The sequence below is a fragment of the Planosporangium mesophilum genome (assembly GCF_016863255.1).
Classification (GTDB): Bacteria; Actinomycetota; Actinomycetes; order Mycobacteriales; family Micromonosporaceae; genus Planosporangium; species Planosporangium mesophilum.
In genome coordinates this window covers 1-55,538 of sequence record NZ_BOON01000043.1, presented here as the reverse complement: position 1 = coordinate 55,538, position 55,538 = coordinate 1, and the positions used below count along the sequence as shown (strand labels likewise).

55 protein-coding genes, 4 tRNA genes and 3 pseudogenes (1 of these 62 running past the window's edge) are annotated in these 55,538 nt (G+C 71.1%); 30 read left to right on the top strand and 32 right to left on the bottom strand.

Annotated elements, in window-relative coordinates; translation table 11 throughout:
• The 4 genes from Pme01_RS22350 to Pme01_RS22335 all read left to right on the top strand — a co-directional run.
• A protein-coding gene (locus Pme01_RS22350) for a phytoene desaturase family protein (RefSeq protein ID WP_168113777.1) crosses the window boundary here: on the top strand, positions 1–1,512 show its 3' portion. The gene continues 69 nt to the left of window position 1, outside the view; only the last 1,512 of its 1,581 coding nucleotides appear in the window; its start codon lies beyond the left edge, outside the window; its stop codon occupies positions 1,510–1,512.
• Between the two features lie 60 nt (positions 1,513–1,572).
• Positions 1,573–2,829 (top strand): serine--tRNA ligase, encoded by a 1,257-nt coding sequence (serS, locus tag Pme01_RS22345; RefSeq protein WP_168113778.1) that lies wholly within the window; start codon positions 1,573–1,575, stop codon positions 2,827–2,829.
• Positions 2,830–3,007: 178 nt separating this feature from the next.
• Positions 3,008–3,898 carry an HAD family hydrolase gene (locus Pme01_RS22340; RefSeq protein ID WP_168113779.1) on the top strand — a complete coding sequence of 297 codons (891 nt, stop codon included), beginning with the start codon at positions 3,008–3,010 and terminating at the stop codon, positions 3,896–3,898.
• Entirely contained in the window at positions 3,892–4,695 is an 804-nt protein-coding gene (locus Pme01_RS22335; RefSeq protein ID WP_168113780.1) for an HAD family hydrolase, read from the top strand. Before Pme01_RS22340 ends, Pme01_RS22335 begins: the two co-directional genes overlap by 7 nt.
• Here the strand turns inward: Pme01_RS22335 and Pme01_RS22330 are convergent.
• Positions 4,692–5,276, bottom strand: coding sequence for a bacterial proteasome activator family protein (locus tag Pme01_RS22330; protein WP_168113781.1), 585 nt, complete (start codon positions 5,274–5,276; stop codon positions 4,692–4,694). The two genes, Pme01_RS22335 and Pme01_RS22330, sit on opposite strands and share 4 nt — an antisense overlap.
• An 84-nt stretch (positions 5,277–5,360) precedes the next feature.
• On the opposite strand from Pme01_RS22330, the gene Pme01_RS22325 reads away from it, so the two are divergent.
• From Pme01_RS22325 to Pme01_RS22315, 3 genes are all read left to right on the top strand, one after another.
• Complete coding sequence (locus tag Pme01_RS22325; protein ID WP_168113782.1) at positions 5,361–6,161, top strand: alpha/beta hydrolase family protein; 801 nt, start codon at positions 5,361–5,363, stop codon at positions 6,159–6,161.
• 121 nt (positions 6,162–6,282) lie between these two features.
• Positions 6,283–7,479 (top strand): ABC transporter substrate-binding protein, encoded by a 1,197-nt coding sequence (locus Pme01_RS22320; protein ID WP_168113783.1) that lies wholly within the window; start codon positions 6,283–6,285, stop codon positions 7,477–7,479.
• A 21-nt stretch (positions 7,480–7,500) separates the two neighbouring features.
• The gene (locus tag Pme01_RS22315; RefSeq protein ID WP_373315507.1) at positions 7,501–8,052 is read left to right on the top strand and encodes an RNA 2'-phosphotransferase; all 552 of its coding nucleotides are present in this window, start codon (positions 7,501–7,503) and stop codon (positions 8,050–8,052) included.
• Here the strand turns inward: Pme01_RS22315 and Pme01_RS22310 are convergent.
• A complete protein-coding gene (locus Pme01_RS22310; RefSeq protein WP_168113785.1) occupies positions 8,018–8,671 on the bottom strand; it encodes a TetR family transcriptional regulator in 654 nt (217 codons plus the stop codon). The two genes, Pme01_RS22315 and Pme01_RS22310, sit on opposite strands and share 35 nt — an antisense overlap.
• An 81-nt stretch (positions 8,672–8,752) precedes the next feature.
• Here Pme01_RS22310 and Pme01_RS22305 point away from each other — a divergent pair, with 81 nt between their 5' ends.
• On the top strand, positions 8,753–9,301 hold the full coding sequence (locus tag Pme01_RS22305) for a hypothetical protein (RefSeq protein ID WP_168113786.1): 549 nt from the start codon (positions 8,753–8,755) through the stop codon (positions 9,299–9,301).
• Positions 9,302–9,447: 146 nt separating this feature from the next.
• Positions 9,448–10,680 carry a PrsW family intramembrane metalloprotease gene (locus Pme01_RS22300; RefSeq protein WP_168113787.1) on the top strand — a complete coding sequence of 411 codons (1,233 nt, stop codon included), beginning with the start codon at positions 9,448–9,450 and terminating at the stop codon, positions 10,678–10,680.
• 3 nt (positions 10,681–10,683) lie between these two features.
• On the opposite strand, the gene Pme01_RS22295 is transcribed toward Pme01_RS22300, so the two are convergent.
• Both Pme01_RS22295 and Pme01_RS22290 read right to left on the bottom strand, forming a co-directional pair.
• Complete coding sequence (locus Pme01_RS22295) at positions 10,684–10,923, bottom strand: hypothetical protein (protein ID WP_168113788.1); 240 nt, start codon at positions 10,921–10,923, stop codon at positions 10,684–10,686.
• A 102-nt stretch (positions 10,924–11,025) separates the two neighbouring features.
• Positions 11,026–12,399, bottom strand: coding sequence for an ABC transporter substrate-binding protein (locus tag Pme01_RS22290; protein WP_168113789.1), 1,374 nt, complete (start codon positions 12,397–12,399; stop codon positions 11,026–11,028).
• Positions 12,400–12,531: 132 nt separating this feature from the next.
• Between Pme01_RS22290 and Pme01_RS22285 the strand changes: the two genes are divergently transcribed.
• Positions 12,532–12,948, top strand: coding sequence for a PaaI family thioesterase (locus Pme01_RS22285; protein WP_168113790.1), 417 nt, complete (start codon positions 12,532–12,534; stop codon positions 12,946–12,948).
• 44 nt (positions 12,949–12,992) lie between these two features.
• Positions 12,993–13,412 carry a hypothetical protein gene (locus Pme01_RS22280; RefSeq protein WP_373315508.1) on the top strand — a complete coding sequence of 140 codons (420 nt, stop codon included), beginning with the start codon at positions 12,993–12,995 and terminating at the stop codon, positions 13,410–13,412.
• A 23-nt stretch (positions 13,413–13,435) separates the two neighbouring features.
• Here Pme01_RS22280 and Pme01_RS22275 read toward each other — a convergent pair whose 3' ends face one another.
• The gene (locus tag Pme01_RS22275) at positions 13,436–14,002 is read right to left on the bottom strand and encodes a hypothetical protein (RefSeq protein ID WP_168113791.1); all 567 of its coding nucleotides are present in this window, start codon (positions 14,000–14,002) and stop codon (positions 13,436–13,438) included.
• A gap of 20 nt (positions 14,003–14,022) precedes the next feature.
• Complete coding sequence (locus Pme01_RS22270) at positions 14,023–14,862, bottom strand: phosphoribosylaminoimidazolesuccinocarboxamide synthase (RefSeq protein WP_168113792.1); 840 nt, start codon at positions 14,860–14,862, stop codon at positions 14,023–14,025.
• Between the two features lie 473 nt (positions 14,863–15,335).
• On the opposite strand from Pme01_RS22270, the gene Pme01_RS22265 reads away from it, so the two are divergent.
• The 4 genes from Pme01_RS22265 to Pme01_RS22250 all read left to right on the top strand — a co-directional run bounded on the left by Pme01_RS22265 (position 15,336) and on the right by Pme01_RS22250 (position 17,327).
• A complete protein-coding gene (locus tag Pme01_RS22265; protein WP_168113793.1) occupies positions 15,336–15,635 on the top strand; it encodes a DUF6232 family protein in 300 nt (99 codons plus the stop codon).
• A gap of 68 nt (positions 15,636–15,703) precedes the next feature.
• Positions 15,704–16,645 carry a helix-turn-helix domain-containing protein gene (locus Pme01_RS22260; RefSeq protein WP_168113794.1) on the top strand — a complete coding sequence of 314 codons (942 nt, stop codon included), beginning with the start codon at positions 15,704–15,706 and terminating at the stop codon, positions 16,643–16,645.
• Positions 16,646–16,724: 79 nt separating this feature from the next.
• Complete coding sequence (locus Pme01_RS22255; RefSeq protein WP_168113795.1) at positions 16,725–16,922, top strand: DUF397 domain-containing protein; 198 nt, start codon at positions 16,725–16,727, stop codon at positions 16,920–16,922.
• A 189-nt stretch (positions 16,923–17,111) separates the two neighbouring features.
• Complete coding sequence (locus Pme01_RS22250; protein WP_168114081.1) at positions 17,112–17,327, top strand: DUF397 domain-containing protein; 216 nt, start codon at positions 17,112–17,114, stop codon at positions 17,325–17,327.
• Between the two features lie 44 nt (positions 17,328–17,371).
• Here the strand turns inward: Pme01_RS22250 and Pme01_RS22245 are convergent, their stop codons facing one another.
• From Pme01_RS22245 to crtI, 8 genes are all read right to left on the bottom strand, one after another.
• On the bottom strand, positions 17,372–17,716 hold the full coding sequence (locus Pme01_RS22245; RefSeq protein WP_168113796.1) for an STAS domain-containing protein: 345 nt from the start codon (positions 17,714–17,716) through the stop codon (positions 17,372–17,374).
• Positions 17,717–18,204: 488 nt separating this feature from the next.
• Positions 18,205–18,281 (bottom strand) — tRNA-Phe (locus Pme01_RS22240).
• A 75-nt stretch (positions 18,282–18,356) separates the two neighbouring features.
• Positions 18,357–18,430 (bottom strand) — tRNA-Asp (locus Pme01_RS22235).
• Between the two features lie 37 nt (positions 18,431–18,467).
• Positions 18,468–18,540, bottom strand: a tRNA-Glu gene (locus Pme01_RS22230).
• A gap of 122 nt (positions 18,541–18,662) precedes the next feature.
• Positions 18,663–19,547: a polysaccharide deacetylase family protein gene (locus tag Pme01_RS22225; RefSeq protein WP_168113797.1), complete on the bottom strand. Its 885-nt coding sequence runs from the start codon at positions 19,545–19,547 to the stop codon at positions 18,663–18,665.
• 219 nt (positions 19,548–19,766) lie between these two features.
• Positions 19,767–20,708, bottom strand: a complete 942-nt coding sequence (locus Pme01_RS22220) for a MerR family transcriptional regulator (RefSeq protein ID WP_168113798.1) — start codon at positions 20,706–20,708, stop codon at positions 19,767–19,769.
• Positions 20,705–21,250: an isopentenyl-diphosphate Delta-isomerase gene (gene idi / locus Pme01_RS22215; RefSeq protein ID WP_168113799.1), complete on the bottom strand. Its 546-nt coding sequence runs from the start codon at positions 21,248–21,250 to the stop codon at positions 20,705–20,707. Before idi ends, Pme01_RS22220 begins: the two co-directional genes overlap by 4 nt.
• The gene (gene crtI / locus Pme01_RS22210; RefSeq protein ID WP_168113800.1) at positions 21,247–22,734 is read right to left on the bottom strand and encodes a phytoene desaturase family protein; all 1,488 of its coding nucleotides are present in this window, start codon (positions 22,732–22,734) and stop codon (positions 21,247–21,249) included. Before crtI ends, idi begins: the two co-directional genes overlap by 4 nt.
• Before the next feature lie 132 nt (positions 22,735–22,866).
• Between crtI and Pme01_RS22205 the strand changes: the two genes are divergently transcribed.
• Complete coding sequence (locus Pme01_RS22205) at positions 22,867–23,811, top strand: phytoene/squalene synthase family protein (protein WP_168113801.1); 945 nt, start codon at positions 22,867–22,869, stop codon at positions 23,809–23,811.
• Here the strand turns inward: Pme01_RS22205 and Pme01_RS31170 are convergent.
• Positions 23,808–24,605: a helix-turn-helix transcriptional regulator gene (locus Pme01_RS31170; protein WP_239088392.1), complete on the bottom strand. Its 798-nt coding sequence runs from the start codon at positions 24,603–24,605 to the stop codon at positions 23,808–23,810. The genes Pme01_RS22205 and Pme01_RS31170 overlap by 4 nt on opposite strands.
• Before the next feature lie 250 nt (positions 24,606–24,855).
• On the opposite strand from Pme01_RS31170, the gene Pme01_RS22195 reads away from it, so the two are divergent.
• The 4 genes from Pme01_RS22195 (at position 24,856) to Pme01_RS22180 (ending at position 28,048) form a co-directional block, all read left to right on the top strand.
• Positions 24,856–26,499 carry a DUF2334 domain-containing protein gene (locus Pme01_RS22195; RefSeq protein ID WP_203935803.1) on the top strand — a complete coding sequence of 548 codons (1,644 nt, stop codon included), beginning with the start codon at positions 24,856–24,858 and terminating at the stop codon, positions 26,497–26,499.
• Between the two features lie 83 nt (positions 26,500–26,582).
• Positions 26,583–26,978, top strand: coding sequence for a cupin domain-containing protein (locus Pme01_RS22190; RefSeq protein WP_168113802.1), 396 nt, complete (start codon positions 26,583–26,585; stop codon positions 26,976–26,978).
• Between the two features lie 41 nt (positions 26,979–27,019).
• A complete protein-coding gene (locus Pme01_RS22185; protein WP_239088391.1) occupies positions 27,020–27,625 on the top strand; it encodes a hypothetical protein in 606 nt (201 codons plus the stop codon).
• Positions 27,626–27,661: 36 nt separating this feature from the next.
• Complete coding sequence (locus Pme01_RS22180; RefSeq protein ID WP_168113803.1) at positions 27,662–28,048, top strand: DUF2267 domain-containing protein; 387 nt, start codon at positions 27,662–27,664, stop codon at positions 28,046–28,048.
• Positions 28,049–28,060: 12 nt separating this feature from the next.
• On the opposite strand, the gene Pme01_RS22175 is transcribed toward Pme01_RS22180, so the two are convergent.
• On the bottom strand, positions 28,061–30,625 hold the full coding sequence (locus tag Pme01_RS22175; RefSeq protein WP_203935802.1) for a LuxR C-terminal-related transcriptional regulator: 2,565 nt from the start codon (positions 30,623–30,625) through the stop codon (positions 28,061–28,063).
• 162 nt (positions 30,626–30,787) lie between these two features.
• Complete coding sequence (locus tag Pme01_RS22170) at positions 30,788–32,077, bottom strand: Hsp70 family protein (protein WP_168113805.1); 1,290 nt, start codon at positions 32,075–32,077, stop codon at positions 30,788–30,790.
• A gap of 311 nt (positions 32,078–32,388) precedes the next feature.
• Here Pme01_RS22170 and Pme01_RS22165 point away from each other — a divergent pair, with 311 nt between their 5' ends.
• From Pme01_RS22165 to Pme01_RS22150, 4 genes are all read left to right on the top strand, one after another.
• The gene (locus Pme01_RS22165; RefSeq protein WP_168113806.1) at positions 32,389–34,440 is read left to right on the top strand and encodes an IniB N-terminal domain-containing protein; all 2,052 of its coding nucleotides are present in this window, start codon (positions 32,389–32,391) and stop codon (positions 34,438–34,440) included.
• A 101-nt stretch (positions 34,441–34,541) separates the two neighbouring features.
• On the top strand, positions 34,542–36,416 hold the full coding sequence (locus Pme01_RS22160) for a dynamin family protein (RefSeq protein ID WP_168113807.1): 1,875 nt from the start codon (positions 34,542–34,544) through the stop codon (positions 36,414–36,416).
• On the top strand, positions 36,413–37,876 hold the full coding sequence (locus tag Pme01_RS22155; RefSeq protein ID WP_168113808.1) for a dynamin family protein: 1,464 nt from the start codon (positions 36,413–36,415) through the stop codon (positions 37,874–37,876). The genes Pme01_RS22160 and Pme01_RS22155 overlap by 4 nt, the downstream gene beginning before the upstream one ends.
• A gap of 95 nt (positions 37,877–37,971) precedes the next feature.
• On the top strand, positions 37,972–40,362 hold the full coding sequence (locus tag Pme01_RS22150) for a putative bifunctional diguanylate cyclase/phosphodiesterase (RefSeq protein WP_168113809.1): 2,391 nt from the start codon (positions 37,972–37,974) through the stop codon (positions 40,360–40,362).
• Positions 40,363–40,367: 5 nt separating this feature from the next.
• Here Pme01_RS22150 and Pme01_RS22145 read toward each other — a convergent pair whose 3' ends face one another.
• Together Pme01_RS22145 and Pme01_RS22140 are read right to left on the bottom strand one after the other, a co-directional pair.
• The gene (locus Pme01_RS22145; RefSeq protein ID WP_168113810.1) at positions 40,368–41,393 is read right to left on the bottom strand and encodes an LLM class F420-dependent oxidoreductase; all 1,026 of its coding nucleotides are present in this window, start codon (positions 41,391–41,393) and stop codon (positions 40,368–40,370) included.
• Positions 41,394–41,407: 14 nt separating this feature from the next.
• Positions 41,408–41,659: a hypothetical protein gene (locus tag Pme01_RS22140; RefSeq protein ID WP_203935801.1), complete on the bottom strand. Its 252-nt coding sequence runs from the start codon at positions 41,657–41,659 to the stop codon at positions 41,408–41,410.
• 93 nt (positions 41,660–41,752) lie between these two features.
• Here Pme01_RS22140 and Pme01_RS22135 point away from each other — a divergent pair, with 93 nt between their 5' ends.
• Together Pme01_RS22135 and Pme01_RS22130 are read left to right on the top strand one after the other, a co-directional pair.
• A complete protein-coding gene (locus tag Pme01_RS22135; RefSeq protein ID WP_168113811.1) occupies positions 41,753–42,442 on the top strand; it encodes a response regulator transcription factor in 690 nt (229 codons plus the stop codon).
• Positions 42,439–44,082, top strand: a complete 1,644-nt coding sequence (locus tag Pme01_RS22130) for a sensor histidine kinase (protein ID WP_168113812.1) — start codon at positions 42,439–42,441, stop codon at positions 44,080–44,082. The genes Pme01_RS22135 and Pme01_RS22130 overlap by 4 nt, the downstream gene beginning before the upstream one ends.
• A gap of 52 nt (positions 44,083–44,134) precedes the next feature.
• Here the strand turns inward: Pme01_RS22130 and Pme01_RS22125 are convergent, their stop codons facing one another.
• Genes Pme01_RS22125 through Pme01_RS22110 form a run of 4 tightly spaced genes read right to left on the bottom strand, consistent with a single transcriptional unit; the run spans position 44,135 to position 47,932 of the window.
• Positions 44,135–45,328 (bottom strand): ABC transporter permease, encoded by a 1,194-nt coding sequence (locus Pme01_RS22125; protein ID WP_168113813.1) that lies wholly within the window; start codon positions 45,326–45,328, stop codon positions 44,135–44,137.
• The gene (locus Pme01_RS22120) at positions 45,325–46,041 is read right to left on the bottom strand and encodes an ABC transporter ATP-binding protein (RefSeq protein ID WP_203935800.1); all 717 of its coding nucleotides are present in this window, start codon (positions 46,039–46,041) and stop codon (positions 45,325–45,327) included. Before Pme01_RS22120 ends, Pme01_RS22125 begins: the two co-directional genes overlap by 4 nt.
• Complete coding sequence (locus Pme01_RS22115) at positions 46,038–47,264, bottom strand: peptidoglycan-binding protein (protein WP_168114086.1); 1,227 nt, start codon at positions 47,262–47,264, stop codon at positions 46,038–46,040. The genes Pme01_RS22120 and Pme01_RS22115 overlap by 4 nt, the downstream gene beginning before the upstream one ends.
• 44 nt (positions 47,265–47,308) lie before the next feature.
• Positions 47,309–47,932 (bottom strand): hypothetical protein, encoded by a 624-nt coding sequence (locus tag Pme01_RS22110; protein WP_203935799.1) that lies wholly within the window; start codon positions 47,930–47,932, stop codon positions 47,309–47,311.
• Between the two features lie 482 nt (positions 47,933–48,414).
• Between Pme01_RS22110 and Pme01_RS22105 the strand changes: the two genes are divergently transcribed.
• Positions 48,415–48,489: transfer RNA gene (locus Pme01_RS22105), tRNA-Lys, on the top strand.
• Positions 48,490–48,959: 470 nt separating this feature from the next.
• On the opposite strand, the pseudogene Pme01_RS31830 reads toward Pme01_RS22105, so the two are convergent.
• The 4 genes and pseudogenes from Pme01_RS31830 to Pme01_RS22085 all read right to left on the bottom strand — a co-directional run.
• Positions 48,960–49,004, bottom strand: a pseudogene (locus Pme01_RS31830) (hypothetical protein); the annotation flags it as partial.
• A gap of 433 nt (positions 49,005–49,437) precedes the next feature.
• Positions 49,438–49,815, bottom strand: a complete 378-nt coding sequence (locus tag Pme01_RS22095) for an STAS domain-containing protein (RefSeq protein WP_168113814.1) — start codon at positions 49,813–49,815, stop codon at positions 49,438–49,440.
• Positions 49,816–50,117: 302 nt separating this feature from the next.
• Positions 50,118–50,492 carry an STAS domain-containing protein gene (locus Pme01_RS22090; RefSeq protein WP_168113815.1) on the bottom strand — a complete coding sequence of 125 codons (375 nt, stop codon included), beginning with the start codon at positions 50,490–50,492 and terminating at the stop codon, positions 50,118–50,120.
• 54 nt (positions 50,493–50,546) lie between these two features.
• Positions 50,547–50,714 carry a hypothetical protein gene (locus tag Pme01_RS22085; protein WP_168113816.1) on the bottom strand — a complete coding sequence of 56 codons (168 nt, stop codon included), beginning with the start codon at positions 50,712–50,714 and terminating at the stop codon, positions 50,547–50,549.
• Positions 50,715–50,894: 180 nt separating this feature from the next.
• On the opposite strand from Pme01_RS22085, the gene Pme01_RS22080 reads away from it, so the two are divergent.
• Positions 50,895–51,212 (top strand): STAS domain-containing protein, encoded by a 318-nt coding sequence (locus Pme01_RS22080; RefSeq protein ID WP_168113817.1) that lies wholly within the window; start codon positions 50,895–50,897, stop codon positions 51,210–51,212.
• Between the two features lie 68 nt (positions 51,213–51,280).
• Here the strand turns inward: Pme01_RS22080 and Pme01_RS22075 are convergent, their stop codons facing one another.
• The 4 genes and pseudogenes from Pme01_RS22075 to Pme01_RS31980 all read right to left on the bottom strand — a co-directional run.
• Positions 51,281–51,622, bottom strand: coding sequence for an STAS domain-containing protein (locus Pme01_RS22075; RefSeq protein ID WP_168113818.1), 342 nt, complete (start codon positions 51,620–51,622; stop codon positions 51,281–51,283).
• Between the two features lie 471 nt (positions 51,623–52,093).
• A complete protein-coding gene (locus Pme01_RS22070; RefSeq protein WP_168113819.1) occupies positions 52,094–52,489 on the bottom strand; it encodes a response regulator in 396 nt (131 codons plus the stop codon).
• 137 nt (positions 52,490–52,626) lie between these two features.
• On the bottom strand, positions 52,627–52,941 hold the full coding sequence (locus tag Pme01_RS22065; RefSeq protein ID WP_168113820.1) for a hypothetical protein: 315 nt from the start codon (positions 52,939–52,941) through the stop codon (positions 52,627–52,629).
• Positions 52,942–52,995: 54 nt separating this feature from the next.
• A pseudogene (locus Pme01_RS31980) lies at positions 52,996–53,229 on the bottom strand (ImuA'/RecA-like NTPase); the annotation flags it as partial.
• Positions 53,230–53,672: 443 nt separating this feature from the next.
• Between Pme01_RS31980 and Pme01_RS31155 the strand changes: the two are divergent.
• Together Pme01_RS31155 and Pme01_RS22055 are read left to right on the top strand one after the other, a co-directional pair.
• Positions 53,673–53,873 (top strand): hypothetical protein, encoded by a 201-nt coding sequence (locus Pme01_RS31155; protein WP_239088396.1) that lies wholly within the window; start codon positions 53,673–53,675, stop codon positions 53,871–53,873.
• Between the two features lie 159 nt (positions 53,874–54,032).
• Positions 54,033–54,974, top strand: a complete 942-nt coding sequence (locus Pme01_RS22055) for an SLAC1 family transporter (RefSeq protein ID WP_168113821.1) — start codon at positions 54,033–54,035, stop codon at positions 54,972–54,974.
• Positions 54,975–55,180: 206 nt separating this feature from the next.
• Here the strand turns inward: Pme01_RS22055 and Pme01_RS22050 are convergent.
• Positions 55,181–55,538, bottom strand: a pseudogene (locus Pme01_RS22050) (methyl-accepting chemotaxis protein); the annotation flags it as partial.

Here is a 55,538-nt window from a genome sequence, read left to right as displayed (position 1 = left end):
GCCAAGGCGGGTCGCCGGGTGCTGGTCTGCGAGCGCCGGCACACGGTCGGCGGTGCCGCCGTCTCGGAGCACCCGTTCGGCCCCGACTTCACCGTGACCTCGCTGTCGTACGTGGTCAGCCTGCTGCCCCAGGACATGGTCCGCGACCTGAGGCTCGCCGAGCACGGCTACCACGTGTACCCGCAGGGGCCCTACTTCGCGCCCCGGCGCGACGGCCGTTACCTGTCGCTGCGGAACGACCCCGCGGAGCGGTACAAGGAGATCGCGAAGTTCTCCAGCAAGGACGCCGAGGCGTACGAGCGCTGGAACGCCTGGCTGGGTCACCTCGGCGGGCTGGTCGGACCGCTGCTGGAGTCGATACCGCCGAAGCTCGGCTCCAAGCGCCCGCGCGACCTGCTGGGGCAGGCGGCGCTGGCGGCCGGGCTGCGCAAGGTCGACGTACGCGCGGCCTTCGACCTGACCAGACTGTTCACCGCGAGCATCGCCGACCTGGCGGAGGAGCGGTTCTCCTCCGACGCGATGCGCGGGGTGCTCAGCGTGTCCGGGGTGATCGGCACCTGGGCGGGTCCGCGCAGCGCCGGCACGGCGTACGTGATGCTGCACCACCACGTCGGCGACACGGCCTGGGGCTTCCCCCGTGGCGGCATGGGCGGCGTGACGCGGGCGATCGCCGGCGCGGCCAGGACGTTCGGCGCCGAGATCCGGATCGAGGCGCCGGTCGCCCGCATCGACGTGGCCGACGGCAAGGTCCGCGGGGTCACGCTCGAATCCGGGGAGGAGATCTCCGCCGGCACCGTCATCACCACCGCCCACCCGAAGATCTCGTTCCTGCGGCTCGTCGAGCGGTCGCACCTGCCCGACGACTTCGTCGCCGACATCGAGTCGTGGCAGACCCGCTCGGGTACGGTCAAAATCAACTTCGCGGTCGACAAGCTGCCCACGTTCACCGCCCACCCCGACTACGACCCGTCGATCTACGGCGGCACGATCGCGCTGGCCGAGTCGCTCGACGACGTGGAGTACGCCTACCAGGAGGCGGTCGCGGGACGCGCCGCCGAGCTGCCGTTCGCCGACATCTGCATCCCCTCGGTCTTCGACGACTCGCTCGCGCCGCCCGGTCAGCACGTGGTCAGCGCGTTCACCCAGTGGGTGCCGCACACCTGGGCGGCGGATCCGCACCCGGACGAGTTGACGGCGTACGCCGACCGCCTGACCGCGCGGATCGAGACGGTCGCGCCGGGGTTCATCGACTCGATCATCGGTCGCCAGATCATCGGTCCGGACACCATGGAACGCGAGTACGGCCTGGTCGGCGGCAACATCTTCCACGGCGAACTGACCCCGGGACAACTGTTCCACTGCCGGCCGGCCGCCGGGTACGCCGACCTCCGCACCCCCGTACGCGGGCTCTACCAGGCCGGCTCGGCCACGCACGGCGGCGGTGGGGTGACCGGCATTCCCGGGCGCAACGTGGTGCGACAGGTGCTGGCCGACACCCGACGGTCCACCTGACGCGCCACGGGCCGGTATCGAAGTGGGCGGACGACCCTCCGAACGGTAAGCTCACGCATCGTGATTGACCTGCGCCTGCTGCGAGAAGACCCGGACCGGTTGCGCGCCAGCCAGCGCGCCCGCGGTGAGTCGGAGGGCGCCGTCGACGCGCTGCTCGCCGCCGACGAGGCCCGCCGGTCGGCGGTGTCCCGCTTCGAGGCGTTGCGCGCCGAGCAGAAGCAGCTCGGCAAGCAGATGCCGAAGGCGAAGGGCGAGGAGCGGGAAGCGCTGCTGGCCCGTACCAAGCAGCTGTCCCAGCAGGTGAAGGAGGCCGAGTCGGCGGCGAACGCCGCGGACGAGGCCCTTCGCCGCGCGCAGATGGCCGTGTCCAACGTCGTGGAGGAGGGTGCGCCCCCGGGCGGCGAGGACGACTTCGTCGTGCTGCGCGAGGTCGGGCGGAAACCCGAGATCGCCAACCCTCGCGATCACCTGGAGCTCGGTGAGGCGCTGGGCGCGATCGACGTCGAGCGCGGCGCGAAGGTGTCCGGCAGCCGGTTCTACTACCTGACCGGGGTCGGCGCGCTGCTGCAGATGGGGCTGCTCCAGCTCGCGATGCAACAGGCCGTCGAGCACGGGCTGACGCCGGTCGTACCGCCGGTGTTGGTCAAGCCGGAGTCGATGGAGGGCACCGGCTTCCTCGGCGCGCACGCCAGCGAGATCTACCGTCTCGAAGCTGACGACCTGTACCTCGTCGGCACGTCCGAGGTGCCGCTCGCGGCGTACCACAGCGGCGAGATCCTCGACCTGGACGGCCCGATGCGCTACGCCGGCTGGTCGACGTGCTTCCGGCGGGAGGCCGGCTCGTACGGCAAGGACGTGCGCGGAATCCTGCGGGTGCACCAGTTCGACAAGATCGAGATGTTCTCGTACGTGCGGCCCGAGGAGGCCCACGACGAGCACCTTCGGCTGCTGGCCTGGCAGGAGGAGATGCTCGCCAAGGTCGAGGTGCCCTACCGGGTGATCGACGTGGCCGCTGGCGACCTCGGATCGAGTGCGGCGCGCAAGTACGACATCGAGGCGTGGGTGCCGTCGCAGGGGCGGTACCGCGAGGTCACCTCGACGTCGAACTGCACCACGTTCCAGGCCCGGCGGCTCAACATCCGGTACCGCGACGCCGAGGGCCGGACGCAGACCGCGGCGACGCTGAACGGCACCCTCGCGACGACCCGCTGGCTGATCCCGATCCTGGAGAACCACCAGCAGCCGGACGGCTCGGTACGGGTACCCAAGGCCCTTCAGTCCTTCCTCGGCGGCCGGGACGTCATCGAGCCCCGCTAGATCGTCACAACGTCCGCACGGGAGGTCGTGGCCTCGGGACCACCCTGACACCACGACCTCCGATGCGGACGTCGGTCGATCTTCTGTGGCGACCTGTTGGAACGATCTTTGCTTGGAGTACGGGCGACGCCCCGGTAGGCGAGGTACGGTTGCTGCCCGCCCATGCCAGGAGGCGAGCATGACCGAGCAGAAGCCCAGGCCCGGCCTGCCCAAGCTGATCGCGACCGATCTCGATGGCACCCTGGTGCGCAGCGATGACACGGTCGGCCCGTACACCCATGAGGTGCTGGCGCGCGTCAAGGCGGCCGGCATCCCGATCGTCGGCGCCACCGGCCGCGGCCCCCGTTTGATCGAACTGGTCCGCGCCGACATCCCGGCGGCGGACTTCCTGGTGATGGGCGGCGGCAGCCGGGTCGTCGACCTGACCGACCCGGACACGCCGCTGGTGCTGCGCGACGAGCGGCTCGACGGCGAGGCCCTCGCCGACCTGCTCGCGACCCTGGAGCACGAGGTGGGTCCCCTCTCGGTCATGGTCGAGGCCGGTGACGAGTCGGGGGCGCCGCTGTGGGGGGACGTCCACCCGGCATGGCGCTACCCGGAGGTCGTGGAGGCGAGGGTACGCGCGGACGCGCTCACCGGTCGGGTGATCAAGGGGTTCGCCTACCACGACAGCTACGACGCCGACGAGTTGCTGGCGCTCGCCCGCCGGCTGATCGACCCCTCGGTCGCCACGGTCACCCAGGCCGGACTCGGGTACATCGAGATCTGTCCGCCCGGCGTCGACAAGGCCAGCGGTCTGGCCGTGGTGGCGCAGACCCTGGGCGTCGACCCCGACGACGTCCTCGTCTTCGGTGACATGCCCAACGACCTGCCGATGTTCGCCTGGGCCGGCTTCGCGCGCGTCGCCGTCGCCAACGCCCACGTGGACGTCCTCGCCGCGGCCGACCAGGTGACGCTCTCCAACGACGCCGACGGAGTAGCCGTCTACCTGGATGCGATCCTGGCTCCGATGACCGCGACGACCTTGACCCCGACGACCATGACCGCGACGCCGATGACCGCATGCTGAGAGCACGCCTGGTCGCCACGGACCTGGACGGAACGCTGGTACGGAACGACTTCACCATCGGGGCGCGTACCGTTGCCGCGCTGGTGCGGGTCGAGGCCCTCGGTAGCACCGTCGTGCTGGTCACGGGGCGCCCGATCCGGTGGCTGCCCCCGGCGTACGCGCACCTGCCGATCCGGCCGCTGGCCGTGGTCGCCAACGGCGCGGCCGTTTACGACCCGGTCGACGACAAGATCCTGCACACCACGCCGCTGTCGCCGGCCGCGCTGGCGGAGGCAGCCGCCCGGCTGCGGGCGGCCGTGCCCGGCGTACGGCTGGCGGTGGAGACCGACGGCGGCCGGGTGCTCCTGCACGAGCCGGCGTACCAGGTCGGCGGCTGGGAGGTCGACCACGACGGGGTGCACCCGGTGGAACCGGACCAGTTGGTCGCCCAGCCCGCGGTGAAGCTGCTGGTGAACGCCGGCCCGCAGGATCCGGAGGCGTTCAACGGGCTGGTCACCGGCCTGCTGGACGGGGTCGCGGAGGCGACCCACTCGTCGTCCAGCGGCATCGTCGAGGTGTCGGCGGCGGGGGTGACCAAGGCGGCCGGCCTGGCCTGGGTGGCCGACCGCCTCGGGGTGGCGCCGCACGAGGTGGTCGCATTCGGTGACATGCCCAACGACCTGCCCATGTTCGCCTGGGCAGGCCGCGGCGTCGCGGTCGCCAACGCGCACCCGTCGGTGCTCGCCGCCGCGGACGACGTGACCGAGGCGAACGACGCCGACGGGGTCGGTGCGTACCTGGAGAAGCTGCTGCCCTAGAGGTACTGGCCGGTGCCGCTCGGGCCGTCCGGCTGCTGCGGGGCCATCATGCCGGGCACGACGCGCCCGCCCGGCCCGACGGGCAGTGCCGGCCGTCCGCCGCGCATCTGCTCCAACTGCACGCGGGCGGCCATCTGCTGGGCCACCAGCGCGGCCTGGATGCCGTGGAAGAGCCCTTCCAGCCAGCCCACCAGCTGGGCCTGCGCGATCCGCAGCTCGGACTCGCTGGGCGTGCTGCCCTCCGCGAACGGCAGGGTCAGCCGGTCCAGCTCGTCGCGCAGTTCGGGCGACAGACCCTCGGCCAGCTCGATGATCGACCGGCTGTGGATGTCCCGCATCCGCTGCCGGCTCGCCTCGTCCAGTGGGGCTCCGCGTACCTCCTCGAGCAACTGCTTGATCATGCTACCGATCCGCATGACCTTCGCCGGCTGCTCGATCAGCTTGCTGGGGTCCTCACCCTCGTCACCCTGGTCGTTCTCGAGATCCACGGTGCCGACGGGACGACCGTCCGGGCCCACCACCACCACGGTGCGGCGCTCTTCGACGTCCGGCTGGTCCGGCTGCTCCACGTTGTCGGCCATGGGTCCAATCCTTACGCAGGCCTACGGTCGATCCGCAAGCCGGTCCCCCAATGATGACAGTGCCGACCATGAGAATCTTGGGGGATGACGGCCGACCCGCGCGAGGTGCTCACCCGCTGGGCACCGGAACCCGACTTCACGGTGCGCTACGGCACCCAGCCCGACCACGTCGCGGACGTACGGCTGCCCGCCGGCCAGTCCGGCGGTCCGCTGATCATCTTCATCCACGGCGGGTTCTGGAAGGCGGAGTTCGACCGGCGGCACACCGCTCCGCTCGCCGTCGACCTGGCCGGCCGCGGCTACCCCGTCGCCTCGGTGGAGTTCCGTCGGGTGGGCCAGGACGGCGGGGGCTGGCCGGGGACCTTCACCGACGTGGCGGAGGCGGTGGCACGCGTACCCGGCCTCATCGCGGAGGCCCTCACCGGCCGTGGCGTCGCCGTTCCCGACCTGACCCGTCCGGTCCTCGCCGGCCATTCGGCCGGTGGCCACCTCGCGCTGTGGGCCGCGAAGCGGGCCGGGACACCCGTACGCGGTGTGCTCGCGCTCGCGCCCGTGGCCGACCTCGGCCTGGCCCACCGGCTGGGGCTGGGCGGCGGCGCGGTGGCGGCGCTGCTGGGCGGCGGTCCGGAGGAGGTGCCGGAGCGGTACGCGGAGGCCGACCCGGTGCGGCTGCTGCCCTCGGGGGTGCCGGCCGTGGTCGTGCACGGTACCGAGGACGACCGGGTGCCGATCGAGGTGGGCCAGGAGTACGTCGCTGCTGCCCGGGCGGCCGGCGACGACGTGAGCCTCGTCGAACTGCCGGGCACCGAGCACTTCGCGGTCATCGATCCCCGGTCGGCGGTGTGGCCGCAGATACTCGCGGCACTCGACACGATCGCGCGATGAGCACGACGCGGTCGCGAGACGACCGCCATGTGGCAGCGGATTGACGCTCACCGAGAAAGCGGGTAGAACGCGCATCGGGGTCGGGTACTGGCTGGGCCCTGCCGTCCTTGTGGAGGATCACTTGTCCGAGCTCACCCGCCGGCAGGCGCTCAGACTTCTCGCCGCGCTCGGCGTCGGAGGGGCCGCGGCGCCCATCCTGTCAGCCTGCGGCATCGGCAGCGGGGACCGGCAGTCGGCCACGACCCTGGATCCCGTGAGGATCGGGCTGGTCGTGCCGCAGTCCGGCATGTACAAGACGATCGGCGACGAGTTGAGCCGGGGCTTCGACCTGTACCTGAGCCTCAACAACAAGAGCCTGGGCGGCCGGCCGGCCAACCTGATCACCGTCGACGAGGGCGAGACCGCCGAGTCCGGCAAGGCCGCCGTCGAGCGTCTGATCAAGCAGGAGAAGGTACTGGCGCTGTCCGGTGTGGCCAGTTCGGCCACCATGGCCGCGGTTCGCGACCTTGTCGAGGCTTCACAGACCCCGCTGATCGGCTCCAACGCCTCACCGACCACCCTTCAGGGCGTCCGGTACATCTGGCGCACCTCGTTCGTCAACGACGAGCCGGGCAAGGCCCTCGGCCGGTACGTGGCGAGCAAGATCGGTAACGGCTCGGTCGCGCTGATCGCGCCCGACTACCAGGCGGGGCACGACGAGATCGAAGGGTTCCTGTCGACGTACGGCGACAAGGTCGAGGGCGCGCCCATCTACACGCCGTTCACCCCGACCCCGACCATGAACTTCCAGCCCTACCTTGCCAGCATCAGGAACTCCCGTGCCAAGGCCGTGCTCTGCTTCTTCGCGGGCGCACAGGCGGTCGAGTTCGTCAAGCAGTACCGGCAGTTGAACCTGCCCCAGGACCTGTACGCGCCGGGCTTCCTCACCGAGGGCGCCGTGCTGCGGGACCAGGGCTCCGCCGCGGAGAAGATCTACACCTCGATGAACTACTCGTCCGACCTGGACAACGACGCCAACCGGCGGTTCGCCTCGGCGTACCAGAAGGCGCACAACGCCGCCCCCACCTCGTACGCGATGGCCTCCTACGACGCCGCCTCGGTACTGGACAAGGCGATCGCCGCGGTGGACGGGGACACCCTCACACCGCAGGCCGTCAACCTGGCCCTCGGCAAGATCGGGTCGATCGACAGCCCGCGCGGTCCGTGGCAGTTCAACCAGAACCGCACCCCGCTGCAGATGTGGTACCTACGGCAGGTGCGCCGGGACGGCGGCGTGCTGTCCAACGTCGTCCTGACGCCGCTGACCACGCTGGGGTAGCCCGCCGCTAGCGTGGGTCGGGTGGATTTCGTCGCGGTGTCGAAGCGACTGTCGTACGTGCTGCGCCACCGACCGGACAGCGTCGCGCTCACCCTCGACCCCAACGGCTGGGTGGCGGTCGACGACCTGCTCGCCGCCCTCGCCGCGCACGGCCGGCCGGTCAGCCGTGCCGAACTCGACGCGGTCGTGGCCGGAAACGACAAGCGGCGCTTCGCGGTGCAGGCCGGGCCGGACGGGCGGGACCGGATCCGCGCCAGCCAGGGCCACTCGATCCCGGTCGACCTGGGGCTGGACGCGGTCACCCCGCCGCCGGTCCTGTTCCACGGCACCTCGGCCGCGACCGTACCGGCGATCCGGGCCGAGGGGCTGCGCAAGGGGCGTCGCCACCACGTACACCTCTCGAGCGACCGGGCCACCGCCCATCGTGTCGGCGCCCGCAGGCGGGGCGGCCGGTCACAGGTGAGCATCCTCGAGATCGACGCGGCGACGATGGCCGCCGACGGGTACCCGTTCTACCGCAGCGCGAACGGCGTGTGGCTCACCGACCACGTACCGCCGGAGTACCTGCGCTGATCTGCCGCAGGCCGTTCGCCAGCGCGTCATAGGTCTGGTGGCTCAGCGCTCGCAGCGCCCCCGGGCTGGTCTCGCCGGCCTCCAGTTCACACAGCGTCGCCCGGACCGACAGCGTGGCCACCCCGGCGAGCAGCTGTGGCCGGAGCGAGTTGGCCGGTTCGCCGGTGCGGTCGGCAACGAAGTCCGCGATGGTCTCGTGCAACTCGTGAAAGATCATCTGGTACGCGGGGAGCAGCTCCGGTAGCTGCCGTACCAGCCGCAGCCGGGCCACGATCGGGGCGTACTGGTCTTCGTCGATGTCCACGGCGTCCAGCGCGGCGCGTACGGCGTCGACCGGCGGCTCGCCCGCCGGCCGCTCGGCCAGGGCGGCCCGCAGCCGGCCGGCGATCGTGTGGGCCACGTCCCCGAAGAGCACGTGTCGCTTGGACGAGAAGTACCGGAAGAAGGTGCGTACCGCGACGTCGGCGGCGTCGGCGATGTCCTCGACCGTGGTGCGCTCGTACCCGCGCTCCGCGAAGAGCCGCAGCGCGGCCGCCTCGAGCGCGGCGCGCGTCTGGAGCTTCCTGCGCTCGCGCCGACCGCACAGCGGACGGCCGGCGCCGCCGGGGACGGTCACCATCCCGTCATGGTGTCACGCGGCAGTGATCCGCGTTGGCGCGTACGAGGGCCCCGGCGCGACGGCGCGGGATACCGTCGAGGGATGGGTGTCCCGCACGGCGGGCTGCACCGGAACGCCGCATGCAGCCTGGCGATCCTCGCTGTCATCGCGACGATCTCCCTCGGGCTGCCCGCGCTCGACCGGGCGTTCCCGGGCGAGCGGGCGGTGGCGTCCGGGGTGGTGTACGCGGTCACCGACGGGGTGACCGTCGTACCGCCGGCCGGTGCCCGGCTCGACGTCAGCCAGACCCGTCCCGGCCGGGACTCCGGGTACGCGATGTTCCTCGTCGGCCGGGTGCGATTCGCCATCCTGGTCACCCCGGACCGGATCACCACCGCCGCCGCCGCCGACCGGCTCCGTACCAGGCTGCGTGACGGCCTCGGGGCGAGCACCACCGGCGCGGAGAGTCCGACCCCCTCCGGAGCCCTCACCGGCCGGTTCCACGCCGGCGCGGACGGCGGCTGGTACGCGGTACGCGTCCTCGGGTCGACCACGGTCGTCGACGCCACCGCCAGCGGACCGCCGGACGAGTTGGCCCGCTGGCTGCCGGCGATCGAGGCGGCCGCCGCCAGCATCGCGAGGGCGGCGTGACGGCCGAATCGCCCGGACCGCCCGCATCACCGGGGCCGCCCGGGTCACCTCGGCCGACCGGCGTGGCCCCGGATTCGCCACGACCGGCCGTCGCGGCTCCGGTGCGGCCGACGCCGCTCGTCGGTGACCTCTTCGGATCGCTACGGATGCCGGTCTTCTGGCTGCTCACGGGGCTACTGCTGGTCTGCGCGGTCGCGCTCGGCACGATGGTCGCCCTGCCGTTCGGGCGCTACCCGGTCGCCATGACGACCGCGTTCGTCGTGTTCGGGATGTACGCCGTACCGTTCGTGCTCTTCATCGTGAACCTCGACCATCTCGAACGCGAGCCGCCGATCCTCCTCGCGACCGCGTTCACCTGGGGCGCGGTGGTGGTCACGGCCACCGCGGTACCCGGCAACGTGGCCGCCGACAATCTGATCGCGAAGCTGGTGTCGCCGCGGTTCGCGGCGATGTGGGGGCCGGCGCTCGCCGGGCCGACCGTCGAGGAGACGCTCAAGTTCCTGGGCGTACTGGTGATCGCGCTGCTGGCCGCCGCCCAGGTCAACAGCGTCGTGGACGGGATGGTGTACGGGGCGATGGTCGGCCTGGGCTACCAGGTGATGGAGAACGTCTCGTACGCGGCGATGGCGGTCCAGGCGGCCGGTACCGGTGACCGGGTCGAGCCGGTGTTCACCACGCTCATCGCGCGGGGCATCCTCGCCGGGCCCTGGAGCCACACCGTGTTCACGGCCCTCGCGGGGGCCGGCGTCGGGTACGCGGTGGTACGCGTCGACCGGTCCCGGGCCGCCCGTGCCGGTGTCGCGGGACTGTGCCTCGGCGGGGCCTGGCTGTGCCACTTCCTGTGGAACTCCCCCCTGCTGGCCGGCGGGTTCGGCCTGGGTACGCCGGGTCAGGTCGCCGTGCTGCTGATCAAGGGCGGCCCGGTACTCGGGCTGGCGCTCGCCCTGGCGCACCTGGCCCGGGTACGCGAGGGCGACTACTACGCGAACGTGCTGGCGGCCCTCGCCGACCGGCGGATCGTCACCCCCACCGAGCTGGGCGCGCTGTCCTCGCTCGGCGGGCGGGCGAGGCTGCGCCGGGCCGCGTACGCCCGGGCGGGTGGGGCCGGCGACCGGGCGGCCCGGCGGCTCCAGGACGCGCAGTCACGGCTGGCCGTGGAGTTGAGCCGGGGGACGACCGCCGACGGTGGGCTGACCGCGGAGGCGGCCGCCCACGCCCGCGAAGTGCTGCGCGCCCGCCACAGCCTGGCCGCCCTCGGGCTCGGGCCGGCGTCCAGCCGCCGGCCCTTCGCCGGTAGCACCGTCATGTGGCTGATCGGTGCGTGGGTGACCGTCTTCGGCGCGCTCGGTCTGGCGCTGATGCTGCGCGCGTTGACGTAGGACTCAGGTCCGCGGTGGCATCCCGCCGTCGCCGTCGATCACCTCGTCGGGCTGGCCGTCCTGGGTACGGTCCACGATCGTGATGTCGACCTTCCCGTCGCCGTCGGTGTCGAACTGGAACACGTCCGGCTTGCCGTCGCCGTCGGTGTCGACGACCCACAGGTCCGGCCTGCCGTCGTTGTTGGCGTCCTTCACCACCAGGTCGTTCCGCTCGTCGCCCCTGGTCTCCACGCTGTCGCTCATCCGAACTCCTCTCGGGGGGTCCACCGGTCGACACTTACCCATCACGATGATCGTCACAACGTCGCGCCTCAGTATGGTCCCGAGGCCACGGTCGTGACGCCCCTAGGACCCGGGGACCAGCTGCTCGTCGCGCAGCGCCTTGACGAAGAGGGCGGACTCCTCGAACCCGATGATCACCACCGCGTCCGCCCCGAACTCCTTGACGGCCTTGGCCAGCGGCCCGAACTGGCCGGTCTGGTCGGCGACGTCGTACTTGTCCTTGACCTTGTACGACAGCACCTTGATGTTGCTCGCCTTGATCCCCGCGCCGGTCAGGTCGGCCTGGATGCCGTTGCGCAGGCCGGTGCCGTACTCGTCGTCGCGGGCGACGACGACCACCTTGGAGACGCCGTCCCGCATCACGACGTCGGCCAGGGCCTTGGCCTGCAGCTTGTCCGAGGGCGCGGTACGGAAGAACAGGCCCTTGTCGTCGAGCTGGGACAGCCCCTCCGAGGTCGCCGTAGGCGAGAAGACGATACGCCCGGCCGCCACCGCCTTGGGAACTACCGCGGCGGCGGCGGTGGAGGCGGCCGGGCCGATCAACACCTGTACGCCGGCGGCGATGAACCTGTCGGCCGTTATCACGGCGGTCTGCGCGCTGGTGCCGTCGTCGCCGTCGACCCACTCCACCGGCTGGCCCAGCACCCCGCCGGCCTCGTTGATCTCCTGTACCGCGAGCTTCCCGCCGGCGAAGATCGGCGGACCGGCACTGGCGAGTGCGCCGGTGTGCGGCAGCAGGCCGCCGAACTTCAGCGGCGGCGCCTTCGGGGCGCGGCCGCTGCCGGGCGGCGTGGACGGCGCGGGCGCGGCAGCGTTCCTGCTCGCGGTCGACTCGTCACCGGCACCGACGAACTCGGTCTTGGCGTCGTCGATGTGGTTGTCCCGGCCGAAGTTGAGCGTGCCGTAGGTGGCGGTGGACGGCTCGCCGGCGTCCGTGAAGCCGCTGCGCTTGAGTGAGGACACCCCTCGGTACTGGACGTTCTGGTTCTGCCGTACGAGGGCGGCGCACTGCTGGAAGCTGGCGCATTCGGTGCCGCCCACGGTCACGCCCACGATGTTCTTCGCCATCGTGGAGGCGTCCGTGGAGCGCGCGACCTCGGCCGCCAGCGCCGAGACGATGACCGCGTCGTACGCCTCACCGGCGTAGTTGAAGTCGGGCACGCTCGGGTCGACGCCCCGGATCCGCCGCTTGAACTCCTCGGTGAGCGGCGAGAGCGGCGCGGTCCCTTTCATGCCGGCCAGCACGCCCTGCTGGTCCTTGAGGACGTCGCCGAACGAACTGCTCATGTTGCCGTCCGAGCCGTACAGGCGGACCTGACCGTCGCCCCTGTCCCCGCTCGCTCCGCGTTCGGGCTGCTTCGAGGTGCCGCAACTCGCCGCGAGCAGCACCGCGGCCACCGCGGCAACAGTCGATACGGGGCGGGTGACACGCCGCATGAGCTACTCCCCTCCGGGTACCTGCCGAGCGCACCTTAGCGCCCTTTCCGTCGATCATGGAGGCTTCGTGTGATTCATGTCGCTGGCTGTTCGCTGAACGTGCCGCCCTGATCTGCCGGTAGCGTCCCGACCATGGAAACGCTCTCGGCGGATGATCTCACCTCCTTGCTCGACCTGCCCGGTTCGCTCGCCACGCGGATGGGCATAACGTTGATCGAGGCGTCGCCGGAGCGAGTGGTGGGGACGATGCCGGTCGAGGGCAACCAGCAGCCGTACGGGTTGCTGCACGGCGGCGCCTCCTGCGTGCTGGCGGAGACCCTCGGCTCGGTCGGCGCCGCCCTGCACGCGGCGCGGGAGCACGGCGGTATCGCGGTCGGAGTCGACATCAACGCCACCCACCACAGGTCCGCCCGGTCCGGCGTGGTCACCGGGGTGGCGACGCCGCTGCACCTAGGGAAGTCGATCGCCTCGTACGAGGTGGTGGTGACCAACTCCGCCGGCGACCGGCTCTGTACCGCCCGGCTGACCTGCGCCATCCGCCAGCCGTAACCCGGCGACCGCGGGAGAGGCGCTTCACACTGCCGTTCTTGACGGTGACGGATACGCTGCGCAACGTGGAAGCCCAACCGGACGACGTGTTCGACGACGTCGCGCTCGTGCTGCGCTCCGCGCTGGCCGGAGACGGCGACGGCGTGGTCGACGCGTTCGACAAGGCGGCGGTCCGCTCCGGCGTGACCGGCGCGTACGAGGTCGCGTGGAGCCTGGCTGGCGCCACGGTCGGTGACGGCATAGTCGCCGGACCGTGGCGGCTGGAGTTCCCCGGCATCGAAGAGGCCCCCTACGACAAGCGGTGGGTGGCGCGGTTCCTGAGCGCGTACGCCAACGCCGACGACGCCAGCGGGGAGGCGCTGTTCGGGGCTGCCATCGCCGACGGCAAGCTGCCCCAGTGCCTGATGACCCTCGCCGGCTCGGCGGTGGCGACGCTGCGCCGCCGCGACGGCGGCGAGCGCTGACGGGCCAGCCGCCACAGCCCGCGTCAGCGGGCCGCCGGTGACCCGGCGGTCACCGACAGCTCGAACCGTCGCTGCAGCTGGGCCGGCTTGTCCTGGCTGCTGAACCCCGCAACGGCCTGCCGCTCGTACCGCGGCATCAGCAGGTGGACCTGCTCGCGGTAGTTCTCACCCGAGGCCACCATCGTGACCCGTACCCGGTCGCTGATCGACGCGACGACCGGTCCGCTGGACAACCGTGACTCCAGGTACGGGGTACCGGGCCTGCCGACCGCGCACAGGTAGTACCCGTACGCGCGGGTGACCTTGGACGGCCGGGTGGTCCCCGACGGGTCGACGCCGAACACCTCGACCGTGCACAGCATCCGGTCGTCCGGATCGACGGCGTGGCCGTGGCCCGCGTGCTCGGCCGGCGACGCCCGCTCGATCGCCGCGGCGACGCGCCCGGCGACGCTGTCACGCAGCGCGGCAGAGCTGAGGGCCGGCTCGGCCGGGACGCTACGGAACACCAGCGCGGCGAGCACCGCGACGGCGATCAGCTCCGGTACGGCCCACCAGAGCCGCCGGACGATTACATCGACCCCTGTCGACACGTACGACAGGATACGGCACGTCAGTCCCAGCGCTCACCGGTGAGTCGCTCGTACGCCTCGACGTAGCGGGCGCGGGTCGCCTCGACGACCTCCGGCGGGATCTCGGGGCCGGGGGCGGTCTTGTCCCAGCCCAGCGCCGGGTCCGAGGCCCAGTCGCGGACGTACTGCTTGTCGTACGAGTCCTGCGCCCGCCCCGGCTGCCAGGAGCCGACCGGCCAGAAGCGCGACGAGTCGGGGGTCAGCACCTCGTCCGCCAGGATCAGCGCGCCGTCCGGCGCCCGGCCGAACTCCAGCTTGGTGTCGGCGATGATGATGCCGCGCTCGGCGGCCAGTTCGGCGCCCCGCCGGTACACCTGGATCGTGAGGTCACGCAGCGCCTCGGCGGTCTCCGCGCCGGTCCGGGCGACCACGTCGTCGAAGCCGATGAACTCGTCGTGTTCGCCGACCGGCGCCTTGGTGGTCGGCGTGAAGATCGGCTCGGGCAGCTTCGAACCCTCTACCAGCCCGGCCAGTACGGACACGCCGGAGATTGCGCCGGTGCTGGTGTACTCGCGCAGGCCCAGTCCGGCCAGGTAGCCGCGGGCGATGCACTCGACCGGAACCATGTCCAGCCGCCGGCACCGGATGGCCCGGCCGGCCCAGCGCTCGGGTACATCGGTCGCGGACACGATGTGGTTGGGTACGAGGTCGGCGAGCTGGTCGAACCACCACAGCGAGAGCCGGGTGAGCAGCGCGCCCTTGTCCGGGATCGGGGTGGGCAGGACGACGTCGTACACGCTGACCCGGTCGGATGCGACCAGGATCAGGTCGTCGCCGTCGGCGTAGACGTCCCGGACCTTGCCCGAATGCAGCAGCTCCACCGGTACTCCCCGATCTTGTTTTCGTCTCCGGCACCGATTCTCGTTGCTCGGGGTGTGCGCCGACCACGCGGGGTGAGCACGAGGCATGAAGCGGCGGCGCACGCCCGGTGAGCCGGGGCATGTGTGGACGGCGTGAGGATCGGGCCGGCGGCCCAGAATGGCCCCGATGTGGGCGGGTAGTCGCGATGGAGCCGCTGCCTCGCCGGACGGGGCGGGGCAGCGCCACGGTTTTCGAGAGACCACCGTCAGGTATAGCGCTATCTGCGATATAGCAATTTGTTGCCTGGCGAGGCAGAGATGTGGCCGCGCATACTCACGCTACCGGTGAGACACAACAGGGTTTGCGGCGTGAGATGTGGCGGCACCGGCTGACACCGGGCGCGCCGCCGCCCTCGACTCTGCTGGAAGCGAGGCGGGGAACCTGCGGCGTCGCATCCTCATCCCCCTCGCATGACCTGAGAGGGGCAACGGAGATGACGGTCTACTACCGGGGGCCGGAGATTGTGATCACCGACCAGGTGTTCGCGGTCGTCCAGCCCGCTCCTCGAACGTTCGCGATCGACGAGCTGGAGGACGTGCACGTCGCGCCCGGTCACCTCCGCTGGTTCGCGCCGCGGAGCTGTCAGGTTCGGGCCAGGTATCAGGGCGTCGAGGTGCTGCTCTTCGAGTCTTCCGACATGCGCACGTTCGGGCAGGTGAGGCGAGGTTTGCTCCGTGCGCTTGAGGGCAGGCGCGAGCGAGACGAGCAATATGGCACATTGGGATACCGCTGATAGGTAGATGTGAGTACGCTCACCGCGTACCGTCACGCTCGGTATCCCGATCGCGATCTGGCTACGGCGTGGTGGCATGGATCCGGTACCGCACCGAGATCGAGAAGGTGGGCATGGTCGCGGGTGACTCGCCAGCAATCGCGCGCCGTCGCGTACGCCACGCGATCCGCGAGGCGCGCGAGGCGCTGGGTTTCACCCAGGGCCAGGTGGCCGAGGCCATGGAGTGGTCGCTGAGCAAGGTCATGCGCATCGAGAGCGGCGAGGTCTCCATCACCGCGAACGACCTGCGACCGCTGCTCTCCTATCTCGGGATAACCGATCGTGCCCGGGTCGACGATCTGGTGGCCGACGCCCGGGTCTCCCGGCGTCGCCAGATGTGGTGGGACGCGCAGAACCTGCGGGACCACATCACTCCGGCGATGCGCCAGCTCATCCAGTACGAGTCCGACGCGACCGCGGTCCGGCACTTCTACATGACCATCATTCCCGGGCGTCTGCAGACACCGGAGTATGCGGAGGCCGTCCTACGCAGCTACGGCGACGAGCTCGCGGAGGCCGACCGCAAGGTGCGCCTGGAGGTCCGGCTACGCCGGCACGATGATCTTCTCGCGCGGAAGACCCCGCCGGAGATCTTCCTGCTGTTGGACGAGTCAGTGCTGTACCGGCAGGTGGGCGGCCCTCAGGTGACCGGCGACCAGCTGACGTACCTGGTCAAGCTGGCCGGCGAGAATCGGGTCAGGATCCGGATCCTGCCGTTTGCCGCCGAGAACGCGCCGCCGCCGATGTTCGGGTCATACGAGATCGTCAACCTGAGCGCCGACGACGCGATCATGTACCGCGAAAGCTCCATCATCGACGAGATCGTGGAAGACAGGGCGAAGATCGATCGCCATCGGGTCATCTTCGACAATCTCTGGGAAGCCGCCTACGACGAGGCCGACTCCGTGCGCCTCGTCCAACAGCGGGCAGAGACCGCACTCTCCTCGTTCCGTCCCACGGATCCCGGCTGACGCGCCGGTAAAGGGCGCGTCACGGCTGGCGCGCCCTTCTTTGTGTGGTCATCTCTTTCAGAAGGAAGGCGAGGTCAGAGTGGACCTGAACCGTCTGTCAACGGATTGGCGCAGAAGCAGCTTCTGTGCCAGTGGCGCATGCATAGAGGTGGCTAAGGTCGACCAGTCGTATGTACTGCTGCGGGATTCAAAAGATCCCGACGGTCCGGTCCTCACGTTCGATCAGGACGAGTGGGATGCCTTCGTCGCCGGAATCCGTGCCGGCGAGTTCAATTAATTTTCCCGTCGAGGCGGGGCGCGCCCCTCGGCGCGCCCTCGTCGCTGTGCCGCTCCGGGTTATGACGTTGTGCGCCGCTACGTCCCGGTACTGAAACCTTCACGCACTCAGTTCATTCACGAACATCTGGTCCTTTCCTCCGCCGGTTTCTTATGGTGGCTGTGGGAACCCGGTGAGAGGGGTGACTGGATGTTCGACGGAGATGGCCGTCTGTCCTGGCGACGGAGCAGTCGTTCCTGTGCGAACGGCGCCTGTGTGGAGATGGCCCATGATCCGACATCGGCCTACCTACGTGACTCGGAAGATCCGACCGGTCCCTGGCTGGCGTTTTCTCAGAAGGAGTGGGCGAACTTCCTGTACGGGGTTCGAGCGGGCGACTTCGACACACCGGCCGGTCCGCCGTAGCCGCCCTGCGCGAGGTTCGGCACCAGGCCAGCCAGAGTGTGTTGCTACCCGGCGGGCGCCAGCGCCCGGTCGAGGCCCAGGATCTGCAGGACGCGGAGGACTTCGCCGCGCGGGTTGACGACCCCGAACTCGGTGCCGTTGTGCTGGCTCAGGCGCATGCCCATGATCAGAGCGGACACGCCCATGGAGTCGATGTAGTTCAGGTCGGCGAAGTCCACGGTCAGTCGTCGCGTCGCCGGTTCGCTGACGATGGTCTCGATCGTGGCGCGCAGCCGGCCGGCGTTGCAGATGTCGATCTCGCCCGACGCGGCGAGGCGAACCGTGCCGCGGTCAGTGTTCAGCCGGCTCAACGCGAGGGGGTCGCCAGAGCGATTTTCCTCGATTTGCACCTATCTTGTCCTTACTATTTGAGATCGCACGGTATGTCCGGGCCACCCACGTTAACGACGACCGGGACGCGCTGCCCTCGGATGTTCGGTCATGGTGGGTGGTCCAACGTCGGCTCCGCGTCTACGTCCGTCGGGGAACGCAGACGAAGGGCCTGCCGCTGGCCGGCGGTCGGGCCGACCGGCGACTCGGGATGCGGACAATTCCCGTAATCCCGGTATCTGGAACGACGTCGAGGGCCTTTGGTGACGTGCCGCGACAGGACGGACCCGTTCGGGCCATGGTGACGAGCCGTTCGGCCGAACGCGGCCTCGTGAAGCGTTCGTACACACGTTCTATCCACAGGTTGTGGACGCTGGGGCTGCGCAAGAATCGTGACCGACTGCTCTGCGGGCCGAAGAGTTGACCGACCGGGCGTCGGCGACCGGTAAAACAAAAACGGTGACCTGCGTCACCGCTGGTCACCGCTCTGTCAGCCCGGCGAAGGGCCTGGTGGGCAGGGGCGGGGTCGAACCGCCGACCTTCCGCTTTTCAGGCGGACGCTCGTACCGACTGAGCTACCTGCCCTCGTCTGCTCGGCACATCGTACCTGCCGAACAAGCGAGTCGCCGCGCGTGGGCTCACGCACGGCGACGGCGCTTGCGGTCCTGACGGGACTTGAACCCGCGACCTCCGCCTTGACAGGGCGGCGAGCACTCCAACTGCTCCACAGGACCTCGTATGTAGCCGCTATGTTGCCATAGCGGCCTGTCGTGCCCCCAACGGGATTCGAACCCGTGCTACCGCCTTGAAAGGGCGGCGTCCTGGGCCGCTAGACGATGGGGGCGGCCCCGCAATCATCGCACACGTACGACATCGCGCGGTGTAGCTCCCGTCCGGGCCCCGCCGGAGGCCTGTGAAGCATACGTGACCACCCAACCGTCTGCAAAATGGCTGTCCGGTCTGCCGCTACTTGGTCCGCGGGGCCGCCTCGACCTGCCGGTACTCCGTGGTCGGCAGCGGCACCAGGTGCAGACGCCGGTCCTGTATCAGGTACGGCAGGAGGGCCTCGTACGCCGCGACGGTGCTGGTCCGGTCGCCGCCGCCGTCGTGGGACAGCACGATCGATCCGGGCTGAGCACCTTGTTTGATGGTCGAGACGATGTGATCGATCATGATCGGCCCGACGCCGTACGTGGTGGTGTCCCAGTCGGTCGGATCGGTGTCCCAGTCGATCGAGGTCATCCCCATCTCCTCGGCGACGGTCACCGCCGTCGGGGTCCAGTTGCCGCCCGGGTGGCGGAAGTAGTTGATCGGTACGCCGGGCACGGCCTGGTGGATCTCGTCGTTGGTCCGCTGGAGGTCGGAGCGGATCACGTCGGGCGGCTGCGCGCCCAGGTTCAGGTCGTGGTTCCAGGTGTGGTTGCACAGGCTGTGCCCGTCGCGCACGATCGCCCGCACCAGATCGGGGTGCTCCCGGACGTTCGAGCCGATCAAGCAGAAGGTCGCCTTCACGCCCCAGGTTCGCAGCACGTTGAGCAGGGGCAGGGTCTGGTCGCCGGGGCCGTCGTCGAAGGTGAGCGCCACCCCTTCGGTACCGGTGAACTTGGCCACGGCGCCGGGCGTGAAGATCGCGGCGGGTGGCGCGGCCCGGGGTGCTCCCGGCGCGGCTGCGGCCGGTGTGACCGTCGGCGGGACCGCCACCCGGTTCAGCGCGTGGTGCTGGGAATGGTCACGAAGTTTCGACAGGTTCGAGGCCGGGCGTTCGCCGAAGCTGTCGCCGGACCAGGTACCGAGCACCACGACGAGAAATCCGGCGAGTAGTGCCGATGTGCGGATGCGGTGAGGCGGCATGCGGTACTCCAGGGACGCGAGGGCGGCCGCCGCGAGAGATCCCGTACGGGGTGGCGAGGCCAGGAGCGCTATGGCCCGGTACGGGTGGTTAAAACATTGGTTTAGGCATTTATCACGCTGTTCCGATGAGCGCGCCACGGCGCTGATCCCGTTGCGTCGATCTAGGAGAAGCGGTCGCCGGAGACGCCGTTCGCGGCCGCCGTTACTCCCGGATCGACGCTAGGAATGAGCTGCGGCGACGAAGAGTTCGACCGCTTCGACGAGGGTCGCGGGCAGCACCACACCGGACGGAACGGTGGCGGCGTCCCAGCCGGGTCCGCCCGCGGCGACGACGGCGGGACGCCCGCGGCCGGACAGCAGACCGTTCAACTGGGCCGGGTCGGCGGTGGCGATGGAATGGGCCCAGAGCAGGACGGCGACCGGCCCGGTCCGACGTACCGCGGCGCGTAGCGCGGTCGGAGGTACCCGGGCACCGAGCACACGGGACGGTATGCCGCGCTCGGCGAGCGCGGCGGCGAGCGCCTCGGTCGGCAGGCTGTGCTGCTCCTCGTCGGCACAGGCGAGCAGGATGCGTACCGGACGCTCGCGCGCCGGCTGGGCAGACGGCGCGGACGCCAGTGACGCGAACACCGCCGAGACGCAGCCCGACAGCGCGTGCTCGACCTCCACCAGCTCCGCCGCGGCCGCGGCCCGTACCCCGAGCGCGACAAGTACCGGGCACAGCACCTCGTCCCAGGCGCCGACGACGCCCCGGTCGGCGACGGCGGCCGCCACGAGATCGCGTACGGCGAGCACGTCCAGCCGCAGCGCGGCGCGTGCGAGCCCCCGCGCGGCAGGGTCGGCGTCGCCGAGGGCGAGGGTGTAACCGCCACCGCTGCGCGCGGCCGGGTTCAGTGCCGACCCGGGTGACGGCGCCGGCACCGGCGCGTCCCGCGGTGACCGACGGGCCCACCGGGCCGCCTCGGCCGGCGCCACGCCCGCCGTGACGAGGCGCTGCATCAGTACCAGCCGGGCGAGGTCGTCGCCGGTGTAGCGGCGATGGTGGCCGTGCTCGTGCCCGCTCGGGCCCAGCCCGTACCGCTGGTGCCAGCTGCGCAGCGTCGTGACCGCAACCCCGAGGCGGCGGGCGGCGGCCCCGGCGCTCAACAGCTCGTCGCTCACCCGCCAGGCTCCGCCTGCGCCGCGTCCCACACCGCCAGCACGCCGGCCAGCCAGGGGGCGTACGACTGCGGCTCCGCCTCGACGGCCCGGCGCACGTCGGCCGGGTCGGCCCACCGCAGCGCGAGCACCTCGCTCGGGTCGGGGCTCGGCACCTCACCGTCGACCTCGCCCACCAGGACGTGGTCGTACTCGTGCTCGACCCGTCCGGTGACCGGGTCCAGCGCGCGGTACACGTACACGCCGACGGGTTTGAGGGCGATCGAGCCGAGACCGAGCTCCTCGTCCAGCCGCCGTGACGCCGCCGTGACGAGGTCGCCGGTCGGAGCCGGGTGGCCGCAGCAGGCGTTGGCCCAGCGCAGCGGGAACCGGGTCTTGATCTCGGCGCGCTGCTGTAGCAGCAGTCGGCCGCCGGCGTCGATGAGCAGGACCGAGAACGCCCGGTGCAGGCGGCCGGGTGCGGTGTGCGCCTCGGCGACGGTGGTCGAGCCGATCGTCAGGCCGTTGGCGTCCACCAGTTCGACGAGGGTCTTCTCGCGGCTCATGACGTCACTCCCGTGATGCGCTCGGCAGCCAGCCGACCGGAGATGACAACCATCGGTACGCCGACGCCCGGCTGGGTGCCGGAGCCCACGAAGACGACGTTGTCCAGCGCGGGGTGCAGGTTGCCGGGGCGGAACGGTCCGGTCTGGCGCAGCGTGTGCGCCGCCGCGAACGGCGTGCCGGCCGCCATGCCGGCGTCGGCCCAGTCGGCCGGGGTCACCGTGTGGCACACCTCGATGCCGTCGCCGAACCCGCGGTACCCGCGCTGTTCGAGCGTCCCGATCAGTTCGTCGCGGTAGCTTTCGGCGGCGCCGCCCCGCCAGTCGATGGCGGACCTGGCGAGGTTGGGCGCGGGCGCGAGGACGTAGTACGTGTGCCGGCCGGCGGGTGCGACCGACGGATCCGACCGGCTCGGGTTGGTGACCAGCAGCGACGGGTCGCTCATCAGTCGCCCGTGGCGGATCACCTCGTCGAAGGTGCGCTCCCAGGCGCGCCCGAAGTGGACGTTGTGGTGCGAGATCCGTTGGTACGCCTGCATCGAGCCGATGTGGAGCACGACGGCGGATGGTGAGTGACGCAGCCTCGACAGCCGCCGGCGCGGGCCGGGCAGCAGGTCGCGGTATGCGATCGGAAGGTCCGGGTTGAGGACGACCACGTCGGCCGGGACGAACTCCCCGTCGGACACGGTGACGCCGGTGGCCCGACCGGCCCGCGTGACGACGCCGGTGACGCGGGTGTCGTATTTGATCGTGACGCCGTGCTTCTCCGCGATGCCGGCGAGCGCCTTCGGGACCGCGTGGACGCCGCCGGCCGGGTAGTACACGCCGGCGACCGTGTCGAGGTAGGCGATCACCGCGTAGAGGGCGAGGGCGTCACGCGGTGCGAGGCCCGCGTACATGGCCTGGAAGGAGAAGATCCGCCGGGTACGGCCGTCGCGGAAGAACTGGTCGACCTTGGTCTGCAGCCGGCGGAACCCGCCCATCGCCACCAGTCGCAGCAGGTTCGCGGTGACCAGGTCGCGGGGGGTGTCGAGGTTGCGGTCGATGAAGTCGTCGCGCTCCAGCCGCCAGAGCTCCCGGGTGTAGTCGACGAAGCGCAGGTAGCCGTCGGCCTCCCGGGGCCCGCAGACGCGGGACACCTCGCCGGCCATCCGGGCGGTGTCGCTGATCACGTCGAGGGTCGAGCCGTCCGGGAAGTGCGCCCGGTACGCCGGGTCGAGCCGGTTGAGCGTGATCCAGTCGTCCAGCTCCTCGCCGACGCTGCCGACGAGGTCGGCCAGCAGGTCGGGCATGGTGAGCACGGTCGGACCGGTGTCGAACTCGTACCCGTCGAGGCTCAGCCTGCCGGCTCGCCCGCCGGGGTAGGCCTCGCGCTCCAGTACGGTCACCTCGCGACCGGCCGCGGCAAGGCGGATCGCGCAGGCCAGGCCGCCCAGTCCGGCGCCGACGACCACGACCCGTCGGGTCGGCCCGGTAACGCTTCGCACGTCGCTCCTCCTAGCTGGCCGTTCGGCACGCGGTGTCCTGCGTCGCTTTCCTGGCCCAGGGTCGAATCGTAGCGTAGGCTCTGAAGTTGCGTCGATTCTTGCGTCGATTCAGGGTCAGGAATGGGAACCGGGATGGAACCGCTCGCCGCCTCGTACGAGCGCTGCCGGCAACTGCACCGCCGGCATGGTCGCACGTACTACCTGGCCACCCACCTGCTGCCGGAGTGGAAGCGCCGGCACGTGCACGCCCTGTACGGCTTCGCCCGGTACGCCGACGAGATCGTCGACCGTACCGAGGCGCTCCCGCCGGCCGAGCGCGCGACCCGGCTCGCCGCGTGGTCGGACGCCTTCCTGGCCGGCCTCGCGGGCGCGGTCGTCGACGACCCGCTGCTACCCGCCGTGCTGCACACGATCAGCGTCTTCGACCTGGACCTCGACGACTTCCGCAAGTTCCTGGCCAGCATGGCGATGGACCTGACCGTCAGCGGATACGACAGCTACGACGACCTGCTCGGGTACATGGAGGGCTCGGCGGCCGTGATCGGCACCATGATGCTGCCGATCCTGGGTTCGCCGGATCCGGCGGCGGCCCGGGAGCCGGCCCGCCAGCTGGGACTGGCGTTCCAGCTCACCAACTTCATCCGCGACGTCGCCGAGGACCTCGACCTCGGGCGGGTGTACCTGCCCCGGGACGACCTGGCCCGCTTCGGCGTCACGCCGGCCGACCTGAAGGCGGCACGGGCCGCCGGCGGCCTCGGCGTCGGGGTGGTGGACGGCCGGATCCGGGAGTTGATCGCGTACGAGGTGGGGCGGGCGCGCGAGCACTACCGGCACGCCGCCCCCGGCGTGACCATGCTCGCGCCGGGCTCGCAGGGCTGCATCCGCGCGGCGTACCGGCTCTACGGCGGCATCCTGGACGAGGTCGAGAAGCTCGGGTACGACGTGTTCGCCGAGCGCGCCCGGGTATCGGCGGGGCGCCGGCTCGCCGTGGCGCTCGCGTCGGTGCTGACCCCGGCCGGGGTGGCGGTACCGCAGGGTGCGGCCCGCCGTGCCCAGCCGGTGGGCGGACTCGGTTAGCTCTTGTTCCGCGGCGCCGGGGTGGCGGCCCGCATCGCGCCGAGCGCGAGCCCGAGCTGGAACCGGTTGTCCACGCCGAGCCGGCTCATCAGCCCGCCCAGGGCGTACCCGACGGTCCGCCGACTGAGGTCCAGCTCCCGCGCGGCGGTCTCGTCGGTGTGCCCCTGCGCGAGCAGTTCGACGATCGCCCGCTCGCGCGGGGTGAGCGCGACCGACTGGCAGTCGTCGTGGCCGCCCCCGCCGCTCAGCGCCTCGAACGACGCCGGCTGAGCCTGCTGGGGTATCCAGCGCCGGCCCTCGCCGGCCACCCGGTCCGGGCCGGCCCCCCGCGCGGTCGCCGTCCCCAGGTGGAGCGGAGCGGTCGATGGTGTCGGTTCGGCCGGTACCGGTCTTGTGGCTGTCTCCATGGCTGGTGGCTTCCTCGGCGGCGGGACGCTCTGTCCGGGAACCGTGCCTCGGATCGCTGCTGTCCCGTTCGGGTGCGTGCGGTGACCATGCAGTTGCCGGACGACCTGATTGGGCTGTCGAGCGGCCCAGACGGCCCGCCCGTTCGCCTTGGTGGTGCGTCGCGACGTGGACGATACCCGCCGGATAGCGTCGGCGTGCGCCAGTTCGCGCATTGCTTCACGGACCCGCTCATGGGCCATCCCCAGTTCCTGGGCCAGTTGGCTCTCCCGCGCCGTGTCGAGCGACACCAGGGTGCGGTAGACCAGGTCAGCGTCGGGCGACAATCCCCAGCGCACCAGGGACGGAAGGGCGCTGCCCATACGAGCGGCAAAGTGGTGGGTATCCATCAGCTCCTCGTGAATGCACCGGACCAGACCGAAGGCCACTCAACTATTCACGATCGGTAAGGGCAACGCACCGCACCGTGATTGCCAGATGATGCAAGATCCCGCGAGAAAGTTGCGTTGTTCATTCTCCTCGTCATCGCTGCCGGCCGCCGTTGGATTGCGCATTCGCACCGGGCGATTTCCGGTCCGCTACCCGCCCGCAACGTCGAGCGATACCCACAAGCAACGCCACCACCGAACGCTCGGTGGGATGACCGTACCCGCCGCACCGGGCGCCGGTGCCCCGTCGCGGCGCGCTTTCCGCGCGCTCGCCGTACTCGTGGCGACGGCGTTGCTCGCGGCGCCGGCCGGCGGGTGTGACGCTTTCGGTGGCGGGTCTCCTGCCCGCGGGCCGGCGGCGGGCGGCGGCGGATGTGCCGCGCCTCAGAACACCGCCGTACCGCGGACCCTCGTCCTGTACGACGGCGAGGACCGGTACGCCGAGCTGTACGCCATGGAGACCGCCAACCTGGTCTCCCACTTCGGCGGCTGGACCTCCCACCCGGTCGCCGGCTACGCCGCGTGCGAGGACGCCCGCTACACCGCGATCGTCTACATCGGCTCCGCCGGCGGCACGCCGCTGCCCGGCGCCTTCCTCGACGACGTCCTCGCGGCACGCGTACCCGTGATGTGGCTGGGCGACGACATCGGACAGCTCGCCGCCCGGCGTCCCGACGCGGCGACCCGGCTCGGCTTCGTAGCTGCGGGGTTCGACCCGTCGCCGGTGACCGAGGTGCGGTACAAGGGCACCGCGCTGACCCGTCACGAGGCCAACACCGGCGGCGTCATGGACCTCCGGATCACCGACGCCGCGAAGGTGAAGACCCTGGCCGAGGCGGTGCGCACCGGTGGCGTCCGCGCGCCCTGGGCGATCCGTACCGGCACCCTCACGTACGTCGGCGAGCTGCCGTTCCCGTACCTCGCGCCGGACGACCGGTACCTGGCCTTCACCGATCTGCTCTTCGACCTCCTCGCCCCGGCCACGCCCGAGCGGCACCGGGCCCTGGTACGCATCGAGGACGTCGGCCCGCACTCCGACCCGGCGCAGCTGCGGGCTCTCGGTGACTATCTCGCCGGCCGCGGCGTCCCGTTCTCGGTGGCGGTGTTCGCCTCCTACGACGACCCGGCCGGCGTCTACAGCGGTGGCCGGCCGGTGCACCTGCGGCTGCGCGACCGCCCCGACCTGGTGGCGGCGCTGCGGTACCTGACGGAGCGCGGTGGCACGCTGATCGCACACGGCTACAGCCACGGGTACACCGGCGGCAGGAACCCGTACGGGGTCAGCGCAGAGGACTACGAGTTCTGGCGCTCCCACATCGACGCCGGCAACCGGGTGGTCCTCGACGGGCCGGTGCCCGAGGACTCGCCGAGCTGGGCGAGCGGCCGGCTCGCGGCGGCGCGGGCCGAGTGGGCAGCGGTCGGGCTGCCGGCACCCGACATCTTCGAATTCCCGCACTACCTCGCCAGCGCCGACGACTACCGGGCGATCTCGGCCGAGGTCGCCGCCCGGTACGAGCGGGCCAACTACTTCTCCGGCGTGCTCACCGGCCGGCCGGTCGACCCCACGCTGTACGCCAGCCAGTTCTTCCCGTACCCGGTGCGTGACGTCTACGGAACCGCCGTCATCCCGGAGACGCTCGGCAACGTGGCGACGCAGCGGTTCAACCAGAACGAGCCCCGATCACCGGAGCAGATCCTGGACTCGGCTCGCCGGCAGCTCGTCGTCCGGGACGGGGTCGCCAGCTTCTTCTACCACCCGTTCCTGGGGCTCGAGTACCTGCCGAAGCTGGTCGAGGGCCTTCAGGCGCTCGGCTACACGTTCGCGCCCGCCCGGGACATGATCCTGCCGAAGTAGGGGCACCGGCCGGATGTCCGATGTGGTCGGACGCACCCAGCCGGCGGGAGTGGCCGGGTGCTCATCGGGGTAAGGCACCCGGCATGGAACACTTCACGATTGCCACCGTTGCCCAGCAGAGCCCGGACTTCCGCCGGGTGCTCTGGACCGGGCGTTACAGCCAGCTCGTGATCATGACCATCCCGCCGGGTGGCGAGATCGGCGAGGAGGTCCACGAGGACACCGACCAGATCCTCACCTTCGTCAGCGGCGTGGCCGAGGCGACCGTCGGCGACGAGAAGCGGAAGGTGAGCCAGGGCGAGCTGGTCGTGGTGCCCGCCGGCACCCGGCACAACTTCGTGAACGCCGGCCCCAACCCGCTCGTGCTGTACACCGTCTACGCCCCGCCGGAGCACGCCGACCAGGCGGTGCACCACACCAAGGAGGAGGCCGACGCGGCCGAGGAGTCGGGCCGGGACGAGCCGCCGCGATCTTCCTGAACCGCCGCGCCGGTCGCTGTCACGGTGGGTAGCGTACGGACATGGACGGCGAAACCATGGTCGGCTTCGGGCCCAAGCAGGCGTGGCTCGCGGTGCGCGACGGCGACGAGACGGCGGTGGCCGGCGCCCTGGGCCTGCGCGACCTCGGCCCGGTCTCCTGGCGCAACGGGATGGACCTGGCGTACCTGACCGACGACCGGGTGGCGCTCACGCCGCAGTTGCCCGGCGTGGGCGGCACCCGCTGGCTGCTCGTCGTCGGTCGCTGGCTGCTGCGCACCGCGCCGGCCCTGCACATCGCGCACCTGTCCGCCACCCTCGGTACCGAGGTGCAGTTCTTCGCCACCTACCGGGTCTCGGAGCTGCACCGGTGGCAGCGGGCGGTCGACGGCGTCCTGGTGCGCGCGTTCGAGTACGTGGGCGAGACCGGCGAGGTCACCGAGTGGCGGGGCGACCCGGACGACACCGAGACCGCGATCGGCCTGCCGCCGGCGCTGGACGACGAGGCCGACGTACTGGTGTCGGAGGACGACGTGATGCGGATGGCCCGCGCCTGGAGCGTGGATCCGATGGCGCTGGACGGCCGGCCCGCGCCCGGCCCGCTGCGCGCCGCCGCGGCGGAGTCGTTTCGCCCTCTCCCAGGCGGGTAGCCAGACCCGGCTGCGATCCGAGGGGACGATCTCGACATGAAGTACGCGCGGTTCATCGAGAAGGTCGCGGAGCGGATGGGCGGCTCCCTCGGGCAGGCGGAGGCCGTGACGCAGGCGGCCCTGCTGACGCTCGCGGAGCGGATCACCGGTGGTGAGGCGCGGGACCTGGCGGAGCAGTTGCCGACCGAGCTACGGGAGTTCCTGACCACGACCGACGAGCCCGCCGAGGCGTTCGACCTGGACGAGTTCGTCCGCCGGGTCAGCATCCGGGCCGGCGTGGACTCCGACACCGCGAGCCGGGGTGTGCCGGCGGTTTTCCAGACCCTGCACAGGGCGGTCGGTGACGGGGAGTTCCAGGACGTGCTCGGTCAGCTCCCGAAGGAGTTCCAGAACCTGGTGCCAGAGTTGATCAGACGACGGTAGCCGCCGATGCCGTTACCGCGAGGGTTGCCTGGGCCAGGGCACCGTGGCCGAGCCGCCCCCGGTCCGCGCGGCGGCCATCGCCCGCAGCGTGGCCAGCAGCTCGCTGCGGCTGGAGCAGTTCAGCCGCTGCCGCATCCGCGCCACGTGGTGCTCGACCGTCTTGGCCGAGATGAACAGCCGGTCACCGATCTGCTTGTACGTCATGCCGGCGAGTACAAGATCGGCTACTTCCTGTTCGCGGTCGCTGAGCCTGCCCTCGTTGGGGGCGGTCACGGTGTCCGCGGCCGCCGCCGACTCGGCCGGTTGCACCGTCGCTCGGGGCCCGGTCGGCCTGCCCTGCAGCATCCGGGCACAGTCCAGCAGCGCGGTCATGGCCCGGCGGTCCGAGGTGCGGATCGCGGCCTGCCCGGCGAGCCGGGCGCCGTCCCAGGACAGGCCCGCGCCGTGCAGGCCACGGGCGGCCGCCTCGACCGGCTCCGGGTCGACGACTCCGTGCAGCACCTCGACCCAGCTCTCCGCGGCCGCGGCCACCACCGACCCGTACCGGGTGTGGCCCGCGGCGGCGGTCAGGATCCGGACGTGGTCGTCGACCGCCGTCGGCTCCTCCGCGATGATCGCCGCGTGCAGGGCGCTCCAGTGCAGGGGCGTCGCCCACAGCTTCGGATTCCCCAGCCGCTCCAGCAGGAGCCGGGCGTCGCGCAGGTACGGCATCAGCGCGCTCAACTCGCCGAGCCGCGCGGCGGCGATGACGAACTCGCCCAGCGGTAGCAGCGTGAACAGGTCCACCGGGTGCCGTACGACGGCGTCGTGCGCGTGTCCCCAGCCCCGTTGCAGCGCCGTCAGATCGCTGTCGCGGCGCGCGATGCCCATCTCCAGAGCGGTGGCGAACAGCAGGTCCCGCGACTCGAGTGGCCGGCCGCCGGAGGTGACGGAGGCCAGCATCTGCGCGGCAACGGCGGTCCGCCCCCGCACCATCTGTATCCATGCCTGCAGCAGACGGTGACGTCGCACCATCAGGACGCCGCCCATGCGGACGGTGACGGCGCGGTCGAGCACCCGTTCGGCGATGTCGAACTCGCCGCTGTGCAGCGCCACCAGGGCGGCCAGCGCCGCCGGGCTGTCCGGCAGGAGCGCCGCCCGCCCGGCCGGCTCCAGCAGGGCGGACGCCTGGACGAGGGCGGACAGCGCGGTGGTCGGCGAGCCGGACAGGGTCTCCCGTACTCCCCGCGCCATCAACAGCGCCGCGCTGGCGAGCAGGGTCGGCGGCCCGTCCGCCGGACGGCTCTGGAGCAGGCGGTCGAACTCCTCGGGGTGACCGGTCGCCGTGTAACCGATCGTCGAGAACGCGATCGACGATGCCGTGCCCGACCACCGGTACAGCTCGGCGCTGCGGCCGATCTGGCCGCGGTGGGTCAGCGCCACCGCCGCCACCGCCGCCCCGTCCGCGCGCTCCGGTGAGCTCTGTGCCGCGATCAGCCGGTCCGACAGCCGGAGCGCGGAGTCGAGATCGCCGGCGAGCGCCGCCGCGACCGCCTGGCGCGCCGTGGTCGGCCGGCCGGCGGCCGAGGCGATGGCGAAGAGCTCGGCCGCGAGGGCGGGCTCCTCGGTCAGCGCCTCGTCGCCCGCGGTCTCGTACACCGCGGCCAGAGAGGCGTCGGCGGCACCGGCCCCGAGCAGCGCACGGGCCAGCGGGAGTACGGACGCGCCGCGCTGTGTCTGGAGCTCCGCCAGCCGCTGCCAAACCGCGATGCGGTGCGTCGTGGGGCTGAGTGCGGCGACGGCGCGCCGCGCGATCGGGGGCAGCCGGTCGCCCGGTCCGAGCAGCCCCGTGGCCCGGGCGGCCCGGACGATCTCGTCGACCGCGTCGGGATCCATCGACAGCAGCGTGCTGAGCAGGTGTACGGGAAGATCCACCTCGGTCGCTGCGGCCAGCAACAGCCGCCGCACGTCGTCGTCGAGGTCGTCCAGGTCCGCGCCGAACTGGATCACCGCGGCCTGGGGGGTCTCGGTCGGCAGCCCACCGGGGTCGGTACCCAGGACCCGCACCAGCCGGTCCACGAATCGCGGCACCCCGCCGGTCTGGGCGTGCACGAACGTCACCATCGACGGATCCGGTTCGGCGCCGTGCGCCAACCGGAGATAGGTACCGGTCTGCTCCTCGGTGAACGGGCAGAGCACCAGCGGCGCCCGGTCCCGCTTCAGCGCCTCCGACAGTTCGGCCAGGATGGACGGACGCGGCCACGGCCGGTACGCGATCGCCAACCGGTGCCGCCGCAGCTCGACCAGGTGTCGCAGCTCTTTCAGCCGGGCCTCGTCGAGCTGGTGGGCGTCGTCCACCAGCAGAACGCAGTTCTCGTCCGCCGTTTCCAGGCCGTCGCGCCAGTCGTTGATCACGGTGACGCCGGCGCGCCGGTAGATCCGTGCCAGCTCGCGAAGGATGACGCTCTTGCCGTAGCCGCCCGGCGCGTGAATGCCGACGCTCATCGGAGCGTGCGGATTCGCCTCGATCGCATCGAGAAACGCCCGGCTCTGGTGGTCGAGCACGAGCCGGGCTTCGGTGGCGGTGTGGAGCGTCAAGGGTGTCCTCACGAATATGGCCTGGCCTGTAGTCCGCTGCTCACTTGACGTCATGGAGCTGCACGCCTGGCGTGGTCACCGTACTCCGCTCCCCACCCGCGCGGGTCGATGTGGCTGCATCGAACGTCATGGTCGATAACATCCCTATCACGACCACCGGAACTACCGGAAGCCGCGACCGGGTACGAGTCGCGACCCGGAGCGCGGCCTGGGCAGGTCGAGCGGGGTGACCCTCACCGGTGGCCGGGGCGGCGGCTCGCGCTGCTCGTCGTCGCCGCTTTCCGCGCTGTCCTGCGGCAACGACGGCGGACCGTCCGGGTACTCGATGGGGGCCGGCTGCCGCCGCCAGTTCGGGTCGTGCCGCCGGCTCGCCAGCGCCAGGATCTGACACGCCGCCAGCGCCGCGCCCGCGGCGACGGTGACCTGGGGGTCGGCCTCGACCGTGACCGGGCGGGAGAGCCGGGCGGAGATCAGTTCCGCGACGAGCGGGATCCGTGCCGACCCGCCCACCAGCAGGATCCCGTCGACCTGGTCGGTACGCAGGTCGCAGGACCGGATCGTCCGGTCCAGGGTGTCCACCGTCAGCTCCAGCGCGGGCCGGATCAGCTCCTCGAACTCGGCACGGGTGATACGTAGCTGTACCGGGCCCTGCGGCAGCTGTACCCGTACCTCTGTCTCGTCCGCGACGCTGAGCGCCTCCTTGGCGCGGGCACACTCCTCGCCAAGCCCGAACAGCGCCAGCCGCAGCCGCCGGTCGTCGAGCTGAGCGGCGCCGATCTGCTGCGTGATGGCGGAGCGGACGTGATCGGTCAACGCCTGGTCGAAGTCGGCTCCGCCCAGCGGTTGGACGCCCTCGGCGCAGCCGAGCACCTGGAAGCCGGCGGGCTGCGTCCGGCGGACCACCGACATCTCGTAGCCGGTGCCGCCCAGGGCGTACACGGCGAGCGTGCGACCGGAAAACCCCTGGAAGGAGTGGCTCTCGGCGGCGGTGACCGGCCTGGGGAGCAGGGTCACGTTGGTCAGGCCGATCTCCCAGAGCGCCTCGTGCAGCAGCCGCTTGCGGTACGGCCCCCAGGTCGCCGGGTGGGTGATGACGATGTGCTCGGGGTCGCTGTCCTCCTGGGCCACGATCCGCTCGACGACCCACATCGCCAGCACCGCGACGAGCGTCTGCGGCGTGCAGGCCTCTCCGGCCACCACCAGCGGGACGTCGTCGCCGATCCGCCGGACGAAGCCCCGGGCGATCCGACCGCCGTCCACCAGGGGGCCGTCCCGGCCGGGGTCACCGACGGTGAGCGAACCGTTCGTCGTTACGTGCAGCACCGAAGGGATTACCGGCGACTGCGGGTCGAGCCGGACGATCTCGGGGCGGCTCCACGTCGGACCCACGAGTCGGGAGACGGCGGCGCTCGTACAGGTGCCGCCTATGTCAATGCCGAGGACATATGCCATCCGCCCCATACCTCCACCGGACAGTAGGTCCCGCCGGACTTCGACCGGCGCCGATCAACCCTTCCGGCGAACCCGTGTGGGCCTCACCCGTTCGTACCAGACACCGGCCTGTCACCGGAGACCCTAAATCTTGCGGCAGGAATCCCCTAATCCCCTAACGCGAGAGGTGATCCACTCCCTAATCGGCTGAGGGCAGGACGGGGGATGCGCCCCGATGTCCGATACCTCCATCGGCTCATATGTTTCTCCCCGAACCCGGACCCGCACGTCCGGAGCGATCCCGGCCAAGCTGTATTGAGGAGACCCTCACCATGTTGGACCCCAACGCCGACGCGACCCTTCCGGCCCCGGCTCCCGCCCCCGCCCCCGCCCCGGCTCCCGCCCCCGGCGGCAAGGGCAACGACAACGACAACGGCAAGGGCGACGGTCACGGTCCGGGCTGCGGTTGCGGCTGCCAGGGCGGCGACCACCACCACGGTGGGCACGAGCACCACCACGGCGGGCACGCCGGTGACATCGGCCTGGTCAACCTGCACGACAACAACATCAACGCGGGTGGCCAGCAGGCGGTCAGCGGCCACGGCGGCGGGCACGGCGGCGACATCGGCCTGGTCAACCTGCACGACAACAACATCAACGTGCTCGGCCAGCAGGCGATCGGTGGCCACGGCCACGGCGGCGCCGAGATCAACGGCGACAACATCAACCTGCACGACTTCGTGCTCAACCTGATCGTCAACCCGGGTGCCAAGGAGGCGTTCCTGCTCGACCCGCAGGGTGCGCTGAGCCTCGCGGGCCTGGGCAACCTGAGCCTGGTCGACGTACACGACGTTCTGCCGCTGGTTCTGGACAGCCTGCCGGTGCAGGGCATCACCAACATCACCGACATCGACGTCCTGAACGTCACGCAGATCATCGACGAGCCGACCGCTGTCATCGCGCAGCTGCAGTCGGTCGTGCAGCAGGTCACCACGACCACCACGAACCACAACACCGACGTGAACGTGCTCGGCACGGTCACCAACGTCGTCGGTGGCCTGGGCCTGGGCGCCTCCGTGCTGCCCGGCATCGGCGCCGCTGTCAGCGGCACCGGCCTGGCGGTCGACCTGTCCGCAGTGAACAACATCGTCAGCACCGTCGACGGCACCGTCCTGGGCACGGTCGGCAAGGAGGTCACGGGCATCGTGGGTACCGCTGAGGGCATCACCGGCACGGTGACCGGCCTGACCACCGGGATCTCGGCGGTTGACGGCGTTCTCGGCGTGGCCGGTGGCGTCGTCAACACGGTGACCGGTGTGGTCGGCGGCGTGCTGGGTGGCTCGCCGGTTGCCGGCGTGCTGGGCACGGTCGAGGGCCTGGTCGGCGGCGTCGTTGGCGGCACCGTCGGTGGCGTGGTCAACGGCGTTGCCGGTGGCACCGTCGAGGGCGTGCTGGGCACGGTTGACGGCCTGGTCGGCGGCACCGTGGGTGGCGTCGTGAACGGCGTTGCCGGTGGCGTGCTCGACGGCGTGGTCGGCGGGACCGTGGGTGGCGTCGTGAACGGCGTTGCCGGTGGCGTGCTCGACGGCACCGTGGGCGGCGTGCTGGGCACCGCTGATGGCCTGGTCGGCGGCACCGTCGGTGGCGTGCTCGACGGCGTGGTCGGCGGGACCGTGGGCGGCACCGTCAACGGCCTGGTCGGCGGGACCGTCGGTGGCGTGCTGGACGGCACCGTCGGCGGCGTGCTGAACGGTGTGGTCGGCGGGACCGTCGGCAGCACCGTCAACGGCCTGGTCGGCGGGACCGTCGGTGGTGTGGTCGGCGGCGTGGCCGGTGGCACCGTCAACAACCTGGTCGCCGGCACCGTCGCGGGCACCGTCGGCGGCACGGCGAGCGGCCTGCTGGGCGGCGCCTCGCCGGTCGAGGGTGTGCTGGGCACGGTTGACGGCCTGGTCGGCGGGACCGTCGGTGGCACGGTTGACGGCGTGGTCGGCGGCACCGTGGGCGGCACCGTCAACGGCCTGGTCGGCGGGACCGTGGGTGGCGTGCTGGACGGCACCGTCGGCAGCACGCTCGGTGGCGTGACCGGCACCGTCGGTAGCGTGACCGGTGGCGACGCGCACGGCGGGCTGCTCGATGGCGTGACCGGCACCGTCGGCAGCACGCTGGGCGGCGTGACCGGTGCGGACGCGCACAGCGGGCTGCTCGGTGGCGTGACCGGCACCGTCGGCGGTGTGGTCAGCGGCGTGGCCGGCGGCACCCTGAACAGCGTGGGTGTGGGCAACGTCACCGGCGACCTCGGCCTGACCGGTGGCCACGCGAGCGCCGACGCGCACGCGCAGACGGACGCCTCGCACCACGGCCTGCTCGACGGCCTGCTCTGACCCTCATAAAAGCGGGTTGACGCGGAGGCCGGATCTGCCGAAGGGCGGGTCCGGCCTCCGTACCGCTTGCTAATTACGCTGAAATCAGCAGACTCGTATCGGTGACCGCGCCCATCTGGCTTGACCTGCTCGACGAGACCACTCGGGTATGCGCTGCGCACGGCCGCAGCGACCTGATCCAGTGGTTGCAGCAGAAGCGGGCTCAGCTAATCGACCCCCGGCTCCGCGTACTGGTGATCGGTGAGCCCAAGCAGGGCAAGAGCCAGCTCATCAACGCGCTCGTCAACGCGCCCGTGTGCCCCGTGGGTGACGGCACGACCACGACCATTCCGACGATCGTCCACCACGCCGAGGCCCCCAGCGCCACCCTGGTACGGAACCCGATACCGGCCCAGCGCAAGGGGAACGCGAGCGGCGAACTGGCGGCGCAGCCGGAACAGGCCGAGCGGATCCCGGTCGCGATGGACCAGTTGGCGGGCCTCACCGGCAAGTACCCGCAGCGCCCCGGTGCCTCGTCGATGCACCTCGAGGTCGGCGTACCGCGGGGGCTGCTCGCCAACGGGCTGATCTTCATCGACACCCCGGGTACCGACGGCCAGGACCCGGTGCGTGACGCCAGCATCTTCGCGGCACTCGCCCGCGCCGACACCGTTCTGGTGGTCTCGGACGCGACGCGTGAACTGTCCGTCACCGAGCTGAACCTCATCCTCTCCGTGACGCAGTCCCACACGAACGTGATCGTCGTCCTGAGCAAGATTGACATGTCGCCCGACTGGCGGGCGGTGGCCGAGCGCAACCGCAAGCACCTCGCGATCGCGGGTGCGTCGGCGCCCCTGATTCCGGTCTCCTCCGTACTGCGCCTTCAGGCGGCCCGTACCAACGACGAAGCGATCAACGCGGAGTCGGGCTTCCCCGACCTGATCGCCCGCCTGGTGAGCGACCAGAGCGCCAAGGGGGACAGGCTGGCCCGTACCAGCGTCGCTGTCGCCACCCGTACCGTCGTCGAGCAACTGGCCGCGCCGCTGCGGGCGGAGCTGACCGGCGCCTCCTCGTCCGAGACCTCCGGTCCGCTGTCGCGGCTGCAGGCGGCCCAGCGGGCCGTCGACGACCTGCGCCGGCGCACCACGAAGTGGCAGAACACGCTCAACGACGAGATCGGCGACCTGCTCTCCGACATCGAGTACGACCTGCGCGACCGTACCCGCACCATCCTGCGCAAGGTGGACGAGGTGTTCGACACGGCCGATCCGCTGAGCGGGTGGGAGACGTTCCAGGACTGGCTGGAAGAGAACCTGACCGAGGCGGCGGAGGCGAACTTCGAGTGGATGGTTCAGCGGCTCGACTGGATCACCCACCAGGTCGCGAGCAACCTGGCCTCGTACGGGGCGGACGTCCTCCCGGGCTGGTCGATCAGGGTCCCCGACGACCTGGCCGAGCGGGTCCCGCTCATCGAGAAACCGCAGATCGAGAAGTTCACGCCGACTCAGAAGGTCTTCACGGCGCTGCGTAGCTCGTATGGCGGCATGCTGATGTTCGGTATGGCGACGACCCTGGCCGGCATGCCGCTGATCAACCCGGTCTCGCTCGGCGCCGGTGCCATCTTCGGCGGCAAGGGCATCTTCGACGAGAGCAAGTCGCTGCTCAAGCGGCGGCAGGCGGCCGCGAAGAACTCGGCCCAGCGGCACGTCGACGACTTCTTCCTCCGGCTGAGCAAGGACTCCCGGGACACCGCCCGGCAGGTGCACCGGATGCTGCGTGACCACTTCGCCGCGCTGACCGAGGAGCTCCAGGCGGCCATCGTCGAGTCGTTCAAGACCGCGAAGCAGGAGGCCGACGCCGAGGCGGCCGTACGCGAACAGCGCCAGCGGGCCATCCAGCAGACGATGCAGAAGCTCGCCATCCTGTTCGAGGAGGCGCAGGAGGTCACGGCCGGGAGGGGTGGCGCGCTGCGGGCGCGGCTGGAGTCCCGGATATGAGCCCCGCTGTCCGGCTCGACGAGTCGGCATGGGAACTGCTGCACCAGGCGCTGGACCTGTACCGGGACGACCGGCACGCCACGGCCCGGCTGCACCACCATCTCAGCCGGTTCGAGCAGCCGCTGCGGATCGCGGTCGCCGGCTCCTGGCGGTCGGGCAAGTCGACCCTGGTCAACGCGATCATGGGCGAGGAGGTCGCGCCCGTCGAGATCGAGGACGGCAGGCAGGTCTTCACCTGGTACGAGGACGGCCCGAACCCGGAGGTGATCGCGTACGCCCCCGACGGTACGGCGCGTGAGCTCGCCGTCACCAGGTCGGCCAGCGGCATGCGGGTCGAGCTCGACGGGTGGCGCTCCGACCAGATCGACGACATCGTCGTGAAGTGGCCGACGCGTACCCTCCGGCACGCAACCCTTGTGGACACCCCAGCCGTCACGTCGGCGACCGACGACGACGGTACGGCGATCGCGGACCGGATCCTGCGCGACGCCGACGCCGTGCTCTACCTGACCCGCGACGCGCGCGGCGCGGACCTGGAGTTCCTGCGCTCCCTCCAGGAGGGGAGCGTGGCCCGGGCCGCGCCGACGAACGTGATCATGGTGCTGTCCCGTGCCGACGAGATCGGCGGCGGTCGGGTCGATGCCCTCGTGACGGCCAAGCAGTTGGCCCGGCGCCAGAACCGCGATCCCGGGGCCGCCTCGGTGTGCCTGGGCGTGGTGGCGCTGGGTGGCCTCGTGGCGGTGGCCGGCCGGGTACTGACCGAGCAGGACTTCGTCACCCTCGCCACCCTGGCCACCACTCCGCGCGCCGAGCTGGAGAAGTTCCTGCTGTCGGCGGACCGGTTCGTCAGTACCCAGTTCACCACGCCGATCACGCCCGACGCCCGCCGCGCCCTGCTGGAGCGGATCGGCCTGTTCGGGGTCCGCCTCACCACGACCCTGATCCGTACCGGCTGCGACACCCGGGCCAAACTGGCCGCGGAGATGGTACGGCGCAGTGGGCTGACCGAGCTTCGCGAAGCGATCGGCCGCTACTTCACCGACCGGGCCGAGGTGCTCAAGGCCCGGTCGGCACTGGTGGCACTGGAGTCCATCCTGCGCCGGCAACCCCGACCGGGGTCGGTGGACCTGCTCGCCTGGGTGGAGTACCTCCTCGCCAGCACCCACGACTTCCGGGAACTGCGCCTGCTCGCGGAGCTACAGGACAGCCAACTCGGGTTCGACCCCGAGCGGACCGCGGAAGCCCTCCGCCTCGCCGGGGGGAACGGCACCGCGCTGGCGACCCGGCTGGGCGCGGATGACGACGTCGACGCCGGCGAGCTGTGGCGACTCGGCTCGGAGGCGTTGGCCCGCTGGCAGAACCAGGCCGAAGACCCGCTGGCGAGCCTGGACCAGCGGCGGGCGGCGGCCGTCGTCGTACGCAGTTGCGAGGGGATGCTGGCCCGGTTGTCCGGCCGTTGAGCCGGTCCCATCCGGTCGGCGCCCCGGCGGCAGCAACCGAGCCTGCCACCGTGCCGCAACCGGAAAGGCAACCGTGGGTCCGTAGACATGGTCGGGTGGGGGAGTCAACGGTTGGCGAGCCGGGCGTCCGACCCGCCGCACTGCGGCGCGACCGGGTGACGGGCGGGCAGTGGCGCGCGTGGTGGCGCTGGTACCTGCTGGTCGGCCTCGCCGTCATGGCCGTCGCTCCCACGGTCCCGGCCGTCGGGCGTCAAGGCCTGTACGGGTTCACGGGCCTGTCGGCCCTTGCCGCGCTGGTCATCGGAGTCCGCCGGCACCGCCCCACCGCTGCCCGGCCCTGGTGGCTGTTCGTCGCCGGCGTGGCGGCTTCCCTCGCCGCATCGATCTGGTGGGTGGTCGAAATGGCGCTGACCGGCCGGCTCAGACCCGGGTCCCTCGGGGACGTCCTGTTCGCCAGTGCCTACCCGTTGTTCATCGCCGGTCTGATCACCTGGGTACGCCGCGACCGCCGCCGGTCGGGCTACGAGAGCGTGGTCGACGCGGGGCTGGTCGTCTCCGGACTGCTGGCCCTGAGCTGGACATTCGTCATGTTCCCGCTGATGTCGAAGGCGGCGATCGGACACCAGACGCCCGGCTACCTGATCTACCCCGTGATGGACCTGTTCGTGGTCGCGATGGCGGTGCGACTGCTGTTCAGTGCCCGGGTCCGCACGGTGTCGTACCTGCTGCTGGTGACCGCGGCGTTCACCCTGCTCATCGCCGATTGCGTCGGCTACATCCTGACGGCGGCCGATGCGACCGGCGTGGACAGCAACTTCGCCGCGCCGCTGTGGGTCCTCACGTACCTGCTGCTCGGCGCGGCGGCGCTGCACCCGTCGATGGCCAGATCGGCCGGGGCGGTCGAGCGCAGCCAGGCGATCGCGTCGCCGCTGCGGATCGCGCTCTACGCCCTGCTCGCGCTCGTCGCGCCGGCCGTCGCGATCGGCATCGTGGTGGCGCGTGGCGGAGAAAGCCCCGCCCAGGACCTGGTCATGCCGTCGGTGTTCGCGGCCACCACCGCGGTGCTGCTGGTGGTACGGCTGGGGCTGCTCGCCCGGGTGGCGCACCGGCGCGCGAACCAGCTCGACGAGCACGCCCTCGCGCTGAGCACGGCGCTGAGCGAGCAGCAGGCGCTGCGCGAGGAGCTGACGTACCGCGCCCTGCACGACAGCCTCACCGGGCTGGGCAACCGGGCGCTGCTGCACGAACGTCTCGACGCGGTGACCGGCCCGTACGGGCTGCTGCTGCTGGACCTCGACGGGTTCAAGGACATCAACGACGCGTACGGGCATCCGGCCGGCGACGAGCTCCTGGTCGAGGTGGCCCAGCGGCTGCGGGCGACGGTCACCGACGGTGTGCTGGTGCGCCTGGGCGGCGACGAGTTCGCGGTACTGCTGGAGCCGGCGGGTGCCCGGGCCGTGGCGGACGCGATGGTCGACTCCCTGCGGGAGCCGTTCGTGTCCGGCGACCGGCAGAGCGAGCTGACCGCCAGCGTGGGCATGCTGCTCGCCGACGCCCCGCTCCCGCAGGGGGAGGCGCTGCGCCGGGCAGACCTGGCGTTGTACGCCGCGAAGGCCGCGGGCAAGAACCGGGTACAGGAGTACACGTCGGCCCTGGCCGCTGACCGGGACCGGCGGACCCGGCTGATCACCGACCTGCGCCGGGCGCTGGCAGCCGAGGAGCTGACCGTGCATTACCAGCCGGTGGTCGAGCTCACCACCGGTCGGATCACGGCGGTGGAGGCCCTGGTGCGCTGGGTGCCGCCGGGGCAGCCGCCGATCTCGCCGGTCGAGTTCATCCCGGTGGCCGAGGAGTCCGGGCTGATCGGCCCGCTGGGAGCCTGGGTGCTGCGGCGGGCGCTCCGCGACGCGCGGATGTGGCACCAGCGGTACGGGATGTCCGTCGGGGTCAACGTCTCCGCCCGGCAGCTTCGGGAGCCAGGCATCGCCCAGCTGATCCTGGACGAGCTTGCCGCGCAGCGGCTGCCCGGCGCCGCCCTGGTCGTGGAGATCACCGAGTCCGTGCTGGTGGTCAACGACGGGCCGGAGGCGGCGGCGGTACTGGCGGTGCTCGACCGGCTGCGCGAGCACGGCGTACGGATCGCGGTCGACGACTTCGGTACCGGTTACTCCTCGCTGGCGTACCTGCGCACGCTGCCGGTGGACGTCCTCAAGATCGACCGCGCGTTCGTCCAGGGCTCCGCCCGGGGCGGTGACCCGGCGGCGTTCCTGCGCGCGATCGTCCAGCTGGGTCGCAGCCTCGGCCTGCGTACCGTGGCCGAGGCGGTCGAGACGCCGGCACAGGCGTCCCGGCTGCTCCAGATGCACTGCACCCTGGCGCAGGGGTACTTCTTCTCCCGGCCCATCGCCGCGGACGAGCTCGGCACCCTGCTGGCGAAGACCGGCGGCAGGTTCGACACCACCACCATCGGCGCCATCGCCGCCTGACCGCGCTACCCCGCGGCCTCGGCGATCGCGCGGAGGGTACCCGGGTCACCCTGTACGAGCAGGGTGGTGACCACGCTCTCCTCCCACTTCGACAGCTCGTCCTTGATCTTCGCGACCGGGCCGACCAGTGCGAGGTCCTCGACCATCGCGGTGGGGACCGCCGCGGCCGCCTCCTGCTTGCGCCCGGACGCGTACAGCTCCTGGATGGTCTCGCAGACGTCCTCGTAGCCGAGGCGGGCGATCGCCTCGCGGTGGAAGTTGACGTTCTTCGCGCCCATGCCCCCCACGTACAGGGCGAGGTGCGGACGGATGCGGTCGGCGGCCCGCTCGACGTCGTCGTCCACCACGACCGGTACGGACGCGGCGACCTCGAAGTCGTCGGGCGTACGGCGGGCGGACGGCCGGGCGAAGCCCTCGGCCAGGGCGCTGCGGTAGAACCCGTCGGCCTTCGGCGAGAAGAACAGCGGCAGCCACCCGTCGGCTACCTCGGCGGCGAGCGCGACGTTCTTCGGCCCCTCGGCAGCCAGGTAGATGGGAATCTCGGTCCTGAGCGGGTGCACCGTGCTCTTGAGCGGCTTACCCAGCCCGGTGCCGCCCTGGTACGGAAGCTGGAAGAACTGCCCGCCGTACTCGACCGGCGCCTGCCGGGCGACGACCGCCCGCACGATCTCGATGTACTCACGGGTGCGGGCCAGCGGGCGGGGGTACGGCTGGCCGTACCAGCCCTCGACGACCTGCGGTCCCGACGCGCCGAGCCCGAGGACGAACCGGCCGCCGGACAGGTGGTCCAGGGTCATGGCAGCCATCGCGGTGGCGGTCGGGGTCCGGGCCGACATCTGGAGGATGTTCGTACCCAGCTTGACCCGGCTCGTGGCCGAACCCCACCAGGCCAGCGGGGTCAGGCAGTCCGACCCGTACGCCTCGGCGGTCCAGATCGAGTCGAAGCCGAGCCGCTCGGCCTCGGCGATCGTCTCCACGACGCCGGCCGGCGCTCCGGTCGACCAGTACCCGACGTGGTAGCCCAGCTTCATCTCCCAGCCCCTCCTCAGAACTGCTCGCCGCGAACGGCCAGCTCGCGCAGCAGCGCCGGCGGGCGGAACCGCTCGCCGTACGTGTCGGCCAGGTAGTCGGCCCGCTCGACGAAGGTGGTCAGCCCGCACGAGTTGATGAACTGGAGGATACCGCCGCTCCACGGCGCGAAGCCGATGCCGAGGATCGACCCGAGCCAGCGGCCCGACGGCCATGCCGGCTGTCCGGATCGGACGGCCTGAGGTCGCTCGCGGCGCCCGGCCCGCACCGACGGTCGTTCGGTCCGGCGAGGTGCGGCCGACCGCTATCGTGGCCGACAGGAACGTCACCGTCTCGCCGTCGATGTCGTCGAGGAGTTTCGTTGGCCGTTCGTATCCTCGTCGCCGAGGACGACCCCAAGCAGGCGCAGCTGATCCGGATCTATCTCGAGCGGGAGGGTCACGGTGTCCAGGTCGTCTCCGACGGACGTTCGGCCATCGAACAGGCGCGCGCGTCGAGTCCGCACCTGATCGTCCTCGACGTGATGATGCCGGTGGTCGACGGCTTGGACGTCTGCCGAATTCTGCGGGCGGATTCGGATGTCCCGATCCTGTTGCTGACCGCCCGGGCGACCGAGAACGACATGTTGCTGGGCCTGGACCTCGGTGCGGACGACTACCTCACCAAGCCGTACAGCCCACGGGAGTTGACCGCCCGGGTCAGGGCGCTGCTGCGGCGGGCGAAGGTGGTCCCGGCCAAGCCCACGGTGCTGACCGTCGGAGACGTCGAGGTCGACACCGCCCGTTTCGAGGTGCGGGTCGCCGGTAGGCCGGTGCCGGTCACGGCCAAGGAGTTCGGCATCCTGGAGGTGCTCGCGGGGGAGCCCGGCCGGGTCTTCACCCGGACCGAGATCATCGACCGGGCCTTCGCCTACGACAGCGACGTCCTCGCGCGGACCGTCGACGCGCACATCATGAACCTGCGGCGAAAGCTGGAAGAGGAGCCCTCCAGACCCCGGTACCTGGAGACCGTGCACGGGCGCGGTTACCGGCTGGCGGAGCCACCGGCGTGAGCTTCCGGCTGCGGGCGCTGGCTCTCATCATGCTGGTGGCGGTGGCCGCCACCAGCGCCACCGCCTGGCTGACCCTGCGCCAGGTGTCGCGCCAGGTCCGCGAGTCGGTCGCCGCAGGACAGGAGGAGACCGCGGCGATCACCGCCGAGCTACGGGCGTACGGCCAGAGCCACGCCACCTGGGCGGGGCTGGAGCACACCGTCGCCGGCCTGGCCAGCCGTACCGGGCAGCGGATCCGGGTCGTCACCGACACCGGGGTGCTGCTGGCCGACTCCGACCTCCTGTCCGGCCGGGCCGCCCGCCAGGTCGTCGGCGTGCCGGTACTCGTCGACGCCCGGCCCACGTTGAGGCTTCCGGAGTCCGGTACGCCGACCGCCCTGGCCCGGCTGACCATCGGCGCGATCCACGAGTACCGCACCGGCGCGCCGTACGCCGCGTGCCTGACCCGGGCCGGCATCCCGGTCACCGCCAGCCCGCGTGCCGACGGAGTGCCGACGTTCACAGTCGCCGGCAACAGTACGAGCGCCGCGCGGGAATGCCCGCAGCAGCCGCCACCGGAAGCCGAGGCCCGTGACGACAACAGCGAGGTGTTGGGCTGCGTGGAGAAGGCGCCCGACGGCGTGCGGCAGTGTCTTGCCCGGGCCTTCGCCGATCGCGTCGCCGGTGTCGCGCCGCCGCCGCTGCAGGTTTACCTCGGTGCGGTCGGCGACACCGTACGTAGCCTGCGCCTCGCGCCGACGCTGCTCGTCGCGCTGGCCGTTGCCGTGGCCGCGATCGTGGGTGCGCTGCTGCTGAGCCGTGGTGTGCTGCGTCCGGTCCGGGCCTTGATCGATGCTTCCGGCCGGGTGGGGGCCGGTGAGCTCGGTCGGCGGGTGCCGGTCTCCGGCCGGGACGAGATCGCGCAACTGGGCCGAGCGTTCAACCGGATGGCCGATTCGCTTCAGGCCAGCGAGGAGCGTCAGCGGCGGTTGACCGCGGACATCGCGCACGAGCTGCGGACCCCGCTGGCCAACCTGCGTGGCTACCTCGAAGCGCTACGGGACGGCGTCGTCGAGCCCACCCCGCAGCTGGTGAGCTCGCTTCACGAGGAGGTGCTGCTGCAGCAGCGGATCGTCGAGGACCTGCAGGACCTGGCGTTGGCGGAGACCGGCGCGCTGACGTACCACCGTACCGAAGTGGACCTGGACGATCTGCTGGCGACCTGTGTGACCACGCACCGCGGGGCGGCGGAGTCCGTCGGCGTCGGCCTGGGCCTGTGGGCACAGGCGCAGCCACGGGTCGACGCCGATCCGGACCGGCTGCGCCAGGTGGTCGGCAACCTGATCACGAACGCCGTCCGGGCGACCTCGCCCGGCGGCCGGGTCGAGGTGCACCTGTCCCAGGACAAGGAGGCCGTGGTGATCCGGGTCCGCGACACCGGTACCGGTATCCCGGCTGATGACCTTCCCCACCTCTTCGACCGGTTCTGGCGCGCCGACGCGGCCCGTGGCCGCACCACCGGCGGCAGCGGTCTCGGGCTGGCCATCGCCCGCCAGATCGTCACCGACCACGCCGGAACGATCGACGTGGCGAGCACCGTCGGCGTCGGTACCGCCTTCACCATCAGGCTGCCGCTGCCCAGCCAGGCTGCTGCCGGGTGAGACGTCGCGTCATCCGGAGGCCGCCGCTGGCGGTCACAGGCCCGGTCGGCCGTTACGCCGCCGACAGCGCCTCGGTCGGTGCCAGGCGGCTCGCCCGCACCGCCGGGTACAGTCCGGCGAGGACACCGATGGCGACGGTGGCCGACAGCCCGGCCAGTGTGGCCCACAACGGCACGACGGTCGGCCACCGCTGGGTGGAGGCGTAGATCGCGGTGATGGCCGTGCCGGCGACGACGCCCCCGGCTCCGCCCAGAGTCGACAGGAGCAGCGACTCGGTGACGAACTGGCCACGGATCTGACCCCGGGTGGCGCCCAGCGAACGTCGCAGCCCGATCTCCGACCGTCTTTCCAGCACCGAGATCACCATCGTGTTGCCGATGCCGACGCCGCCCACGAGCAGGGCGACCGCGCCGAGACCGAGGAGCAGGCCGGTCAGCGTGGAGTTGGCGGCGGTACGAGCGGCGAGCGCGTCCGACGGCCGGGAGATCTGTACCTCGCCGGGGCGCTGGGGATTCGCCGTCGCGGCGAGTACGTTACGGACGGCGGCTACCCGGCTCTCGACGGCCCGCAGGTAGATCGTCGACGGACGGCCGTCGAAGCGAAGATAGGTCTGCGCCGCGTCCCACCCGACCAGCGCGGCGCCGTCGAGTTCGGGCGTCAGGGGCACCGGATCGAGAACGCCCAGCAGCGCGACCCACCTGCCGCCCAGCCACAGGCGTACGCCCGGGGTGTGTATGTCCAGTCGTGCCGCCGCCTGGGCGCCGAGCACGACCGTGGGGTAGTGCGTCGTCGCGGCGTTGAACCACGCTCCGATGTGGACGTTCCCGCCGACCGTGGGCAGCAGCCGGTCGTCGACGGCCAGCACGGCGATGCTGCCGGTCCGGCCCGAGGGTATGTGGTCGTTGCGATACACGTGGGCGTTGACCTCGCCGGTGGCCGTGACCGACCGCACCGGGGCGATGCGCGACAGCATTGCCCCCGACTCCTTGGGCAGTTGGGACTTGTCGCCCTGCAGGGTCTGGCCGGGAGACACCCGTAGCAGGTTGGTTCCCAGGCGGTCGAGCCGTCGGTTGACCTCGGCCTTGCTCGATACCGAGATGCCGATGATGGCGGTCATCGCGGCCACGCCGATCGCGATCCCCAGGGCCGACAGGAAGACCCGCAGCGGGCGGGAGCGCAGCCCCGCACCGCCGAGGCGTACCACGTCGGCCGGGCTCAGCCGTGCTGCGCGCAGTTGTCCGCTCACGGCGCCCCGCCTGCGACCATGGCGATCCGCTGCGGCGCGTCCGCCTCGCGGTCGGCGACGACCTGCCCGTCGCGCATCTCGACCTGCCGGTTCAACGCAGCGGCGATGTCGCGGTCATGGGTGATCACGACGACGGTGGTGCCGGCTGTGTTCAACTCGCCCAGCAGAGCCAGCACCGCCGACCCGGCAGCCGTGTCCAGATTGCCGGTGGGTTCGTCGGCGAGCAGCAGCGCCGGCTCGCCGATCACCGCCCGCGCGATGGCCACGCGCTGCCGCTCGCCGCCCGACAGTTCGTTCGGCAGATGGTCGAGCCGGTGCGTGAGCCCGACCCGGTCCAGCGCGGTCCGTGCCCGCTGCCGGCGTTGCCGCCGCCCGACACCCGCATAGAGCAGGCCGTCCGCGACGTTGTCCAGTACGGGTACCCCGGTCGCCAGGTGGAACTGCTGGAACACGAATCCGATTCGCTGCGCGCGCAGGGCGGAGATCTCGCGATCGGACAACGTGGCGACGTCGTACCCGTCCACCCGAACCCGGCCGGCCGACGGCAGGTCGAGTGTCCCCATGAGGTGCAGCACGCTCGACTTTCCGGACCCGGACGGCCCGACGATGCCGACGAGTTCGCCGTACCCGATGAGCAGATCGACGTTACGCACCGCGGTGACCCCGCCGGGGTAGGTCTTGGACACGCCGGTGAGCTCGACGACCGCGGTCACTGCGGAATCCTCACCGTCATGCCGTCGTGGACGTCGGTGCCACTGACCTCGACCTGGCCGTCGGCGAACAGACCGGTCTGAACGGCGACGAAGCGGCTGGATCCGCCGTCGGCCACCTCGAGCCCGTAGCCACCCTCGGCGAGGGCGACGAGGGCGGTGACCGGTACCGCGAGGACGTTCTCGCGTTTGTCCACGACGTATCTGATCTTCACCGGAGAGCTGTTCAGGTTGCCCAGGACGTTCTGGTCCGGAATCTCGATCAGTACCGGCACGGTGGGGTTCTGGTTGGCCGATCCGTCGGCGCCGGCGGTCTGGCCGCCGGTGCTGGGCGGGGCCGAGGCGTCGGCGCCCACGCCGGCGACGGTGCCCGGGACGGACCGGCCGTCGGGCAGGACGACCTCGACGGCGGTGCCGGTGCTGGCCCACGACGCCTCACCGACCGGTGCGTTTACGGTCACCATCCGGTCCGTGGTTGTGTAGCCGACCAGGTCGCCCGTTGCCGGGGCGCCCACCCGGACCAGCGTGCGCCCGATGCGGACCGGGCCGGACGTGTAGACGACGTCGCTGACCTCCATGGCGCCCGTCTGCGGCACGCCCAGGTCCTTCTGCCAGCGCTTGACCGCCTGGGTGGTCTGTTTGGAGTAGGTCTCGTCCACGGTGAAGCCGCCGTAGCCCAGATCCTTCAGATTGGTCTCGAACTGCTTGACGTCCCGGCCCCGCAACGGCTCAGCGGTGGCGGCGGGCGTGGGGGCCGAGTCGGCGGCCGGTGGCGCCGACTCGGCCAGCCGCCGGTACATCGGCAGGTCACCGTAGAGCAGCACCACCGGCCGGTCGTCGATCCGCAGCAGGGGCTCACCACGCCTGACGACCGTCCCCGCGGCCGGCAGCCAGGTGACCGTGCCGGTCGTCTTGACGCCGAGCGGAATCTCCGGGCCGTGGTCCAGCGTGCCGTCCACCGTGGTGGCGTTGATCAACGTGGTCCGGGCGACGCGGACGGTCCCGCCGGTCCGGGTCGTACCCGAACCGGCGGGCGGAGAGCCGGACCCGCCCAGACCCGCCGCGCCGATACCCGCCGCGGTGATGACCGCCGCTGCCGCCAGGCCGATCAGGACGGCCCTTCGCCTGCGCTGCCGCCGGGCCGAACCGGGCCGCTCCCCGGGATCGTCACTGTCGACGTGCGTCGCCGGACCCGGGCACACGGAGGTGCTGACGGTACTGTCCATGGTCATCGTTTCCGGCATCGGGACGGCGTGGTCCGCGGCACGGTTCATCCGCGCGTGCTGGGCTGGTTGGTCGGGTCGCCGATGATGCCGGCGCAGGCCGTGGTGGCCTTGCGGGCACCCTCCGAGGTCTGGTTCCACTTGGAGTTCCTCGACGTGTTGCCGTCCGGCCCCGGGTCGGGGAAGTCGGGGGCGCCGTTCTGCTGCATGCACCTCGCGTACCGGCGCGCGGTGTCGATCTGTTCCGGCGAGAGCTTCGGTTTCCTCATCTCCAGGACGCTCTCGGGTACGGGCGGCACCTGGGAATGGCACTTCGCCTGCGCGGCCTGGAACTTCGCGTCGGACTTCAGCGCGGCGGCGTCGCCGGGGAACGTGATCTCGCCGGTCGGGCCGGGGTCGCTGACGTCCACGCCCTCGGCCCGCAAGCAGGCCACCCACGCGCGCATCCCGTTGACGTAGGAGGTCAGATCACCCGCGACGGCCGTCGCGCTGGCGGTGGGACCTCCCGGCTGCACGCTGGCGACCTCGGGCTCCTTGCCGCCGCCACATCCGGATACGGCGAGCGCGGCCACCACCGACGCGCCGATGAGGAGGCGTGGCGCGAGCGACCACCGCTTGAAGTTCCGAACCGTCCGCCGGCGGCTCCGTCCGGCGGGTACTCGTGCTGTCATCGCCATCCCCCACGGCCTGGTCGTCTGAACTGCTGGGAAAGGTGCCGAGCCGGTACGGGGTCGCCAGTTGGCGTCCCCCGCCGGCGACGGCGGCGGATCGCCACGAAACTAGGACGGAGCCGATGAAGAACCGATGAAGGAACCGTCGGATTCTCTTGTGGTCGTATGCGTGTCTCCGCGCTGCGGAGCCGTATAGAACCTCACCGGCAGTGACGCGCTCGGCAGGGTTCCGATCACTTCCTGTTCGGGTCATCTGGCCTGCAGGCGTGGTCCGCGGCCGAGTCTTCAGCCCGAGCGAGCAGATCCCAGAGGTCGTTTCCCACACCACCAGCGCGGATGTGGCCGTTGCACCTGAGTTTCATCGGCACGACGCTCGTCAGATCCCCGCATTACGAATGCCGGCCTACCAGTAGGGCGACGACGCACCGCTGCTTGCGACCCGGTATCCACTAGGACTGCGCGGGCGGTAATCTTGCCCCGTCGGGCCGCTAGCTCAATGGCAGAGCTGCGGACTTTTAATCCGTAGGTTCAGGGTTCGAGTCCCTGGCGGCCCACCAGCGAAGATAGACAACCGTAGATTAAATCTGGCACCCTTTTCGGGTACTTTTGTTCGCTTGGGCGCTCCGTGGGTGCTCCGATTCGGCGTTTCCGCAGGTCAGCACGGTTGGGTAAACCGGTCTGCTGTCGAGGTCGTCCCGCAGTTGTGGACGAGGCGTCGACCCCGCCCTGGTACGGCGCTAAGCGCCGAGGGAGGCGCCGGACCAACGGCGGCGGCCGTCCAGCCGCAGGGATGGACGGCCGGGCCTCGCCACGGTCGTGGTGACGCGATGGGCGGTTGGTCAGCCGGCGTGTCGCCGTGCGAGGGGGACCAGTGCGGCGGCGTCGGCCTTGGCCCGTTCGGTCTCCAGTTCGTGGATGACCGAGGTGTAGGTGTCGGCGGTGATCGCCATGGAGGAGTGGCCGAGGGTTCCTGGATGTCTTTCATGTCGGCACCGGCGGCTTTGAGGTAGGTGGCCGCGCAGTGGCGCAGGTCGTGGAGCCGGACCGGTGGTAGGCCGGCGTCGGTGACCAGGCGTTCGAAGCGTTCGCTGACCGGTTCGGGGTGCCAGGGCTGACCGTGTCGGGCTTGGCGAAGAACAGTCCGGTGTGCGGCCAGTCCGGTCCGGAGACCAGCGGGCGCGGCGGGCGTGGTGGGCCCTGAGGGCGGCGAGGGTTGCCGCGTCGAGGAAAATGGTGCGCCCGGCGGCTTCGGTCTTGAGGGGCTTGGTCACCGCGGGGTAGCCGACGCTGGTGATCTGCTGGGAGATCACGGCGAAGCCGGCGTCGAGGTCGATGTCGGCGTCGCGCAGGCCGACGGCTTCGCCTGCATGGTCGCCGCCGACACCCGACTGCCGCCAGCTTGTCTGGAGGTTGATGTCGCTGGTGGCTGCGGGCTGCCGGGTTCCGCGCGACGTGGGAGATCTCGATGCCCGGTGAGGCGCGATGGTCGACGGAACCGTCTGGTGTCAGTCGGCGCCGACCAGGGCGGTGGTGTCGATGCGGGCGGGTGGCAGGCCGAGTATGACGTCCACGCCGAGCACGCCGAGGACGCGGGCGGCGAAGGCGCTGACCGCGGTTAGCCGCAACCGCACACCTACCTGTGCGCTGATGCGCTGGGCGACGACGAGGGTGCCGATGCCGGTGGAGTCGATGAAACCCAGGCCGCGCAGGTCCAGACCGATGGCGTGGACGTCGCCGCGGTTGAGGAGCGCGGTGATGGCGGTCCGGAGCTGGTCGGCGGTGGCGCAGTCCAGTTCGCCGGTGACCACGACGACGACCTCGTCGCGCCCGGCCGCCTCGATCGCGATGCGCAGCCTCGACTGCCCGTCAGGCACTGGGTCCATAGTCCGGTCATTCTAGTCATACGAACGGCCATGGCGGGATAGCTGAACAGCCGGCGGGGGTCCAATCCGTAGCGCGGTCGTGGCAGGAGCGGTCCGGACCTACGCGGCCCTTGCTCGCCGCGCGGGCATGACGGGGCCCGATTGCTTCCTTGAGAAGATCGTCGAGTGCTGGGGGTCAGGCGCCGCGGTCACCGGCGGGCTCCGGCGATCCGCAACACCCGGGTGACGGCCGCTTCGGCGATGGGTGGTCGGGTCGAATGACCACGAGCGTTGCCGACGGCGGCCCGTACTGCCGTCGGCGTCTACCCGACCGGGGTAAGTGCGGTGAGAGGGCCATTCGGCGCGCTGGGCGGGTCGTCGGGGGCGAAGCCCCACAGGCCGGCCAGGCCGGTCATGCGCAGCAGCCGAGTCGCCGAGGGGCTGGCGGCGGCCACGGTGAACGGCAGGCCGGCGGCGCGGGCGGTTTTGAAAGCGGTGACCAGGGCGGCCACGCCGACGGAGTCGATGAACGTGACCGCCGACAGGTCCACGGCGACACCCTGCCCGCCCGGGTGCGTGACCGCCTCGAAGGCGACCTCGCGCAGCAGGGCCGCGCTGGTCACGTCGATGTCACCGTGGGCGTGGATGGTCACGAGGGCATCGTCGCGGTAGGTGATCCACGCCTGTCCACGACTCATGTGACCTCCCAGGTTGCGCGACGGCAGCCCGGTGGTAACCACCTGCCGAGATCTTCAAACGTCACAGCGGATCTTCCACCCGGTTGGGCGACCCACCTCGGCCAGGTCGACCACCTGCACCGCACGGTCGCCGGCCAGCAGCCGAGTCATCTCCGGCTCCACCGTGCGAACCGTCGAGGAGCACAGCTCGCCGGCCAGGGCGAGGACGGCGGCCCCGTGCATCTCGTACGCCGACCACCTCAAATTCCATTGCTCGGCCTTACCCGCCGACTTCGGTCGCTGCCTGCGTAACGGACAACAGGCGACAGGGTCACCGCTGTGTGGGTCGTTCGGCAGGTGCGCGCCTGGGGCGTACGGTGGGCCCGAGGTCCTCACACGCGCACCTGGAGGCGGGCAGTCGGCATGGCAGGCACATTGATCAACACACGCCGTGCGCCGGACGGAAGCCTGCTGGTCGAAGTCCGCGGTGAAGTCGATCTCCAAGCCTCCGGCCGGTTGCGTGGCATCCTCGTTGATGCCGCGACGCACCAGATGCCCACCCGGATCATGGTGGACCTGCTGCATGTGACGTTCATCGACTCCACCGGCGTCGGCGCGCTGGCCGCTGGCCGCAACGCCGCCCAGCGGATGCGCCTGGGGTTCGCCGTGCGCAACGCCACCGGCATGGTCGCCGCGCAGCTTCGCCAGACCGGCCTGTACGACGCGCTGACCCACGGCTAGAAACACCGGCCCGGTCCCACCGGACCGGCCGCCCTGACCACCGACCAGCGGCCGGCCAGAGCGGACGGTCACCCCGCCTGGTCTGTTGCCTGCCTGGGTAGTTGGGTTCGGGTCAGGGTGGTCAGCACGCCGGTGATGCCGAGAACCCGGCGTACCTGTCCACGGGTATTGGTGACCACGAAGGCGCAGCCATGGTGCAGGGCGGCGCGTCGGGCCGCGATGAGAGCCGCGATGCTCGTCGCATCGATGAAGACCAGGCCCCTAACGTCGACGGTGATGCGCGCCGGGCGCTCGGCCACCGCGTCGAACAGCACGTCACGCAGCATGTCACGGCCGGCGATGTCGGCCTCACCGGCAAGGACGATGGTGACCTGGCCATCGGCGTGACTGACCGCGTGCGCGAGTGTCACAACTGTTCGCCTGCCTTCACGACCGATACCCCTGTTCGGGTAACGACGCTATCCGGGTCGGCCCGCCACCGGCTATCGGCCGAACCCGCGGCACAACACATCCGGGCGGGCCGCAACGGTAACCACCCGGCCGCCCGGCTCCCCGACGCTGCGACGTGCGGCCGATACCCGCGACCACCCGAACGGACACCACTGGTTGGGCTATCGGCGCCTGCACCCGGCCGGCGCCTGTACGCCCGCAGGCAGCGGCATCGATTGATCACCCGTACGCGCGGCGCTGATCTGCGTACCGGCAGCGGCGGCCGCAGCCGGTGTCTGGTTGGACGGCGGCGCGGGCGCGGGCGCGGGACGAAGATCAGCACAATCCGGCGGGGCGGCCGATTGGATCATCGGTCCCGGCTGCACGAACCGCCGAAATCATTGCGGCGGCCGGCGGCGACATCAACTCCGGTCGCTCCGCCTTCGGGCCGGCTACGCCGCGGCCGGCGCGGACGTGGTGCCCGCATTGCCGGTGAGGACGGTCTCGACGTGGGTGGCCAGGGCACGTGGCGAGAGGGGCTTGTGCAGCAGCAGTGTGGCGCCGACGGCTTCGGCCATCTCGGCGCAGACGCCCCCGCCGGTAGCCACGATGACGGGGACGCCGGTGACCTCAGGGTCGGACCTGATCGCGGCGATCAACTCCAGCCCGGAGATGCCGGGTGGCATGTCGACGTCGGTGAGGACCAGGTCCGGGCGATCGGCGCGGACCTTGGCCAGCGCGGAGCCGCCGTCGGGGCACGCGATCACGCGGTGCCCGGCGCGGGTGAGCACGCGGACGAACACCGCGAGCAGGTCCGCATCGTCTTCAGCGATCACCACTGTGGCCATAGGTCCTTGGTCTCCTCTCTTATCCGCGATCGTAGCTGCGGAGAAGGTGCCTCGATCATTGCTGCCGGTTGCGGCGCGGTAGCGGTGAGGGATGAATGTGAGGTGGGTCGTCCGGTACGGCGCGCCATCGGGTGTGGTCAGGGCGTGAAGCTGAGCGAAGCCGCTACTCGCCGGTGTCCCTGCCGTGGCATGCCCACGATGGCCGGTGCGGCTGGGTAGCTGTCGTCGCCGGGCGTGCACGTCTCGGCCGTGCGGGCCTTCTCGGCGAACACCAGGCGTCCCAGGCGTGTGAGCGCCAGGCCGGACAGTTCATACGCGGCGTCGCCGTCGAGGTCGTCGACGAAGCGTCTGCGGTCGTGGGCGCTGGTGAGGTCACCGCCGGCGGCCTCCCAGCGGTCCATGGCGCGAAGCGCGGTGCGCAGTTGCCTGACGTCTGCCAACAGTGTGGGCATTTTGGTCATGATGTGTACCTCCTGTCTGGTTCGGCGCTGCCAGGGCGGTTGTTGTCACCGTGGTGTCCACCATGGGGTTAGTACGATCAGCCAAGACAACCGATGACCGGCGGCACAGTCGCCCTGAGGCGCGGCCACCACCTCCGGCCAGTCCGGCCCCCGGATGCGGCACGAACGCACCCGGTCCAGATCGGCACCGAGTTCGGCCGCGGCGACCGGGCTCAACGTCGGTAAACCGACGACCACACACCACACCCCTGCCCGCGACGCACCGCCAGAAACGCAATGACCAGCGAGGTGGCACGGGCGACCGTCACCGGCGACCCGCGGCGCAACCCCCGTCCGGGCAGCAAGTCCCGCAGTGGCGCTACGACCTCAACCACCCGGTCGGCGCCCGGCCGCACACCATGTTCGCTGGCCCTATCCACCAGCGCGGATCGCGCGGCCGCTCGGCGCACCTGGCCGGAGTTGACCAGCCGCAGCAGTTCCTCGGCCGCCTGCACCCCTGGCGGTGCGGGGTACCTCAGCAATTGACTGTTGGACAACGGCGGCGTGATGTTCGGGAGGCGTTCGTAGTCGCGGACGGTGCGTCGACAGCAGGTGATTCAGGACATGGTCCGCTCGACGACCCCGCGACGCGGGAGGACCTGGAAGCCGACCTGGCTGGCGAGTTTGGCGACGATCTGCACGGCGATGCCCAGCAACCTCTACCGACCTGGGGCAGGATCGGCATGGGATTCAGCACCGCGCAGTACGAAGCCACGATCAACAAGCCCACCTCGGGGCTCAGCGAACTGTCGGCCAAGCTGGGCGAGGTCGGGCTGACCGCCGCCAAGCTGCGTGCCCTCGGCGAGCGCGCCGTGGCCACGCTCAAAGGCTGGAAGGTCCTGACCAAGCTGCGCTGGCACGGTACAGGCGTGCGTGGCGGATAACGTACGGGACTACGGGGTAGCAGGCCACTTGGTCACTTCGCGGGATAGGGGCATGATTTCGCCCGGCTCACGGCCGGTCGGCGAGTCCGCGGAGGGCATGTTGATCACCAGCCTTCGCTGTGGGGGATGCGGATGACCACGCAGATGGCTCGGCCTCAGATGCGAATCACTCCGAACATGTTCGCGATCCCGTACGGGCTGGCTGGCCTGGCTACTTGCTGGGGATACGCCGCCCTCCTGAAGCTGGCGCCCGCGATTGTGGCCGGCGTCCTGCTCATCGCCACCGCCGCGGTATGGCTGGTGCTCGTCGTCGGGTACCTCTCGCAGGTGCCGCGCCGGCGCGGCGGCTGGCGCGCCGAACTGGCCGATCCGGTGTTGGGACCGTTCGTGTCGCTGATCCCGATCGTCGGCATGCTCCTGGCGATCGGCCTGATGCCGCACGCCCTCGCCACCGGTAGGTGGCTGTTTGGGGTCTTCGCCGTCGCCACCACCGTCCTGGCCGGGTGGATGACCGGCCAGTGGCTCGTTGAAGACCTCGACCTGGACCGGCTGCACTCCGGCTACGTCCTGCCCGCGGTCGCCGGAGGGCTCATCGCCTCCATCGGCGCCGCCCTCGCCGGCTGGACCGGAATCGCCCACGCGTTCATGGGCCTGGGCGTCGTGTCGTGGCTGCTCATCGGCTCCGCCATCATGGCCCGGCTGATGTTCCGCCCTCGGCTGCCCGCGCCGCTGACGCCCACCTTGGCGATCGAGGTCGCGCCGCCCGCCCTGGCCGGCCTCGCCTACCTGGCCATCACCCACGGCAGAGTCGACCTGGTCGCCCTGGCTCTCGGCGGCTTCACCGCGCTCGCCGTGATCGTCCAGATCCGGCTCATCCCCGTGTACCGCAGGCTGTCCTTCGGCCCTGCGTTCTGGTCGTTCGCGTTCCCGTACGCCGCGGTGGCCACCTTCGCGCTGCACTGGGTCAACTACGGAAGACCCGTCGGGTACAAGGTCTGGGCCTGGATCGTCCTCCTCGCGATCACCGCGTTCATCGCCGCCCTGGTCGCGGAGACCATAGCGGCCCTCGCTCGGCGCAGATTCCTGCCACAACTCCAGTAACCGCGCCAACGGTCACAGCTGTCGCGTCCGACCGCGTGGACAGGCGGTGACGTATCACAGTGAGGACTCGGGCCAAGGCCGAAGCGAACGTGCCGTACCGGCACCGATGTGGCCCCGGCCGGTGGGCGCAGCTCCTCATCAGGGATGAGAGAGGGTGCCGACGTCGTTACAGGACGTCGGCACCCTTGCGAATGGGTGAGCTGCGATCAGACGCGGAACTGGCCGACGATCTGCTGCAGTTCGGTCGACATCTGGGCCAGGTCGGTGGCGGCCCGGTTGGCTTCGGTGATACCGGTACTGGTCGACTGCGCGGCGGCGGCGACCCCGGTGATGTTCGAGGCGATACTGGTGGCCCCGGTGGCCGCCTCCGACACGTTGCGCCCGATCTCGCTGGTGGTCGCGGTCTGCTCCTCCACCGCGGACGCGATGGTCGCCGAGTATCCGCTGATCTTCTCGATGACCTCGGCGATCTGCCCGATCGCCTCGACCGCCGCGCCGCTGTCGGACTGGATGGCCTGGACCCGCTGCGAGATGTCCTCGGTCGCCTTGGACGTGGCCTGGGCG

What these genes read in the sequence shown, in the direction of transcription:
- Pme01_RS22340 (WP_168113779.1), top strand. Translation starts at nt 3,008, where the DNA reads ATGACCGAGCAGAAGCCCAGGCCCGGCCTGCCCAAGCTGATCGCGACC.
- Pme01_RS22335 (WP_168113780.1), top strand. Translation starts at nt 3,892, where the DNA reads ATGCTGAGAGCACGCCTGGTCGCCACGGACCTGGACGGAACGCTGGTA.
- Pme01_RS22330 (WP_168113781.1), bottom strand. Translation starts at nt 5,276, where the DNA reads ATGGCCGACAACGTGGAGCAGCCGGACCAGCCGGACGTCGAAGAGCGC.
- Pme01_RS22325 (WP_168113782.1), top strand. Translation starts at nt 5,361, where the DNA reads ATGACGGCCGACCCGCGCGAGGTGCTCACCCGCTGGGCACCGGAACCC.
- Pme01_RS22310 (WP_168113785.1), bottom strand. Translation starts at nt 8,671, where the DNA reads ATGGTGACCGTCCCCGGCGGCGCCGGCCGTCCGCTGTGCGGTCGGCGC.
- Pme01_RS22305 (WP_168113786.1), top strand. Translation starts at nt 8,753, where the DNA reads ATGGGTGTCCCGCACGGCGGGCTGCACCGGAACGCCGCATGCAGCCTG.
- Pme01_RS22300 (WP_168113787.1), top strand. Translation starts at nt 9,448, where the DNA reads ATGCCGGTCTTCTGGCTGCTCACGGGGCTACTGCTGGTCTGCGCGGTC.
- Pme01_RS22295 (WP_168113788.1), bottom strand. Translation starts at nt 10,923, where the DNA reads ATGAGCGACAGCGTGGAGACCAGGGGCGACGAGCGGAACGACCTGGTG.
- Pme01_RS22290 (WP_168113789.1), bottom strand. Translation starts at nt 12,399, where the DNA reads ATGCGGCGTGTCACCCGCCCCGTATCGACTGTTGCCGCGGTGGCCGCG.
- Pme01_RS22285 (WP_168113790.1), top strand. Translation starts at nt 12,532, where the DNA reads ATGGAAACGCTCTCGGCGGATGATCTCACCTCCTTGCTCGACCTGCCC.
- Pme01_RS22265 (WP_168113793.1), top strand. Translation starts at nt 15,336, where the DNA reads ATGACGGTCTACTACCGGGGGCCGGAGATTGTGATCACCGACCAGGTG.
- Pme01_RS22250 (WP_168114081.1), top strand. Translation starts at nt 17,112, where the DNA reads ATGTTCGACGGAGATGGCCGTCTGTCCTGGCGACGGAGCAGTCGTTCC.
- Pme01_RS22225 (WP_168113797.1), bottom strand. Translation starts at nt 19,547, where the DNA reads ATGCCGCCTCACCGCATCCGCACATCGGCACTACTCGCCGGATTTCTC.
- idi (WP_168113799.1), bottom strand. Translation starts at nt 21,250, where the DNA reads ATGAGCCGCGAGAAGACCCTCGTCGAACTGGTGGACGCCAACGGCCTG.
- Pme01_RS22205 (WP_168113801.1), top strand. Translation starts at nt 22,867, where the DNA reads ATGGAACCGCTCGCCGCCTCGTACGAGCGCTGCCGGCAACTGCACCGC.
- Pme01_RS31170 (WP_239088392.1), bottom strand. Translation starts at nt 24,605, where the DNA reads ATGGATACCCACCACTTTGCCGCTCGTATGGGCAGCGCCCTTCCGTCC.
- Pme01_RS22195 (WP_203935803.1), top strand. Translation starts at nt 24,856, where the DNA reads ATGACCGTACCCGCCGCACCGGGCGCCGGTGCCCCGTCGCGGCGCGCT.
- Pme01_RS22190 (WP_168113802.1), top strand. Translation starts at nt 26,583, where the DNA reads ATGGAACACTTCACGATTGCCACCGTTGCCCAGCAGAGCCCGGACTTC.
- Pme01_RS22185 (WP_239088391.1), top strand. Translation starts at nt 27,020, where the DNA reads ATGGACGGCGAAACCATGGTCGGCTTCGGGCCCAAGCAGGCGTGGCTC.
- Pme01_RS22180 (WP_168113803.1), top strand. Translation starts at nt 27,662, where the DNA reads ATGAAGTACGCGCGGTTCATCGAGAAGGTCGCGGAGCGGATGGGCGGC.
- Pme01_RS22170 (WP_168113805.1), bottom strand. Translation starts at nt 32,077, where the DNA reads ATGGCATATGTCCTCGGCATTGACATAGGCGGCACCTGTACGAGCGCC.
- Pme01_RS22165 (WP_168113806.1), top strand. Translation starts at nt 32,389, where the DNA reads ATGTTGGACCCCAACGCCGACGCGACCCTTCCGGCCCCGGCTCCCGCC.
- Pme01_RS22155 (WP_168113808.1), top strand. Translation starts at nt 36,413, where the DNA reads ATGAGCCCCGCTGTCCGGCTCGACGAGTCGGCATGGGAACTGCTGCAC.
- Pme01_RS22145 (WP_168113810.1), bottom strand. Translation starts at nt 41,393, where the DNA reads ATGAAGCTGGGCTACCACGTCGGGTACTGGTCGACCGGAGCGCCGGCC.
- Pme01_RS22115 (WP_168114086.1), bottom strand. Translation starts at nt 47,264, where the DNA reads ATGGACAGTACCGTCAGCACCTCCGTGTGCCCGGGTCCGGCGACGCAC.
- Pme01_RS22110 (WP_203935799.1), bottom strand. Translation starts at nt 47,932, where the DNA reads ATGACAGCACGAGTACCCGCCGGACGGAGCCGCCGGCGGACGGTTCGG.
- Pme01_RS22095 (WP_168113814.1), bottom strand. Translation starts at nt 49,815, where the DNA reads ATGGACCCAGTGCCTGACGGGCAGTCGAGGCTGCGCATCGCGATCGAG.
- Pme01_RS22090 (WP_168113815.1), bottom strand. Translation starts at nt 50,492, where the DNA reads ATGAGTCGTGGACAGGCGTGGATCACCTACCGCGACGATGCCCTCGTG.
- Pme01_RS22085 (WP_168113816.1), bottom strand. Translation starts at nt 50,714, where the DNA reads ATGCACGGGGCCGCCGTCCTCGCCCTGGCCGGCGAGCTGTGCTCCTCG.
- Pme01_RS22080 (WP_168113817.1), top strand. Translation starts at nt 50,895, where the DNA reads ATGGCAGGCACATTGATCAACACACGCCGTGCGCCGGACGGAAGCCTG.
- Pme01_RS22070 (WP_168113819.1), bottom strand. Translation starts at nt 52,489, where the DNA reads ATGGCCACAGTGGTGATCGCTGAAGACGATGCGGACCTGCTCGCGGTG.
- Pme01_RS22065 (WP_168113820.1), bottom strand. Translation starts at nt 52,941, where the DNA reads ATGCCCACACTGTTGGCAGACGTCAGGCAACTGCGCACCGCGCTTCGC.
- Pme01_RS31155 (WP_239088396.1), top strand. Translation starts at nt 53,673, where the DNA reads ATGGGATTCAGCACCGCGCAGTACGAAGCCACGATCAACAAGCCCACC.
- Pme01_RS22055 (WP_168113821.1), top strand. Translation starts at nt 54,033, where the DNA reads ATGCGAATCACTCCGAACATGTTCGCGATCCCGTACGGGCTGGCTGGC.